General features: G+C 64.0%; 50 protein-coding genes and 1 tRNA gene (1 of these 51 running past the window's edge). 29 read left to right on the top strand and 22 right to left on the bottom strand.

Annotated elements, in window-relative coordinates; all coding sequences use genetic code 11:
* Positions 1-337: 337 nt before the first annotated feature.
* The 5 genes from ACQR2C_RS30485 to ACQR2C_RS30505 all read left to right on the top strand — a co-directional run bounded on the left by ACQR2C_RS30485 (position 338) and on the right by ACQR2C_RS30505 (position 5184).
* The gene (locus ACQR2C_RS30485; protein WP_315805367.1) at positions 338-1540 is read left to right on the top strand and encodes a C39 family peptidase; all 1203 of its coding nucleotides are present in this window, start codon (positions 338-340) and stop codon (positions 1538-1540) included.
* Between the two features lie 20 nt (positions 1541-1560).
* Positions 1561-3009: a radical SAM protein gene (locus ACQR2C_RS30490; protein WP_434882777.1), complete on the top strand. Its 1449-nt coding sequence runs from the start codon at positions 1561-1563 to the stop codon at positions 3007-3009.
* A gap of 23 nt (positions 3010-3032) precedes the next feature.
* A complete protein-coding gene (locus tag ACQR2C_RS30495; protein WP_315805369.1) occupies positions 3033-3281 on the top strand; it encodes a hypothetical protein in 249 nt (82 codons plus the stop codon).
* A gap of 287 nt (positions 3282-3568) precedes the next feature.
* Positions 3569-4135 carry an HPF/RaiA family ribosome-associated protein gene (locus ACQR2C_RS30500; protein ID WP_434882778.1) on the top strand — a complete coding sequence of 189 codons (567 nt, stop codon included), beginning with the start codon at positions 3569-3571 and terminating at the stop codon, positions 4133-4135.
* A gap of 56 nt (positions 4136-4191) precedes the next feature.
* Positions 4192-5184, top strand: coding sequence for a ribose-phosphate diphosphokinase (locus ACQR2C_RS30505; RefSeq protein ID WP_434882779.1), 993 nt, complete (start codon positions 4192-4194; stop codon positions 5182-5184).
* Positions 5185-5194: 10 nt separating this feature from the next.
* Here ACQR2C_RS30505 and ACQR2C_RS30510 read toward each other — a convergent pair whose 3' ends face one another.
* Positions 5195-6322 (bottom strand): hypothetical protein, encoded by a 1128-nt coding sequence (locus ACQR2C_RS30510; protein WP_434882780.1) that lies wholly within the window; start codon positions 6320-6322, stop codon positions 5195-5197.
* 52 nt (positions 6323-6374) lie between these two features.
* Between ACQR2C_RS30510 and ACQR2C_RS30515 the strand changes: the two genes are divergently transcribed.
* Complete coding sequence (locus ACQR2C_RS30515) at positions 6375-7037, top strand: phosphoribosyltransferase (protein ID WP_315805373.1); 663 nt, start codon at positions 6375-6377, stop codon at positions 7035-7037.
* Between the two features lie 12 nt (positions 7038-7049).
* Here the strand turns inward: ACQR2C_RS30515 and ACQR2C_RS30520 are convergent, their stop codons facing one another.
* Positions 7050-7412, bottom strand: a complete 363-nt coding sequence (locus ACQR2C_RS30520; RefSeq protein WP_434882781.1) for a ChaB family protein — start codon at positions 7410-7412, stop codon at positions 7050-7052.
* Between the two features lie 20 nt (positions 7413-7432).
* On the opposite strand from ACQR2C_RS30520, the gene ACQR2C_RS30525 reads away from it, so the two are divergent.
* The 4 genes from ACQR2C_RS30525 (at position 7433) to ACQR2C_RS30540 (ending at position 11475) form a co-directional block, all read left to right on the top strand.
* Complete coding sequence (locus ACQR2C_RS30525) at positions 7433-8776, top strand: nicotinate phosphoribosyltransferase (protein WP_434882782.1); 1344 nt, start codon at positions 7433-7435, stop codon at positions 8774-8776.
* 67 nt (positions 8777-8843) lie between these two features.
* On the top strand, positions 8844-10559 hold the full coding sequence (gene polX / locus ACQR2C_RS30530) for a DNA polymerase/3'-5' exonuclease PolX (RefSeq protein WP_434882783.1): 1716 nt from the start codon (positions 8844-8846) through the stop codon (positions 10557-10559).
* Between the two features lie 75 nt (positions 10560-10634).
* On the top strand, positions 10635-10964 hold the full coding sequence (locus ACQR2C_RS30535) for a hypothetical protein (RefSeq protein WP_434882784.1): 330 nt from the start codon (positions 10635-10637) through the stop codon (positions 10962-10964).
* Between the two features lie 163 nt (positions 10965-11127).
* Positions 11128-11475, top strand: coding sequence for a c-type cytochrome (locus ACQR2C_RS30540; protein WP_315805377.1), 348 nt, complete (start codon positions 11128-11130; stop codon positions 11473-11475).
* Between the two features lie 173 nt (positions 11476-11648).
* On the opposite strand, the gene ACQR2C_RS30545 is transcribed toward ACQR2C_RS30540, so the two are convergent.
* The 3 genes from ACQR2C_RS30545 to groL all read right to left on the bottom strand — a co-directional run bounded on the left by ACQR2C_RS30545 (position 11649) and on the right by groL (position 14813).
* Entirely contained in the window at positions 11649-12074 is a 426-nt protein-coding gene (locus ACQR2C_RS30545) for a DUF2267 domain-containing protein (RefSeq protein ID WP_315805378.1), read from the bottom strand.
* Positions 12075-12183: 109 nt separating this feature from the next.
* A complete protein-coding gene (locus tag ACQR2C_RS30550) occupies positions 12184-13038 on the bottom strand; it encodes a universal stress protein (RefSeq protein ID WP_434882785.1) in 855 nt (284 codons plus the stop codon).
* Between the two features lie 152 nt (positions 13039-13190).
* The gene (gene groL / locus ACQR2C_RS30555; RefSeq protein WP_434882786.1) at positions 13191-14813 is read right to left on the bottom strand and encodes a chaperonin GroEL; all 1623 of its coding nucleotides are present in this window, start codon (positions 14811-14813) and stop codon (positions 13191-13193) included.
* Between the two features lie 230 nt (positions 14814-15043).
* Between groL and ACQR2C_RS30560 the strand changes: the two genes are divergently transcribed.
* The 3 genes from ACQR2C_RS30560 (at position 15044) to ACQR2C_RS30570 (ending at position 18014) form a co-directional block, all read left to right on the top strand.
* Positions 15044-16279: a hypothetical protein gene (locus ACQR2C_RS30560; RefSeq protein ID WP_434882787.1), complete on the top strand. Its 1236-nt coding sequence runs from the start codon at positions 15044-15046 to the stop codon at positions 16277-16279.
* A gap of 224 nt (positions 16280-16503) precedes the next feature.
* Positions 16504-17592, top strand: coding sequence for a hypothetical protein (locus tag ACQR2C_RS30565; RefSeq protein ID WP_434882788.1), 1089 nt, complete (start codon positions 16504-16506; stop codon positions 17590-17592).
* A gap of 215 nt (positions 17593-17807) precedes the next feature.
* Positions 17808-18014, top strand: coding sequence for a hypothetical protein (locus ACQR2C_RS30570; RefSeq protein ID WP_434882789.1), 207 nt, complete (start codon positions 17808-17810; stop codon positions 18012-18014).
* 13 nt (positions 18015-18027) lie between these two features.
* Here the strand turns inward: ACQR2C_RS30570 and ACQR2C_RS30575 are convergent.
* The 5 genes from ACQR2C_RS30575 to mobA all read right to left on the bottom strand — a co-directional run bounded on the left by ACQR2C_RS30575 (position 18028) and on the right by mobA (position 21957).
* Positions 18028-18103, bottom strand: a tRNA-Ile gene (locus ACQR2C_RS30575).
* A 176-nt stretch (positions 18104-18279) separates the two neighbouring features.
* The gene (locus ACQR2C_RS30580) at positions 18280-19251 is read right to left on the bottom strand and encodes a Bug family tripartite tricarboxylate transporter substrate binding protein (protein WP_316177694.1); all 972 of its coding nucleotides are present in this window, start codon (positions 19249-19251) and stop codon (positions 18280-18282) included.
* 83 nt (positions 19252-19334) lie between these two features.
* The gene (locus tag ACQR2C_RS30585) at positions 19335-20546 is read right to left on the bottom strand and encodes an ABC transporter substrate-binding protein (protein WP_316177696.1); all 1212 of its coding nucleotides are present in this window, start codon (positions 20544-20546) and stop codon (positions 19335-19337) included.
* A gap of 181 nt (positions 20547-20727) precedes the next feature.
* On the bottom strand, positions 20728-21318 hold the full coding sequence (locus ACQR2C_RS30590; RefSeq protein WP_316177697.1) for a cation transporter: 591 nt from the start codon (positions 21316-21318) through the stop codon (positions 20728-20730).
* Positions 21319-21327: 9 nt separating this feature from the next.
* A complete protein-coding gene (mobA, locus tag ACQR2C_RS30595) occupies positions 21328-21957 on the bottom strand; it encodes a molybdenum cofactor guanylyltransferase MobA (RefSeq protein ID WP_434882790.1) in 630 nt (209 codons plus the stop codon).
* Positions 21958-22199: 242 nt separating this feature from the next.
* On the opposite strand from mobA, the gene mobB reads away from it, so the two are divergent.
* The 4 genes from mobB (at position 22200) to ACQR2C_RS30615 (ending at position 25895) form a co-directional block, all read left to right on the top strand.
* Entirely contained in the window at positions 22200-22733 is a 534-nt protein-coding gene (mobB, locus tag ACQR2C_RS30600; RefSeq protein ID WP_315805412.1) for a molybdopterin-guanine dinucleotide biosynthesis protein B, read from the top strand.
* A 116-nt stretch (positions 22734-22849) separates the two neighbouring features.
* Positions 22850-23089, top strand: a complete 240-nt coding sequence (locus ACQR2C_RS30605; protein WP_434845642.1) for a sulfurtransferase TusA family protein — start codon at positions 22850-22852, stop codon at positions 23087-23089.
* A gap of 732 nt (positions 23090-23821) precedes the next feature.
* Positions 23822-25477 carry an OFA family MFS transporter gene (locus ACQR2C_RS30610; RefSeq protein ID WP_434882791.1) on the top strand — a complete coding sequence of 552 codons (1656 nt, stop codon included), beginning with the start codon at positions 23822-23824 and terminating at the stop codon, positions 25475-25477.
* A gap of 172 nt (positions 25478-25649) precedes the next feature.
* Positions 25650-25895, top strand: coding sequence for a hypothetical protein (locus tag ACQR2C_RS30615; RefSeq protein ID WP_316177704.1), 246 nt, complete (start codon positions 25650-25652; stop codon positions 25893-25895).
* Between the two features lie 25 nt (positions 25896-25920).
* On the opposite strand, the gene ACQR2C_RS30620 is transcribed toward ACQR2C_RS30615, so the two are convergent.
* From ACQR2C_RS30620 to ACQR2C_RS30640, 5 genes are all read right to left on the bottom strand, one after another.
* On the bottom strand, positions 25921-26538 hold the full coding sequence (locus ACQR2C_RS30620; protein ID WP_434882810.1) for a dihydrodipicolinate synthase family protein: 618 nt from the start codon (positions 26536-26538) through the stop codon (positions 25921-25923).
* Entirely contained in the window at positions 26429-26872 is a 444-nt protein-coding gene (locus ACQR2C_RS30625) for a dihydrodipicolinate synthase family protein (protein ID WP_434882792.1), read from the bottom strand. The genes ACQR2C_RS30620 and ACQR2C_RS30625 overlap by 110 nt, the downstream gene beginning before the upstream one ends.
* The gene (locus ACQR2C_RS30630; protein ID WP_434882793.1) at positions 26869-27144 is read right to left on the bottom strand and encodes a hypothetical protein; all 276 of its coding nucleotides are present in this window, start codon (positions 27142-27144) and stop codon (positions 26869-26871) included. Before ACQR2C_RS30630 ends, ACQR2C_RS30625 begins: the two co-directional genes overlap by 4 nt.
* Before the next feature lie 136 nt (positions 27145-27280).
* Positions 27281-27565: a hypothetical protein gene (locus tag ACQR2C_RS30635; RefSeq protein WP_434882794.1), complete on the bottom strand. Its 285-nt coding sequence runs from the start codon at positions 27563-27565 to the stop codon at positions 27281-27283.
* A gap of 18 nt (positions 27566-27583) precedes the next feature.
* Positions 27584-28024 (bottom strand): hypothetical protein, encoded by a 441-nt coding sequence (locus ACQR2C_RS30640; protein ID WP_434882795.1) that lies wholly within the window; start codon positions 28022-28024, stop codon positions 27584-27586.
* A gap of 297 nt (positions 28025-28321) precedes the next feature.
* Here ACQR2C_RS30640 and ACQR2C_RS30645 point away from each other — a divergent pair, with 297 nt between their 5' ends.
* The 8 genes from ACQR2C_RS30645 to ACQR2C_RS30680 all read left to right on the top strand — a co-directional run bounded on the left by ACQR2C_RS30645 (position 28322) and on the right by ACQR2C_RS30680 (position 37003).
* Complete coding sequence (locus ACQR2C_RS30645) at positions 28322-28477, top strand: hypothetical protein (RefSeq protein ID WP_316177714.1); 156 nt, start codon at positions 28322-28324, stop codon at positions 28475-28477.
* Positions 28478-28487: 10 nt separating this feature from the next.
* Entirely contained in the window at positions 28488-28577 is a 90-nt protein-coding gene (locus ACQR2C_RS30650) for a K(+)-transporting ATPase subunit F (RefSeq protein WP_042340291.1), read from the top strand.
* Positions 28578-28611: 34 nt separating this feature from the next.
* On the top strand, positions 28612-30315 hold the full coding sequence (gene kdpA, locus ACQR2C_RS30655; protein ID WP_434882796.1) for a potassium-transporting ATPase subunit KdpA: 1704 nt from the start codon (positions 28612-28614) through the stop codon (positions 30313-30315).
* A 16-nt stretch (positions 30316-30331) separates the two neighbouring features.
* Complete coding sequence (gene kdpB, locus ACQR2C_RS30660; protein WP_315805418.1) at positions 30332-32452, top strand: potassium-transporting ATPase subunit KdpB; 2121 nt, start codon at positions 30332-30334, stop codon at positions 32450-32452.
* A 114-nt stretch (positions 32453-32566) separates the two neighbouring features.
* Entirely contained in the window at positions 32567-33169 is a 603-nt protein-coding gene (locus ACQR2C_RS30665; protein ID WP_315805419.1) for a K(+)-transporting ATPase subunit C, read from the top strand.
* 55 nt (positions 33170-33224) lie between these two features.
* On the top strand, positions 33225-35942 hold the full coding sequence (locus ACQR2C_RS30670; protein WP_434882797.1) for a DUF4118 domain-containing protein: 2718 nt from the start codon (positions 33225-33227) through the stop codon (positions 35940-35942).
* Positions 35939-36628, top strand: a complete 690-nt coding sequence (locus tag ACQR2C_RS30675) for a response regulator (protein WP_434882798.1) — start codon at positions 35939-35941, stop codon at positions 36626-36628. Before ACQR2C_RS30670 ends, ACQR2C_RS30675 begins: the two co-directional genes overlap by 4 nt.
* 84 nt (positions 36629-36712) lie before the next feature.
* Positions 36713-37003 (top strand): DUF6496 domain-containing protein, encoded by a 291-nt coding sequence (locus tag ACQR2C_RS30680; protein ID WP_315805422.1) that lies wholly within the window; start codon positions 36713-36715, stop codon positions 37001-37003.
* Between the two features lie 238 nt (positions 37004-37241).
* On the opposite strand, the gene ACQR2C_RS30685 is transcribed toward ACQR2C_RS30680, so the two are convergent.
* Positions 37242-38120 (bottom strand): Ku protein, encoded by an 879-nt coding sequence (locus ACQR2C_RS30685; protein ID WP_434882799.1) that lies wholly within the window; start codon positions 38118-38120, stop codon positions 37242-37244.
* Positions 38121-38787: 667 nt separating this feature from the next.
* On the opposite strand from ACQR2C_RS30685, the gene ligD reads away from it, so the two are divergent.
* Positions 38788-41484 carry a DNA ligase D gene (gene ligD / locus ACQR2C_RS30690; protein WP_434882800.1) on the top strand — a complete coding sequence of 899 codons (2697 nt, stop codon included), beginning with the start codon at positions 38788-38790 and terminating at the stop codon, positions 41482-41484.
* A gap of 48 nt (positions 41485-41532) precedes the next feature.
* On the opposite strand, the gene ACQR2C_RS30695 is transcribed toward ligD, so the two are convergent.
* Positions 41533-41697, bottom strand: a complete 165-nt coding sequence (locus tag ACQR2C_RS30695; protein ID WP_006614022.1) for a DUF3309 family protein — start codon at positions 41695-41697, stop codon at positions 41533-41535.
* A gap of 170 nt (positions 41698-41867) precedes the next feature.
* Here ACQR2C_RS30695 and ACQR2C_RS30700 point away from each other — a divergent pair, with 170 nt between their 5' ends.
* Complete coding sequence (locus ACQR2C_RS30700) at positions 41868-42179, top strand: polyhydroxyalkanoic acid system family protein (protein ID WP_315717996.1); 312 nt, start codon at positions 41868-41870, stop codon at positions 42177-42179.
* Here ACQR2C_RS30700 and treY read toward each other — a convergent pair whose 3' ends face one another.
* From treY to treS, 5 genes are read right to left on the bottom strand one after another with little or no spacing between them, the layout of a single operon-like run.
* Positions 42180-44981, bottom strand: coding sequence for a malto-oligosyltrehalose synthase (treY, locus tag ACQR2C_RS30705; protein ID WP_434882801.1), 2802 nt, complete (start codon positions 44979-44981; stop codon positions 42180-42182).
* 2 nt (positions 44982-44983) lie between these two features.
* Positions 44984-46750 (bottom strand): malto-oligosyltrehalose trehalohydrolase, encoded by a 1767-nt coding sequence (gene treZ / locus ACQR2C_RS30710; protein ID WP_434882802.1) that lies wholly within the window; start codon positions 46748-46750, stop codon positions 44984-44986.
* The gene (gene glgX / locus ACQR2C_RS30715) at positions 46747-48822 is read right to left on the bottom strand and encodes a glycogen debranching protein GlgX (RefSeq protein ID WP_316239225.1); all 2076 of its coding nucleotides are present in this window, start codon (positions 48820-48822) and stop codon (positions 46747-46749) included. The genes treZ and glgX overlap by 4 nt, the downstream gene beginning before the upstream one ends.
* 4 nt (positions 48823-48826) lie before the next feature.
* Complete coding sequence (gene glgB / locus ACQR2C_RS30720; protein WP_434882803.1) at positions 48827-50965, bottom strand: 1,4-alpha-glucan branching protein GlgB; 2139 nt, start codon at positions 50963-50965, stop codon at positions 48827-48829.
* Positions 50962-54267 (bottom strand): maltose alpha-D-glucosyltransferase, encoded by a 3306-nt coding sequence (gene treS, locus ACQR2C_RS30725; protein ID WP_434882804.1) that lies wholly within the window; start codon positions 54265-54267, stop codon positions 50962-50964. The genes glgB and treS overlap by 4 nt, the downstream gene beginning before the upstream one ends.
* Positions 54268-54621: 354 nt before the next feature.
* On the opposite strand from treS, the gene malQ reads away from it, so the two are divergent.
* Together malQ and ACQR2C_RS30735 are read left to right on the top strand one after the other, a co-directional pair.
* Entirely contained in the window at positions 54622-56574 is a 1953-nt protein-coding gene (gene malQ, locus ACQR2C_RS30730) for a 4-alpha-glucanotransferase (protein WP_434845527.1), read from the top strand.
* Positions 56575-56613: 39 nt separating this feature from the next.
* On the top strand, positions 56614-57671 hold the 5' portion of the coding sequence (locus ACQR2C_RS30735; RefSeq protein WP_315805430.1) for a glycoside hydrolase family 15 protein. Its footprint extends 754 nt past the window's final position; only the first 1058 of its 1812 coding nucleotides appear in the window; its start codon is at positions 56614-56616; its stop codon lies off the right edge, out of view.

Here is a 57671-nt window from a genome sequence, read left to right on the forward strand (position 1 = left end):
GGCTGTACCTGTGGTACCTGCCGCCTGCATTCTTTTGAGCAGGCGGGCCACGGGCCTCAGCCGAGGTCCGGCCTTCCCCGCGCCCTCTCGTTTCAGGGCGACATGACGAATGCATCACCTGGGCGTTGCGCGCCACGGGAGCGCGAGATCGTGTCTCGCCGGAGGATCTGCGTGGCATGATGGATTGTCGACCCATCCGGTCGCGTCCGCCATGAGGCGAATCTGAAACGGCCATCGAGAGCGCAAGGAAATGACGACTCTATTTTGATTTGAATCAAATCATACATTCTACTTGTGATTTCAAATGCCCGAGCGGTTGGACGGCGGGGGAGGCGAGATGGCGACCATTCCAGTTGAGCAGGCACGCTCGGTTGCGATGTTCCACGCCGCTTCGAAAAGCGCTCCGGATATCGCCGATCGACAAATGGCGCGGTTTTTCGGCTCGGACCTCGATCCAAACCCGATCATTATTTTTGATCTGACCGGCACGCCGGCATTCTATGATTTCAGCTTCTATCAACAGGCTCTACTCGTCGGCGTCATCAGGTGCACGGCGGACACGAGGCTGCAATCCGCAGCCTGGGCATTCGAGCCGCCGTCGCGGCAGCTGTCCGACACGAACGCACTCAAGATCGCGACGGAAGCGATGAACAAGATCGCGCCGGACGCAACCCTCGTCAGCCATTCCTTCGTCGCATATTCGTACGCAAAGATCGGCGTTCGCGTTTCCTACGTCAAGGATGGTCACCCCGCATCGTTCATCGTCGACTACTATGATCGATCGGTTCTCACGCAGACCGATCTCGCTCCGAGTCCGCCGCCGGTCGATTTGCTGGATAGCATCGACGGGCTCATTCCCCACTCGATCTTGGACTCTCAGAAGCTCGGTTTTCTCGACGTGTCGGAGCCAGAGCCGCTACGTGGCCAGAGCGAGCGAGAAATGATTCGCAGCATCGTGTCTGGGATTCTGCCGGAAAGCGGTGATCTGCCGGACATCAAGTTTGACGATTCCGACTATAAGACGCTGCAGGCCTACTTTGCTGCGACGCCGCCGGCGATCGCATCCTCGATCCTGCCGGTTCCTCTCTTTGCGCAGATTACGCCTGTCTATTGCGCGGTCGCATCCGCGCAGATGATCCTGGCGTATTTCGGATTCACGGCGACACCCGAGCAAATTGCCGAACAGATGAAGCCTGGCCCCAAGGGCGCCACCAACAAAGCCCAAGTCTCGGCGTATCAGTTTTTTGCGGGAGGGCGATTGGCGCCGACCTTTGATCAAGCTCCGAGTTTCGATCACGCCCTCGACGCGTTGCAGAAATTCATTCCGTTCAAGAGCGGTCTCCCGGGCCATGCGCGTGTCTGCCGCGGCTGGAAGCAATATTCCTTCGTATCGTCTCTCACCGGAAATGTGACGGGAACTGAGCACTATTTTCTGATCAATGATCCATATCCCGTGGGCGAGGGCAGCATTCGCTGGGAGAACCTCAAGAACCACAACTACGCCAATGCGATCAGCTTCAGCCGAATGGGAGGCACATGATGCCGTGTCCGGATTTGCGCGTGAGCAAGTACTGCATCTGGACGCCTGTGGACGGCGCGGTATTCGGCCTGCATGGCTACACCGGGGGCATGGTCCTCGTTTCGCAGGATCTGTTCGAGTCGTTGACCGAGAGAGGCTCGCTTGACCTGATACGTCAGAGATATCAGGACGAGTTTGATGCCTTATGGCTGCGCGGCTTCATCACGAGCCTTACCCCCTTGGAGGAGCGAGAGGCGGTGGTGGAGATCTCCAGATCCCTGCAGGCACGTCGCCGGCAACTACATTTCGTTATCGCGCCAACCTTTGACTGCAATTTCCGCTGCAGTTACTGTTTTGAGCGGGAGCTGCAGAACGACATCGATCGCCGACCAAACCCGCTTTCGCAGATCGATCGTGCGACCAGCGATCGACCTAGTGCCGACTCGGGCGCTTGTTTCATGGGCCACGGCGACAAGGTGAGCATGTCGCGAGACGGTGTCGATGCGGTGTTTGCCGGCATCGATGATCTGATCGAGCAGTCGGAGACCAAACAATGGTCCAGGAACATCACCTTGTTCGGCGGAGAGCCGTTGTGGGTTTCCAATCTTCCGGTCATCGAACGCGCCGTCGAGCTCGGCAGCTCGCGAGGCTTCCGCTTCTCGGCGGTTACCAACGGCTATGACGTCGATCGGTTCATGGACGTCATCGGGGTCGACGCAATCCATTCACTCAACATCTCGGTCGATGGCACGCGGGCGATCCATGACAAGCAACGATTCCTGACCAATGGCGGAGGGACCTTTGACAGGATCGTGGACAATATCGATCTGGTCCTGAGGGAGCGGCCCGGCGTTCGCGTCGTTGTGCGCTTCAATTTCAGCCGCGCCAATTTCCACGATCTCAGACCGTTGCACGAATTGTTCGGTTCGCGCGGCTTCCTGCAGAATCCGAATTTCGATCTCAATGCAAACATCATCTACGACAAGGCCAATGGTCGGAAGACACTGCGGTCCGATCGCGAGCTATTGGATATCGTGCTGGCGCAGGCGCCGAAAACGAATGTGTCGCTGGATTGCTTCAATGCGGGCGTCGCGGGCCGGATCGTGAGCGCGATCCGGAAGCGGGAAGAATTCCGGTTCTCCGGTTCTTATTGTGCGGCCAATGCGGGAATGTACATCTTCGCACCCGACGGCGGCCTCTACAAATGTTGGGAAGACATTGGCGCAGCTCGCTCGCTGGTCGGCAGCTATCGAGAGCGGCCGGTGGTGCTCAATGGCAGAGACGATCAGTGGAAGGGGCGCCAACTTGAAGGCATGGCAAAATGCCAGTCATGCCGTTTTGCGCTCATCTGTAGCGGCGGGTGCGCCCAGCATGCTCACCAGCAGATTGGAAGCATGAACGATAAATACTGCGACAATTTCGACAAGCGATATGCCGTTTCGGTGGCCAAGGTTGGCGACGAGATTCGTAAACTGGTCGTATGTGCGTAGCAAGGTGGAGAGAGGATCAAGTCATGTCTGACATCAAGATGCCCGAAGACAAGCTGGACGTCTTCAAGCTGATGACGACCCAGCACATCAAGGTTCTGAACCAGAAGGGAGCGAACCTGAAATACGAGAAGCTGACGGTCGGCCAGCTTCTCGAGATGCTCGGCTTCAAGCGACCGGAAGCCGGGGCAGCCGATGCGATCTCGGTCGACGAGGAGCCCGAGGGTTGGCTTTGCGGAGCCGACAGCGTCTGCGGCTTGAACAAGTCCGCGTGAGGGACTCCGGCGAAGCCAATCGTCGGACCGCATGATCGGCAGCCATCACCTCGGCCAAGCGCGCGTCATTGCATCTGGCCGCGGTGTGCTGCGCGAAACGCTGGCGGATCCGGAAGAAGTGCGATCGTTGGCGGAAGCTTGGACGGTGACACGGCCCTGCCAATACAGGTGGTCACGCTTGAGCGGTTCTGTGGCCGCAACATTCTTGCTTAAGGCAGGTTGATCTTGCTCAAAGCTGCTCCTCGCGCCCGTGGTCCAATAAGTTTGACACGGGAGAGGAGCCGGAAATGCAAACACCAGTTCAAATTGAATTTGAAGGGATCCGCGTGTCCGCCGAAATCCGGGCTGTCGTCGAGCAACATGTCGCGGAACTGGAGAGCCGCTTTGGCCGGATCACTGCAGCTCGCATCATGGTCAAAGGTCCGGGCGGTCATCACCAAACCGGCGGTCAATATCTGGTGAGCGTCCGGCTGGCGCTGCCTGACGGTCGGGAGGTCCACGTTGGACGTACCCCGAAGCTGGATGAACGGTACGACGACTTGACCTTCGCCGTGGACAACGCATTCAAACGCGCGCGTCGACAACTGCAGGACCGGGCGCGACTGATGCGGGGCGACGTCAAGACGCATGAGCCTCAACCCATCGGAACCGTTGCGCGTATCGATCCAAGCGGCCAGTTCGGCTTTCTGGAAGCCGCGGACGGCCACGAAGTCTATTTCAACTGCAATAGCGTCGTTGAGGGTGGATCAAGCATCGTGCCCGGCGCCCGCGTCAGCTACGTTGAGGAGATCGGAGAGAAGGGACCGCAGGCGAGCACGGTCAGAATGCTCGGGAAACATGGGCTGCGGGCTTAGCTCGGCGGCTGAGTGGGGACGCGGACGACGGGCAGGTTTGACGTTGGAGGTAACCGATGATTGGTGATCGCCTGCGCTTGTTCTGTCTTCATGGCACGGAGGTGCTTGGCGAAAAAGTTGCTCATGCGCTTGGATGCCGTCTCGCCGCTGTCGAAGAACGCAGCTTCGAGGACGGCGAACACAAGGTGCGGCCGCTGGAGGTTGTCGCCGGCTGCGACGTCTACGTTCTGCATAGCCTCCATGGCGGTCCTGACGAGAGTCCGAACGACAAGCTGTGCCGGCTGCTGTTCCTCGTCGGGGCATTGAAGGATGCCGGTGCCGCGCGGGTGACGGCGGTCACACCGTATCTGTGCTATGCGCGAAAAGATCGTCGCACCAAGGCCAATGACCCGGTCACGATCCGTTATCTTGCGACCATGTTCGAGGCGATCGGTGTTGACGCGGTGGTGACCCTCGAAGTTCACAACGAGGCCGCGTTCGAGAACGCGTTCCGTTGCCCATCGGTCGCGTTGAGCACGGCGCCGCTCTTGATCGGCAGGATCAAGGCGATCGCGGCGGATCGGCCGATTGCCGTGGTTTCGCCGGATCTCGGAGGCGGCAAGCGAGCGGACCTGCTTCGCGAGGTTCTTGGGAAGGCGCTCGGCCGTCCGATCGGCGAGGCGTTCGTGGAGAAGCATCGCAGCTCCGGTGTCGTTTCGGGCGATTTGTTCGCGGGGGAGGTGGCGAACTCGCTGTGCGTGATCGTGGACGATCTCATCAGCAGCGGTGGAACCCTGGTGCGGGCGGCGAAGGCGGCCCGTGCCCATGGAGCCGAAGAGGTGATAGCTTGCGTCGCGCACGGCCTGTTCATGCCGGGCGCGGCAACGACGCTGGCCGATCCTGCGATCGACCGCATCATTGCGACCGACAGCGTGCCGCCGTTCAGGCTTCCGCCGGGCGCGGTTCGCGACAAGCTCGAGATCGTCTCGGCGGCGCCCCTTCTCGGAGAGACCATTCGTCGGCTGCACCACAACGAGCCGCTGACGGAGCTGCTTCCGTATCAGGATTGATCCCTGCAATTCAAATTCTGGCTCTCGCCGTGAGTTGCCGCTCGAGCTGCGCTGCGTCCGCCTTGGCAAGTTTGAGATAGGTGCGCGTCAGCCGCGGCCATTTTTCCGGCGTCCGTGGATGGGCGTCGGCGAGATGAGCGATGGATAGCCTGGCGCGGAGCATGGCCCGGCCAATCCGATAGAACAAGAACAGTCCGCTGGCCGGGTCATCATTGAGCTGGACGGCCAGATGCCGCCGAAGCCTCTCAGCGACCCACAGTCCTCCCAATCGGGCGCATTCCAAGTGCAGAAAGGCAATTTCGTCCAGAGCATCGGATGTCCGCAAGCGGGCATTGAACTCCAGGCAGTCGATGATGGGGAAGGGACGGCTCAACCAGATATGTTCCGGCCGCAGATCGCCATGGCCGTCAAGGACGTGCCGGTGATGCACCCGCTGCGCCAGCAGCTCGGTCCGCCGCCGCAGGAAACGGCATTGCAGGTCGGCAATGCGCTCGATGGTGCCGCGGGGCAGGTCGAAGGCCGGCTCGAGCAAACCTCGCCGATCCGCAAGAACTGCCTGTTGCAGGGTCACCATGTAGCTCTCCGGATTGATCATGATCCGACGCGCATGCGAATAGAAGCGGCTCAAACGACTGGCCAGGCCATCGATCTGGGCCTGGGAGACCTTGCGATCGCGAAGCCCGGCTTCGAGCGTTCGGCCTTCGTCGAGCCGGCGCATGACGACGAGCCAATCAACGATGTGTCCGCCGCCTCCGATGGCGTAGCCACCCGGCGCAGCCGTCAGCGGCACCACGCCGTGATAGACATCGGGCGCCAGCCTTCGGTTCAGCGAAACCTCAGCGCGGCAGGCGTCTGCGCGGCGCTCAAGGCTCGAGAAATCGAGATATGGAAAATGAACCGGCTTTTTGAGCTTGTAGACGCGCTCGTCAACCATGAAGACCCAGGACATGTGGGTCTCCCGCGTGATCACGGCGTCGGGCGTCGGGACATAGCTGTCCGGCCGGCTGAGAAACGCCACCTTGCGAGCAAGAGCTGTCGCGCTGCTATTTTCAGCGTCATCGTCCCAGGGTTCATTCTTCCATCCGGGCATATGATGCCTATCGCCAATCGCGGCTGTCGGCAGCTTGATACGGATCAATAGCAGTGGCTGTCCGGCTCATATCCTGCGCCTCTTCCGCGTGAGGTCTGCCATGCTGTTCCAGAACCGAACCGATGCCGGCCGGCAACTCGCCGAGGCGCTGCTCAAATATAAGGGGCGGCGCCCGGTCGTTCTTGCGCTGCCACGGGGCGGCGTGCCGGTTGCGGCGGAAGTCGCAGCAGCCCTCGATGCGCCACTCGATCTGCTGCTGGTCCGCAAGATCGGGCTGCCGGGGCAGCCGGAGCTCGCAATGGGTGCCATCGCGGATGGGGAGGGCATGACCACCATTCGTAACCAGGACGTGATCGAGCTGTCCGGCGTCACTTCAGAAGAGTTTGAGGTCGTCTGCAAAAAGGAACGTGCTGAGATCGAACGGCGTCGCGAGCGCTATCTGGGCGATCGGGCTCGTGCCGAAGTCAAGGGGCAGGTCGCGATCATCGTCGATGACGGCGTTGCGACAGGCGCAACCACCCTTGCTGCCATCAAGGCTGTTCGGAAGCAGGAACCGAAAGAGCTCGTGCTTGCGGTCCCGGTCGCACCGCTGGACACCATCAGGAAATTGCATGCGGAAGTCGATGCGGTCGTCTGTCTGCATGAGCCTCAGGAGTTTGGCGCGATCGGCTATTTCTATCGCGACTTTCATCAGGTCGGCGACGACGAGGTGATTGCCACTTTGAGACAGTTTCCATCAAACAGATCCATGCCCGCTTCCTGACGAGCCGGCGGTCTAATGATCGTGGGGCAGCGGTTCCCAGCGGTCGCCGACCTTCACGTAGGATCGCTTCACCGCCGCCCAGGCTATGCGGTGAGCAATCTCCTCCTGCCGTTCGTCTTCCGCATGGGAGGCAAAGGCGAGGTTGAACGCTTCGCGATAAATGTCCTGCGCGTGTGATGGGAGGTGCGCGCGAACAGGAGGGGGAAGATCGATATTTGTGCGATACGGCATGGCTCGTGCCTCGGACGTAAACTGCCGCGCCTTGCTCGGGACGCCGCGGCGTTTCCACCAGAAAGGATAGACGCAACTTGCTTCCGCCTCTTGACCGGCGTCAAACAGGAAATGCGCATAAATCGACAGGATGACCGACGTCATGTGAGCGCCGAGGAACATCGATGGACCCGTCACCGAGCGCGCTGCTAACCGATCTGTATCAGATGACCATGATCGAGGCGTATCTTGAATCGGGCCAGACTGATACAGCCGTGTTTGAGTTCTTTGTACGCAAGCTGCCGCCGCAGCGCAGCTTCCTGATGGCGGCCGGACTGGAGCAGGCGCTCGACTTCCTGCAAAACATGCGGTTCTCGCAAGACGAACTCGACTGGCTTGAGCGAACTGACAGGTTCAGCAAGTCGTTGATCGACTATCTCGCCAATTTCCGCTTCACCGGCGAGGTCCACGCGATGCCGGAAGGCACCGTGTTCTTCGGCAATGAACCGATCCTTAGGGTTACAGCTCCTTTGCCGGAGGCGCAGCTTGTCGAGACGCGCCTGATCAACATCCTGCATTTTCAGACGCTGATTGCCTCCAAGGCCGCGCGCATGGTCTTACTCGCGCCAGACAAGCTCCTGATCGACTTCGGCTTGCGTCGCGCCCATGGCGCCGAGGCAGGGCTGCTGGCTGCCCGCGCGAGCTATGTCGCGGGATTTTCCGGCACGGCAACCCTCCTGGCCGAGATGTCATTCGGCATTCCGACCTATGGCACCATGGCGCATTCGTTCGTTCAATCCTTTGATGACGAAGCTGCAGCATTCGAAGCGTTTGCGCGCGCCCGGCCGAAGAATCTCGTCCTGCTGATCGACACTTATGACACCGAGGCGGCCGCGAGGAAGGTCGTCATGCTGGCGCCCCGATTGAAGGAGCTTGGAATTGCCGTCAGCGCCGTGCGGATTGACAGCGGGGATCTGTCTGCGCTCGCCAGGAACGTGCGCTGCATTCTGGATGCCGGCGGACTCCATGACACCGGCATCTTTGTCAGTGGCGGAATAGAGGAGGGCACCCTGATTGCCTTCGCTCGGGACGCGGCGCCGATCGACGGTATCGGCATCGGCACGGGCCTCGTCACGTCGTCCGATGCGCCGGCACTCGACTGTGCCTATAAGCTGCAGGAGTATGCGGGCTTGCCGCGCCGCAAGCGCTCGACGGGAAAGGCCACATGGCCCGGCCGCAAGCAGGTTTGGCGCCGGTATGACAGCGATGGCCGTATGCTCGCCGACATTCTTTCGACCGAGGAGGACCAACAGGAGGGGGAAGCGCTGATCCAAGCTGTGATGCTCGGCGGACGCCCTGTCGGCTCTCGACCATCACTTCACGACATCCGGGCTCACGCGCGCCGGCAACTGGATCAACTGCCTCCGGAGCTGAAAGCCTCCAAATCGGTTGCGCCCTATCCGGTTCAGATTTCAAGCCGTCTTGAACAGCTGGCAGCTGTCGCCGACCGGATAGGCTCGCGTCCCTGAATTCTGATCTGCATCAAGGGAAACAGCTCGATCCGTCTCTAGCCTGTCGAGCGACGGAGGTGCATCGATGCCGGTACAGAATGCCGAAATTGCAGAGATGTTCGACCAGACCGCCGAACTTCTCGAGATCAAGGGCGGCAATCCGTTTCGTTCGCGGGCCTATCGCAATGCTGCGCGGGTGATCGAGCGCCTTCCCAAGAGCATCACCAACCTCTTGAAGGCGGGCGAGGATCTTTCCGAGCTGCCAGGTATCGGCAAGGATCTGGCAGGAAAGATCGAAACGATCGTCGCGACCCATCATTTCGATGTGCTGGACAAACTCAAGCGTGAACTGCCCGGCGATCTCGGTGAGATCGCGGCGCTCCCGGGCTTGGGTCCGAAGCGCGTCAAACTGCTCTACGACAAGCTGGGCGTGCGGTCACTCGAGGACCTCAGGCGCGCGGTGAAGTCGGGTCGGCTGAGAGAGCTTCGAGGCTTCGGTGCCAAGAGCGAGGAAAAGCTCGCCGCGGCGCTGGCCAAGCCTCGCGCCGAGAGGCGCTTCAGATTATCCGAGGCCGAAGCCGAAGCGGAAGCACTCCTCAGCCATCTGAGGCCGAACGCGAGCAACGGACGGGTGATCGTCGCCGGAAGCTACCGCCGCAGGCGCGACACCGTCGGCGATCTTGATATCCTGATGGTGGCGCGTGACGGCCACGCCGCCGGCGAGAGACTCTCTCGATATGACAATGTCGCTGATGTGCTTGCTCATGGCGATACGCGGACGGCGGTGGTGCTGCGCTCCGGGCTGCACGTCGACCTGCGCGTTGTTCCTGAGGCAAGCTACGGCGCCGCGCTGATGTATTTCACCGGATCCAAGGCGCACAACATCTCCTTGCGCGGACTCGCCAACGACCACGGCTGGAAGCTGAACGAATACGGCCTCTTCGCCGGTAAACGGCGCATCGCCGGAGCAACCGAGGAGGAGATCTACAGCAAGCTCCGGCTGCCCCTGATTCCGCCCGAGATGCGCGAGGATCGCGGCGAGATCGCGCTCGCAAAGGCAAAAAAGCTCCCGAAACTGATTACGCTGTCCGATATTCGAGGCGACCTGCACGTCCATTCCAAATGGACCGACGGCACCGCCGCGATCGCCGAGATGGCGGCTGCCGCCAAGGCAAGGGGCTATGCCTATATGGCTCTGACCGACCATAGCCAACACGTCACTGTCGCCCATGGTCTCGATGCCGGACGTCTGTCGCGTCAGATCGACGAGATCGATCGTTTGAACGACCGGCTGGATGGCTTTACGGTGCTGAAAGGTGCTGAAGTCGATATTCTGGCGGATGGACGGCTTGATCTGCCCGACAAGATCTTGTCGCGGCTCGATCTGGTCGTTGCTTCCGTTCACTACAAGTTCGAGCTCTCGCGCAAGATGCAGACCGAGCGCATCATCCGGGCGATGGACAATCGCCATGTCTCGATTATCGGTCATCCGACCGGACGGTTGATCGGGGACCGCGAGCCTTACGAGATCGACATGGAAGCCGTCATTGCGGCGGCGCGCGAGCGCGGCTGTCATCTCGAACTCAACGCCGACCCGGACCGGCTCGATCTCAACGATATCCATGCTCATGCCGCCAAGTCCGCGGGCGTCAAGCTGGCAATCTCGACGGACGCACATTCGACGGCTGGATTCGCCAACATGCGTTTCGGCGTCGATCAGGCGCGCCGAGGCTGGCTCGAAGCCGCGGACGTCATCAACACCCAACCCTTGTCGCGGGCGAAGAAGATGCTGAAGCGCTAGCCGCATTGTTTGATCCTTCGCAACGTTGCGCACGCGATGTTGCGTTCTGTTACGTAACAGCACAGGAGGGATGAAATGAGCTTCGAGAAGAAGATTGGCACGGTTGCGACCGCGGCTGTCCTGACCCTCGCGCTGCTTGCACCCACGGGGGCCGACGCTCGCAACGGGCGCGTTGCCGCAGGAATCGTCGGCGGCCTGGCTGCCGGCGCACTGTTCGGCGCGGCCCTCGGCGGCGGCTATTGGGGGCCGTATCCCTATTACGGCTATCCGGGGCCAGTCTATTACGACCCACCGGCACCGTATTGGGGGCCAGGTCCGTTTTGGGGACCGTACGGATACGGCGACTGCCATGTCCGGCCGGTCCGGCACAGGCGGCACGTGCACTACGTGCGGGTCTGCTATTGAATTCGCTTGCACTCGAGCAACGTGCAGGGCTGTCATGTTGCCGCGTCTCATGCGGACGAAGGACACGTGATTGGCTGTCGCGTGCTGGATGACGTGCAACGGGCGACGGTATGCGGATCGGTCAAGCCGGGCCGGTGCCGATCACTTGCGGAGAGTCGGACGCATGTCAGGGCGTTTCAAGGTTCGGGCTCTGGGCCTCCTGGTCGGGCTGCTCTCGTGTTGGCCGACAAACGTGGACGCCGCGAACCTCAGCAAGGCAGCGCAACGAGGCAGGGCCATCCTGCAGGAAAAATGCGGGCGCTGTCATGCGATCAGATCGGTTGGCGAAAGCCCGCTCGAGAATGCTCCGCCGATGCGCGATATCTACGCCCGGTTCAATCGGCGCGAGTTGCAGGCGGAGCTGTCGGAAGGCATGGTGTCGAGGCACAGGGATATGCCGCAAATTGAATTTTCCGACGAGGACGTTTACGCGATCATGAGCTACCTCTACGTTCTTGCAGTCAGGAAATGAATGCTCGTTGCCCAGGAAAGTGCTGATCCCTGCACATCGAAGTTCACGTGGTCGGGCTGCGTGGGTCCATTCGACGGTCTGACGGCATCGCCACTGGTCTGGCGGCACGCAGCTGGACCGGTATGAAGGCTTCCCGTCGGTGGGCGCTCGGCGGACGTGGCCAGATGCCCGGATTATGATTTCAATTCGCGGATCTGCGCCGGCAGATGGTGCATCAGTTTCTCAAATTCACCGGGATCGAGCTTCTCCCACGCGATCTCGAACACCCCGCGAATGACGCTCAGCGGTTCGATGGGAAATTGCTGGGGCAGCTCCATTGCGACGTGATCAGCAAAGTCGCTGGCATGTCGCTCCTTGGTCGGCGTTCCCGCCGCATGCCAGTTCTCGTAGTAAATCCCGCGCAGGAGGATCGGCAGTTGGGCGCCAAGCTTGGTCGCCACCTCCGGAGGTACGCGATCGCGCAACGCATGCAGAACAGCCCGGAGCGCGTTGTAGGCCTGTTGACGGCTACCGAGCTCCAGCTGCTCCTCGATCGCCTTGAGCCAGAGATTCGTCTCCTGAATGGTGTGATCCAGCGCGGTAACACCTGTTACGCCCATGATGCGTTCTCCTAGATTGGCACATCAGAACAGCGGCATCCCGGATCGACGGCGTCACCGCAATCACGTCCATTCTCATGATCCGGTGAGCACGGATGCCGGCCTCGATTCAATGCGACAGCAGGGTCGGGATCGTCATCGTCTTCAGCATTTCACGGGTGACGCCGCCGAAAATGCCTTCCTGCAGGCGGGAATGCCCATATGCCCCCATCACCAGCATGTCGAGACTTTCGTCGGCGGCCAGGGACAGGATGGACGGCTGAATCTCGGAATGCTCCGCCGTCAGCTCAAGCAGCGTTGTCGTAAGTCCGGCACGAGCCATGTGTTCGGTCAATTTTCGCGCTGAAGCCTCGGTGGGAGCAACCTGCGCCTCATTGATCGAAATCGTGACCAGCGCTTCTGCCCGAGAGAGAAACGGTGTTGCGTCCTTGAAAGCGCGGGCGGCAAGGCGGCTTCCATCCCAGCAGATGCCGATACGGTTGGCCTTGAAAGTGCCGCGGAAAATATGCGGCACGAACAGGACGGGTCCGCCCGCCTGGAGCAGGATCTCGGTCGCAGTCCTATTGTCGTGACTGTCCTGTGTTGCGTCCGTCTGCAGGACCACCGTCAGCTCATAGAGCCTGGCCGCAGCGCCGAGCGCGGACGCGGCTTCACCGGGCAGGTCCTCGACCGAGCGGCTTGCGTGAGAGATGTTTGCATTCCGGGCTTCCGTCTCGAAAATGGCGAGTGCGGCCGCGCTGCGTTGGGCGGCGCGTTGCCGCTCCATTTCGAAGATCTCTGAAGAGACGACCGCTGCGCCCGCGCCTCCATCGACCACATACGCGCTACTGGGCGGGATGTATCCGACTGCAATCGCATCGAGATGGGCGTCGAACCGGGCAGCCAACGAGACTGCGGCAGAAACGACAGGCTGCGGTGGCTGCTCGGTCGGAATGTAGACGAGAATGTCGTTGATCTTGATCATGACGACCTCACTCCGGGACCAAATCCATACTCTCAGTCGGATGAAGCGGCATGTTGACTTGAATCAACAGTCAATGACCGGCCGTCACCCAGCGGGCCCCCGCAAAGTTGTTGCTCCGCTCGGGGGCACAGCCCCGTCTTCATGGTTCAGCGTCACGCCGGCATTTCCGATTCCGCTAGCCGTTCGCGCTTTGGCTCCGCGATTTCGGTCATCGTCGCCTCGGTGAGCAGGAGGATGCCGGCAACCGACACCGCGTTCTCGAGGGCTGTCCGAACGACCTTCGCGGGATCGACAATGCCGGCCTCGACCAGGTCGACATATTGCTTGCGCGCGGCGTCAAACCCGAAATTGCCGACGCCACTCAGCATGCGCGCGACGACCACGCCGCCATCCGTTGCCGAGTTCTCAGCAATTTGGCGAGCGGGGGCCTCGAGCGCGCGCTTCAAGATCTGTACACCGGTCCTTTCGTCGCCATCGCAGAGTGCTTCCTCCTTGCCGACGGCTTCGACGCATCGAAGCAAGGCAAGCCCGCCGCCTGGCACGATACCTTCTGCAACGGCCGCCTTTGTCGAACTGATGGCGTCGTCGAGCGCCTCTTTTCGTGATTTCATCTCGGCTTCAGTCGGCGCTCCGACACGGATAACGGCAACCCCGCCCGACAGCTTGGCGAGCCGCTCCTCAAGTTTCTCCTTGTCGTACTCGCTGGTCGTTTTCTCGATCTCGCGGCGAAGTTGTTGCGTCCGCGCATCGATCTGGCTGCGTTCGCCTTTGCTGCCGATCAGCGTGGTGTTTTCCTTGTCGGCAACCACACGGGCGACATGCCCCAGCTGCTGCAAAGTAGCGTTTTCAAGCTTCGAACCAAGATCGTCGGAGACGACCTGGGCGCCAGTGAGGATTGCAATATCCTGCAACATGGCCTTGCGTCGCTCACCAAAGCCGGGCGCCTTGACGGCGCAGCCTTTCAGCACGCCGCGAAGTTGATTAACGATGAGCGTGGCCAACGCCTCGCCTTCGATGTCTTCGGCGATGATCAGGAGCGGTTGTGCCGATTTTGCGATCTGTTCGAGCAGCGGGATAATGTCGCGCAGAGCGCTGATCTTGTGGTCGCACAACAGGATGAGCGGCTCTTCGAGAACCGCTTCCATGCGATCGGCATCGGTCACGAAGTAGGGCGACAGGAAGCCGCGGTCGAATTTCATCCCTTCGACCACGTCGAGCGACGTTTCGATGGTCTTGGATTCCTCCACCGAGATCACTCCATCGCTTCCGACTTTCTCGAGCGCATCGGCGACCAGCGCGCCAATGGACGGATCATTATGAGCCGAGATGGTGGCGACCTGAGCTCTTTCCGCCTTTGTCCTGACGGGTCGCGCCATTGCATGGAGGGCCGCTATCGTCGCGCGGGCAGCGCGGTCGAGGCCCCGTTTCAGATCGATGGCACTGGCGCCGGCGACGACGTTCCTGACGCCGTCGGCAAGAATCGCATGTGCCAGGATCGTGGAGGTGCTTGTTCCGTCGCCAACGAGATCGCCGGTCTTCTCCGCGGCCTGACGCAGCACCTGCGCTCCGAGATTCTCCTCCGGATCCTTGAGGTCGAATTCCTTGGCGATCGTGACGCCATCGTTGCATACGATCGGGGTGCCCCCCCTCTTCTGGATCAGTACTGATTTTGATTTCGGGCCGAGCGTCACCCGCACTGCGTCCGCAAGCAGCGAGGCTCCGCGCAGGATCTTCTCGCGGGCCGCGGAATGAAACAGCACCTGCTTGTGAGGCATCAATCGCTCCTCAGAAGGACGGCTTTCATCAGACCAAAATAGAAGTGACGCCGTTTTGAACGCTTGATCCTGATCAAGCCTAGGCCTGGGAGCGGCTCGCCGGCTGGACGCCGAGCAGCCTTGCATTGCCCCCAGAGCAAGCCTAGCTTGTTGCAAGCCTTGGTAGAAATCAGCTTTGCTGCGGCAACGCGCCGCGCAGCTCTCGCTGCGAAATTCATTGGGAGCGGGACGTGCGCTCTATTCCAATTCCTCGGCTCAATGGGCCTTTTTGGACCATCGTCCTTCAACTGGCGACGTGCTTGCTTCCCGGCCTGGCGTGGGGCGACGCTCCCAGCAAGCCGGCGTTGACGGTTGTTCTCGAGCGCAATGAAATCCTCGCCGGCCAGACGATGAGCTTCGGCATATGGATTGAGAATGCGACCGAAGCCAGGATCATTGACGCGGGTCTTAGCTTGTTTGGTCCTCCGTTTTTGAGGATCGGAAGCCTCGGGCCAGACGGCACATGCGCCGTAAAAGACACCATCGGTCTCGGCACTGTTGAGCCCGGTTCGACTTTGGTGCGCAGCAGAATGTGCCTCAAAGCCGATTCCAGCATCGAAGAGCGCGACGAGAACCTGGCGTTCAGTGTCAGTTATTCGCTCCAAAACGTGAAGGACAGCAGAACGACCGCCGGCGCATTGGTAGCGGAAAAGAAGATGAGCATCGGCCTTTTTGGGACTGAGAGCGTCGGCGGTGTTTCGCTCCGCCTCGCGTCGTATGTCATTCCCGGCACGTTCTTCTTGATGATTTTGCGGCTATTCGCAACCAAGGAGTCAAAAATCGAACTCGGCGCGACCGAGTCCGTTACACTCAGCATTTTTATCTCGACTCTTTTGTTCCTTGGGACGGCGTATCTCATTCCTTCCTTGCAGCTGCGTTTTGCGGGGATCGGATCAACCGTGAGCGCGATCGCGTTTCTCGCGCTGTGTGGCACTGCAATTGTGCTTGGCGGAGTCTTGGCTGCCGTCCTGCAAGGTATTTCAAGGATCGGCGCTCGGGAGCGCAATGCGCGCATTGTCCAAGAAAACGATGGGGTCGGCCCGATAATTCAGAAAGCTGTGCATGCGGCCGGGGGCAAATTCGATCCGGTTATGATGATCGCGGATGGCAGGCAATACTTCGGCTCGCTTGTCGTGCCTGCGAGCAATGGTGGCAGGATTCTGCTCGGCTGGTTTCAGCTGAAGGCCCCTGATGCGAAGTGCCGATCGGAACTGAAAGAATGGTTTGATAAGGATGAGTTCGTCAAACCGATTGAAGCAGCAGCCCGATGGGGAGTCGAACCGACCATGTTCGATCCGATCAAGGAATCAAAGGCCGGCAATCTGGAGCCGACCGAATTTCTCTGGATGTACTTTGACGAAAAGGCTGCGCGGTTGCCCGCCGGGCGCGAGGATCTTGCACAAATGAAACCGCTCACCTTGAGCTGAACAGCCAGCCAGGACCGGCCTTGCGGCCGGTCCCGGGAGATCGCTGCCGCCTTGCTCGCCTGGTCGGTAAGCATTGGCGGCATATTTGGGCAGTCGCCCAGCTGTACAGCTCGGTGAGACTAGCGCGCATAGCGCGAGAAGACAATGGTTTGCGGATGACCGGTGAAGCGAGACGCCGGGGATGCTGCGCTTGTGAGGTAATCGATCTTGTGAGGAAATCGACAATGGCGCGCGTTGTCTATTGTGTTTTTGACGTCCACCTCTGGTCGCAGCCGTTCGTTGCGGCCGATTTTGATCCACGGGTTCACTTCCTTTGGTCCGCTCGTGAATATCGTGAGATGCGCAGCCAGGGGGCCAAGATTGAGCTCGCGAACCTTGTCCTTCTTCCACTGAACGATGAATTCGACCTGCGCCGAAATCACTTCTGGCCGCGCTATCAGGCGGTCGCCAGCAATATCGCGGGGACCATAGCCTCGTTTGGAGATGCCTGCGATCTTGTGTGGCCTCTGCGCTGCAGGCCCCAGACTCTCGATTTAACGCTCAACGGGGCCGTGTGGCACACCGCGGGGAAAGTGCGGTCAACGATGTGGCTTTGGCCGTTCGGCTGGTCTTCCATGCTCGAGATCGACCTTCCCGCAGACGATGAGTTTGACGGCCTGCTGGATATTGGAGTCTCGTTGCGTGAGAAGGACCCGGCTCCTTTGCTTCTGAAAGGAAAGGCGGTCGGGGTATCCGGCGCGCTTGCTCATCTCTCCCAACTCGTCAGGCAGGATCTGTGCACGCCGGCCGCACAGGGAAGGGCGATGGAAACGACCCGCCTTCCGCGCTACGTAGTCTGCGCGCTCGAACTGTCGAAAGGATTTCAGATCCGTGAGAACATTCCTGTCGCGGATCAGATGCTGTTGATCGGGGCTGTGCGCGGACAGCAGCTCGACCTCACCAAGTTTCTCAGCAATCGTCCGCTATTTACTCGGCTCGGCTACGGCAATTTTGCCGTTACCGATTTCGATGCGGGGACCGCAATCGTGCAGCGGCATTGGCAGGACCGGCCGGGCACAAAGCTCGAAAGCAATCGTTGCTTCTACGTCAACACACGGAACTTTTTCTCGATTTTTCTGACACTTCATCGAATGATCTCCTACTTCACCGTGAAGTCAAAGGACGATGCAAGGGCGGTGGCGGCTGCATCAGTGCTTGCGTCCTTACCTGCCGAGTATCAAAACAAGCTCTGCTCGGATTTCGCCGCCAATTACGCGCCGCTGCACGGTGTTCCTGCTGCCGGTAACAAGAATCCCGCTGTGCCAGCTTCTTGAGGCAACAGTGCAGTATTCGCTACGCTGATCGTTCAGTGGATCGCAGGTCAATGTGCGGGAACATACGAGGCGGTCTTGGGCCAGGTGCGCCGCCGGGTGCCGCCCACAACTGCGTCCTGTTCGACGTGTCGAGATGCTACGCGGCTCGCAGATGCAGGTGGGGATTGGGCGCAGAGCCCGCTCTTGGCGCTCGCGCTGCGCCACACGGCGGCGACGTGGCTTATGCAGCGGCGCGCGAACCGTGGCAGGCCGCAGGCTTTCTCGGAATGTCGGTCAAGGTGCTGCTCGACACCTTCGGCCATCATCGCCCGGATTACGTGCGCGAGGCCGCGGCCGCGAATGCCTCGAAGGATCGCAAGCAGAACCTATCGGTGGTCGAAACGGTGGTTCACTTCGAAAAACACTTGGCGCGTAAGCCGTAACTCTTGAGCTCATTGGTGGGCCCGGCAGGACTCGAACCTGCAACCAGACCGTTATGAGCGGTCGGCTCTAACCATTGAGCTACAGGCCCCCCGCGACGCCGAGGTCTTGCCGGCGGCGGGCAGGAGCGGGCCTGTCCGGCGCGGCATCGGAACCCCAACGACGGCTCGGGCTCCGTTTACAGCCTGGCCAGCAATCCGGCAATGCCGCTGCCCGATTGTTTTGGCGCGGCTCCGTCGCACGGTCCCGTCCAGGCCCGCCGCGACGCTAGTCCACCGAAACCCCGGCGAATTCCACCACCTTGCGCCACTTCTCGGTCTCGTCGACGACCAGCTTGCCGAACTCCGCCGGTGTCATCGCGCGCGGGATGCCGCCGGTCTCGGTGAGCCGCGCCACCAGCTTGGGGTCCTTCAGCGCCTCGCCGACGGCCTTGTTGAGGATCTCGATGATCTCGGGCGGCGTGCCCTTGGGCGCCGAGATGCCGTAGAAGCCGACCGATTCGTAGCCGGGCACGGTCTCGGCGATCGCGGGCACGTCCGGCACCGTCGGCCAGCGCTGCGGCGAGGTGACGCCGAGCGCGCGGACGCTGCCGCCGCGCGACTGTTCCAGCGCCGTCGGCAGGTTGTCGAAGATCAACTGCACCTTGTTGGAGATGATGTCGGGAAAGGCCAGCGCCGAGCCGCGATAGGGCACATGCAGCATGTCGCATTTGGTCATCGCCTTGAACAACTCGGCCGCCATGTGCACCGAAGTGCCGTTGCCGGAGGACGCGAAGGCGATCTTGCCCGGGTTGGCCTTGCAGTAGTCGATGAACTCCTTGACGGTCTTGGCCGGCACGTCGTTGCTCACCACCAGCATGTTGGTGAGCTGCATGATGCTGGCGACCGGCACGGTGTCGCGGATGAAGTCATAAGGCAGCTTCTTGTAGAGCGAGGTGCTGATCGCGTTGTTGGGCGCGACGAACAGCAGCGTGTAGCCGTCGGGCGGGGAGTTGATCGCGGCCGCGGCCGCGATGTTGCCGCCCGAGCCGGTGCGGTTCTCGACCACGACCTGCTGGCCCAGGTGGTCGGACAGCCACTGCGCCATGATGCGGGCGACGATGTCGACCGGCCCGCCGGGGGCGAAGCCGATCAGCCAGCGGATGGGACGGTCCGGATAGGCGGCGAGCGCCGGTCCCGGTTTGGCGGCGAGTCCCGCCGCGACGATCAGCCCGAACAGCAGCGCGCGCGCCAGCTTCATGCCCGTCTTCCCCCATTGATTGTTGTCGTTCAGCTCGCATGCGGCGGCCCGGTCGCCCCGGCCGCCGATCGTTCAATGCGCCGTCACTTCTTGATCAGCGGGCACGCGGGATCGGGCGGGCCGAACGCGTCATCGCCTTTGATGGTCGCGAGGATCTTGTAGTAGTCCCACGGATATTTGCTCTCCTCCGGCGATTTGACCTGCGCCAGCACGAGATCATGCACCATCAGATTGTCGGCGCGCAGCTTGCCGTTGCGGGCGAAGAAGTCCTCGACCGGCGTCTCCCGCATCTTCGCGGCGACCGCGAGCGGATCGTCGCTGCCCGCCGCCTTGATGGCGTTGAGATAGTGCATGACGGCGGAATAGACGCCGGCCTGCCACATCGTCGGCATCCGGTTCATCTTGGCGAAATAGCGCTTCGACCATTCGCGCGTCTTGTCGTCCATGTCCCAGTAGAACGAGGTGGTGAGCAGGAGCCCCTGCGCGGCCGGCAGGCCGAGCGAATGGATGTCGGTGACCAGCGCGAGCAGCGCCGCCATCTGCTGTCCGCCCTTGAGCAGGCCGAACTCGGATGCGGTCTTGATCTCGTTCATGTTGTTCGGGGGACCTGCGGCGATGCCGATGATCTTGGCCTTGGAGGCCTGCGCCTGCAGGATGAAGGACGACAGATCGGGCGTCGCGAATGGCGGCCGCACCGCGCCGACGACCTTGCCGCCATTGGCGGTGACGACGCTCGAGGCGTCGCGCTCCAGCGAATGGCCGAAGGCGTAGTCGTCGGTGATGAAGAACCAGCTGTCGCCGCCGCGCTTGACGACCTCCTTCGCCGTGCCGGTGGCGAGCGCGCGGGTGTCGAACACCCATTGCATCGCGTAGGGCGAGCAGAACTTGCCGTGGAAATCGGCGGCACCGGTCGACTGGGTGATGAACAGCTTCTTCTTCTCGGTGGCGATGGTCTGCACGGCGAGGCCCACCGCGGAGACCGGCACGTCGACGATGAGATCGACCTGCTCGGTGTCGTACCAGCGGCGCGCGATCGCGGCGCCGATGTCGGGCTTGAGCTGATGATCGCCGACGATGACGCTGATCGGCTTGTCCAGCACCTTGCCGCCGAAATCATCGACCGCCATCTGCGCCGCGGTGACGGAGCCTTGGCCGGTCGGCGTCGAGGCCGGGCCGTTCATGTCGCTGAGCACGCCGATCTTGACGACGTTGTCGGAGATTTCGGCCTGCGCGGCGGTCGTGACCAGCAGCGCGGCTGCGGCCCACGCCGCCCGCTTCAAACAGCTGAGTTGCAATCAGTCCTCCACCGGTACCGGCGTGACGCCGTTGTTCGTTCCGGCTCTGCCGGCCGGTCCGCCTATCTGCAATCAATCCAGGGCGGCCGTCAATCATGCCGGACGGCGGAGCGGTGGAGCGGTCCTGTGCGCTGCAACGCCGCAAGGAGTCGTCGCGCACGCGCGCGGGATGCTCGGCCGTTCAGGCCTTGGCGGTCTTTTGCTCCTCGTGCGCAGCCTCCCACACCTCGCGCGCGGCGTCCGCATTCATGAGCGCGATACCGACACCCACGATCAGGTCCGGCCAGATCGAGGGCCACACAAAGGCGGTCACGAGACCGACCGCGATGATCGCGATGTTGGCGAAGGCGTCGTTGCGTGCGGACAGGAAGGCGGCGCGGGTGAGGCTGCCCTGGTGGTCCCTGACCCGCGCCAGGATCAACGCGCAGCCGAGATTGACGATCAGCGCGCCGAGGCCGGTCACGGTGAGCGGCAGCGGTGCGGGTGCGATCGGCGTGAAGAACTTCTCGCCGGCGGTCCACAGTCCGGCGACCGCGGGCGCCAGCAGGATCAGCGCCAGCGCCTTGCCGAGCAGCGCCCGCTGCGGCGCGCTCCAGCGCAGCGCCAGCGCAATCAGGATGTTGACCGAGGCATCCTCCAGAAAGTCGACGCTGTCGGCAAACAGCGACACCGAGCCGATCGCCAGCGCCACGGCGAACTCGATGCCGAAATAGCCGAGATTGAGCGCGGCAACGACAAGCACGGCGCGGCGAACGATGGTTGTCGCGTCCATCAGGCGTCCTCAATCATCGAGAGCTGCGAGCCGCTCCGCCTCGGCGAGGTCGAGCGCGGTATTGGCATTGAAGAACGGATCCAGCGGAACCGATGGCCAGCTCACGGTCGCGACCTTGTAGCGCGCCGTGAAGCGGGTGACCTTCCGGATGTCCTCCGCGACCAGGGCGTGCCGGAGATCCTCGCGCAGCCCGACCGGCCACAGCCCGATCACCGGATGGCTCTGGCCGCCGGACGCCGCCACCGCCAGTTCGGCCTGCTCCGCCGCCCGCGCCGTGGCCAGCCGCGCGACCAGATCGCGCGGCAGGAAGGGGCAGTCGCCGGCGGCGCTCAGCATCCACCGTGCCTCCGGCATATGCGCCGCAACCCAGTCGAGCCCGGCGAGAATGCCGGCGAGCGGGCCCGGGAAGCCGGCGACGCCATCCGGCACGACGGCCAGGCCGTTGCCCGCGAAGCGCGCGGGGTCGCCGTTGGCATTGAGGATCAGCCGGCTGCATTGCGGCGCCAGCCGCGCGATCACGCGCTCCAGGATGGTGCGGCCGTCGACCATGCGCAACGGCTTGTCGCCGCCGCCCATCCGCTGCGCGCGACCGCCGGCGAGCAGCACGCCGGGGATCGAAGTCGAGGTCATGGCTGTCATCGCGGGCTCGTTACCACGACTGCTGCCAGGGCGTCAGCGTCGGCCCGCGCGCGATCCACCATTTGCGCCTGCGCGGCGGCCGTACCGGCATGCCCCTCGCTGACGAGCCCTTGCCTGGTCCGCGCGGCTGCTGGCTTGACATCGCCAAGAGTGGACATGGCGTTCCACGGGGCCTTCGGGCCATCGATCGATCCCGCGCTCCTGGCTGTGCAAGAGCGCCGGGAGCCTTTCTGGAGACCGCGATGAAAGTCATCGGCCTCGCCGGCTGGAGCGGCGCCGGCAAGACCACGCTGCTGACGCGGCTGATTCCTCATCTCAGGGGGCAGGGACTGCGCGTCTCGGTGATCAAGCACGCCCATCACAAGTTCGACGTGGACGTCCCGGGCAAGGATTCGTGGCGGCATCGCGAGGCCGGGGCCGAGGAGGTTCTCGTCGCGTCGGGCACGCGCTGGGCGCTGATGCACGAGCTGCGCGGCGCAAGGGAGCCGGCCCTCGCGGAGCTGCTGGCGAGATTGTCTCCCGTCGATCTGGTCGTCATCGAAGGGTACAAGGCCGGCCCGCATCGCCGCATCGAGGTGCATCGCACAGCCAATGGCAAGCCGCTGCTGTTTCCCGACGATCCGGGCATTGTCGGGCTCGTCAGCGACGGCGATGCCGAGACGGCGTTGCCGCGCGCGCATCTCGACGATATCCCGGCGGTCGCGGCACTCGTCCAACATCTGGCGATGCCGCGGGCGGACGTTCTCGCGCTGGGCGACAAACCTGGTGTTCCATGATGGAACTCGCGAGTTCGCACCCGCATCTTCTGGCATTCATGGAACCCAGTTCCGGGTTCCATGGGATGATGCGGCCCCGGTTGACGTGCCGGAACCGCTTCTCCATGGTCGCGCGCATGATGATGACGAGGCTGGATCTGACGGGCCTGAAGTGCCCATTGCCGGTGCTGAAGACCCGGAAGGCGCTGCAGACGCTCAAGGCGGGAGAGCGGCTCGAAGTGTGCTGTACCGACCCGCTCGCGGTGATCGACATCCCGAACCTGGTGCGGGAGACCGGGGATCGGGTCGAGAGCGTCGATCGCACCGAGCGCGGCATTCTGTTTCGGATCGAGAAGGCCGCGGAACCGGCCGGATGATCCGCGCGGCGACGACATCCTCTGCTGCTGGTTGCTCGAACTACGTAGTTCGCGCGAAGTCTCTGCACATCGATGTGTCAAGGGATCGTGCTGCTTCCTATCGTCGCAGGGGCGCCCACCCGAGCTCACAACAATGCCGCGTTCTCAGTCCAGGCTTGCGATGCTGTTGCCAGGCAAGGACAAGTTGTTCCTTCTTCACGTTTCCGCGAGCGCGCGCATGCGGCGTCGAGTCGTGTCCGTCGCTGATGGTCCGCACATCTCATTAGTTGATTCCATCAGGGATGGTCGTGACGCGTCGGGAAAGTAATCGAGAGCAACATGACTACAGCCGTGAGTGGCGGTGGGGTTGGTTGCACGTGAATTTGTGTGTTTGTTAGCAACACATTCGCGCTGCAGTGCGATCAATCCACGAAGATTGACCGATTATTACCATTTTACTATCGACATTTTGCCTCGGTTCTGCACCAATTGAGGCTCTTCCGCGGAGGTTGCGGGAGGCGAGTCATGCCCGCTGGGGAGCGGGCCAGGCAGAACAGCGGCACAAGCAAGAATGGTGACGGCATAACGTCTCGGGTGGGGTGTTATGCGCATCGAGGCAGTAATGAGCGTTTGTGCGTTGCAAGACTGCTCTGGTACGCGATAGCGGGCGGGGTGAGTGGGCGTATTGATTCTGATCAAGGGGACAGAACATGACGTTGTTGCGTTGGGCGCGAGTCCGTAGGGGAGGAATGCATGGCAACCATTGAAAGCGCGGGCACGCTCCCGGGCGCACAGGCGGGGATCTTCGATCGTGAGCACACGGTCGCCAAGGCGGGGTTCAACCGCTGGCTGGTTCCTCCGGCTGCGCTGTGCATCCATCTCTGCATCGGCATGGCCTATGGCTTCTCGGTGTTCTGGCTGCCGCTGTCACGCGCGATCGGCGTGACCAAGACCCAGGCCTGCCCGGACATGACGCTGGTGCAGGAGCTGTTCACGACGAGCTGCGACTGGAAGGTCGCGAGCCTCGGCTGGATGTTCACCCTGTTCTTCGTGCTGCTCGGTGCATCCGCGGCGATCTGGGGCGGCTGGCTCGAACGGGCCGGACCGCGCAAGGCGGGCGCCGTGGCGGCCTGCTGCTGGGGCGGCGGCCTGCTGCTTGCGGCGCTCGGCATCTATGTGCACCAGCTCTGGATCATGTGGCTCGGCGCGGGCGTGATCGGCGGCATCGGCCTCGGCCTCGGCTACATCTCGCCGGTGTCGACCCTGGTGAAATGGTTCCCTGACCGGCGCGGCATGGCGACCGGCATGGCCATCATGGGCTTCGGCGGCGGCGCGATGATCGGTGCCCCGCTCGCCAACCTGCTGATGAACTACTTCAAGACCCCGACCTCGGTCGGCGTCTGGGAGACCTTCGTCGCGATGGGCGTGATCTATTTCGTGTTCATGATGATCGGCGCCTTCGCCTATCGCGTGGCCCCGGTCGGTTGGCAGCCCGAGGGCTGGACGCCGCCGACGGTGAAGAAGGCGATGATCTCCGACCATCATGTGCATCTCGACAATGCGCACAAGACTCCGCAGTTCTGGCTAGTCTGGTGGGTGCTCTGCTTGAACGTGTCGGCAGGTATCGGCGTCATCGGCATGGCCTCGCCGATGCTGCAGGAGATCTTCGCCGGCAAGCTGATCGGTCTGCCCGACGTCAGCTTCAACCAGCTCGACGCCAGCCAGAAGGCGACGATCGCGGGCATCGCGGCAGGCTTTGCCGGCCTGCTGTCGCTGTTCAACATCGGCGGCCGTTTCTTCTGGGCGTCGCTGTCGGACCACATCGGCCGCAAGAACACCTATTACTGCTTCTTCCTGATCGGCATCGTGCTCTACGCGCTGGCGCCGACCTTCGCAGCGATGGGTTCGAAGCTGCTGTTCGTGGCGGCCTTCGCCATCATCCTCTCGATGTATGGCGGCGGCTTCGCGACGGTCCCGGCCTATCTGGCCGACCTGTTCGGCACCCAGTTCGTGGGCGCCATCCACGGCCGTCTGTTGACGGCCTGGGCCACGGCCGGCATCATCGGTCCGGTGGTCGTCAACTACATCCGCGAGTTCCAGCTCGCCGCCGGCGTGCCGCGCGACCAGCTGTACAACACGACGATGTATATTCTCTGCGCCATGCTCCTGGCCGGCCTGATCTGCAACTTCCTGATCAAGCCCGTCGATGACAAGTGGAACATGAGCGCGGACGACGTCGCGAAGTACCAGGCGGAGCTCGCCAAGAACGAGTCGGCGATCCAGCACGGGTCGTTCGGCATCGGCAAGGGCGGGCTCGACGTCAAGGCCGGCTTGTTCTGGGCCTTCGTCGGCGTGCCGCTGGCATGGGGTGTCTGGAAGACGCTGGAAAGCGCGGTCAAGATCTTCTGATCCGAACCGGATCGGAGCGTGCGGGGCGGCCGGTTCGGCCGCCCCGTTTTTTTGGGCGACTTATGCTTTTCCTATGAGAGATGAAGTCAGCCCGTCTCGCATTCCTACGGCGAGGGGCTCCATCTTCCGCTTTGCCGGCCGGATGTCGCGCCGGCCTTGGCGGAGAATGAACATGAGCTCGGTCGAACCGTTTCGCGACGTCCGTGGCGCTTACGTCGCCTGGGCCCTGCGGCCTTCGCGCCTGATCAAGACGCTGCGCAAGACTGTCAGGGCCATCCGTGCGGCGATTGCCGTAGCCAAGCTCCGGCGCCTGCGCAACGAGTTGCTCTTCCGGCGCGGCTCTGGAGCGACGATCGAACTCGACGCCAGGCATCGGCCGCAAGCGCCTTTGCTTCTCGGCGACAAATGGGACTTCTGAGGCCTTCGGCCTGCGGATCGCCCTCTCAAAGCTGTGCTGCGTGCTTCGGAGACGTCGCGGCAGACGAGGCGCTCAGCCGCGCCATCGCTTGTCCGATCATTGTCTTCGCCGCCTCGTCAAGCTCGGTCAACGGCAGGCGCACACCGGCCGCAACAAGGCCCTGCAGGCTCAGGGCATATTTCAATGCCGCCGGCGCATCGCGATTGAACGCCTCGATCAGCGGCAGCAACCTGCCGTGCAGCCGTCGTGCCGCGCGCCAGCGCGCGCGCTGGCAGGTGGCGAACAGCACGTTGCAGAGCTCCGGCGCGACGTTGGCCGCCAGCGAGAAGCAGCCATCGCCACCAGCGGCCGCGAACGGCACCGCCGCCATATCGTCGCCCGACAACAGGCGAAAGCCGGGTGGCGTCAGTGATCGCAGATGAACGGCGCGCGCGGTATCACCGGTGCTGTCGCGCAAGCCGACGAATTGCGCCCATCGCGACAGGCGGATCAGCGTCTCGTCCGGCAGCGCGCGCCCCGTGCGCGAGGGGCAATCATGCAGGATGACCGGCAGTGTGGTTGAGTCTCCGACCGCGCGGAAGTGCGCGTAGATGCCCTCTGCCGTAGGCCGGTTGTAGGTAGGGGACCACCGACATGATCGCATCGGCGCCCGCGGCCGCCGCCTGCCGGGTGTTTTGCACGGCCTGGAGCGTCGCGTTGGAGCCCGCGCCGGCAATGACGCGAACCCGATTGCAGGCCGCGGTCACAGCCGCGCGAATGACCGCTTCGCGCTCCGCTGCCGTCAGCGTGGACGCTTCACCCGCGGTCTCGCAGACCAGGATCGCGCTGGCGCCGGCTTCGATCTGCCTCTCGCACAATCGGGCGAGTGCGGCGATGTCGACTGCGCCGGTCGCATCGAACGGCGTCGGAATGTCTGCGATCGAGCCGGTCAGCCATCGTGCGGCAGGTCCACGCGGCGGCGTCGGGGCGGCACTCATGCGATCGGCCGCCGGCTGCTGCCAAACAACAGTCCGACGGGCGCGAAGCGTCCGTTGGTGGCGAGCTCGATCGTGCGCGACAGCTCGACGATCGTCTCCGGATGATGGCCATTCTCGAACAGTGCATATTTCATCGCTTCGGCGCGGCTGACGAACAGGCCGCCATAGAGGCCGTTCTGCTCCTGGGCAACCCATTGGCCGCAGCTATTCCGACCGATGAGGACGAGGGCGGCAGCAGGCTTGTGACACGACGGAGGTTCGACGAGCTTCATGGACGTGGTCCTTCTGGTTCAAGCGCGCATCTCGTGAGATGACGTTGCGTTGGTTCATCGAATATCGCGGTGTACGGATAGGAATTCGAGGCGGCGGAGCGGTCGACGTCATAGGCGCCGCGTAGGCACGCGCCGGTCAGGATTCCGAGAGCTGGTTGAGTGCCATGACGCCGCAGTAGAGCGAGAGATAGCCAACCATCTCGTCCCAATGATTGAGGCTTGCGTTGAAGACGCGCTCACGGCGCAGCATGGCGAGCACGGCACATAGGATGACGGTCATCCAGAGCAGGGCAGCGAGGCTGCGCCCGAAGCCGATGCTGCCGAACGTCGCGAACAGAACGAGGATCGCGGTTCGCAGCCCGAAGCGAAGCAATACTCTGGCCGGGGACAGCTCCACGGGCTCGCCGGCCGGGAGGATCATCGCCGCGCTCTCGTCCTCTCAGAAATTGTCGCAGCAGAGCAGGGTTGCGAGCACGGGCTCGGCGGAGCGTTCTCCGGAGACGGGCAGCGTCGGCTCGAGGCGACGCGCCTCGGCGGCTGCGTGGAGAATGGCGAGGGCGAGATCGGCGTGGCGGGCTTCGACGCAATGATCAAGCCAGTCCGGCAATTCGCGCTGTTGCGACAAGGCGCAGTGCCATTCGCCGTCATCATAGGCGAGGCGGCGGAGCGACCATCGCGGCAATTGCAGCGCGATCAGCTCCAGCGCGGCATCGATCCGGGCCTCCGCCTGCATCATCCGGCCGATCCGGATCCGGCGCCGTCCGCGCGCCGACAGCGGCGAGACGCCATCGTCCTCGCCGAGAAGGTCGGTCAGCAGCGCGGCTGTTTCCTGCGCGGCCTGCCGTGGCTCGGCGAAATCTCGGGGTGTCGTGACCGGCATGATGATGCTCCGTCGTGATTGAGCGACGGCCCGCACCGGGCCGTGCCAACAATCTGGCGGCAGCGGCCGTAGGAATGCGAGACGGGCGAGGCCAGGAAGAAATAAGCGGCGCATAAGCGTGCGGCGCCACCGTGGGCGCTCCCTATGCAGCGGCGCTCATCGTCGGCCGGCTTCGGCCGCGGAATGCCGCGATCTTTATGAGATTCCTATAACTTTGCCGGCGGCGCGGTCTCGAAAACCTATGGTTCCGAATGCCATCTGTGCCGATGCAACGGACCGCGGGGCGCGGATGGGGGTTTGATCCATCACAAGTTGCGCGCTCCCGCAGACCCTACGCTTTGCGCGCCTCGCGCGCATGAGGAGCACACCATGCTGGACATCCTGATGCTGGCGCTGGCCGCCGGCTTATTCGCCCTGGCGATCGGCTACACCTACGCCTGCGAGCGGCTCTAGGAGACGAGCCATGATCTTCGACTATTCGCTCGCCGGCGCGGTGTCGCTCGGCCTTCTGATCTACCTCACCTACGCGCTGTTGCGGCCCGAGCGGTTCTGACCGCCACCGTCGCACCCTCAAGGACAACATTCCCATGACCGTGATCGGCTGGATCCAGATCCTGCTCTACTGCGCCGTCATCGTCGCGCTCGCCAAGCCGCTCGGCTGGTACATGACGCGCGTCTTCAATGGCGAGCGCACCTTGCTGTCGCCGGTGCTGCGGCCGGTGGAGGTCGCGATCTACTGGATCGGCGGCGTCGACGAGCGCCGCGAGCAGCATTGGCTGACCTACACGGTCGCAATGCTGCTGTTCCATGTCGGCGGCTTCCTGATCATCTACGGCGTGATGCGGCTGCAGGCCGTGCTGCCGTTCAATCCCGCCGGACAGTCCGCGGTCGCCGAGGATCTCTCCTTCAACACCGCGATCAGCTTCCTGACCAACACCAACTGGCAGAACTACGGTGGCGAGAGCACGCTCTCTTATCTCGTCCAGATGCTCGGGCTCACCCACCAGAACTTCCTGTCGGCCGCGACGGGCATCGTGCTCGCGATCGCGCTGATCCGCGGCTTCTCGCGCGCCTCGGCGCGGACCGTCGGCAATTTCTGGGTGGATATCACACGCTGCACGCTCTATGTGCTGCTGCCGCTCTGCATCATCTACACGCTGTTTCTGGTCTGGCAGGGCATGCCGCAGACGCTCGGGCCCTATGTCGAGGCGACGACCCTGGAAGGCGCCAAGCAGACCATCGCGCTCGGCCCGGTCGCCTCGCAGGTCGCGATCAAGATGCTCGGCACCAATGGCGGCGGCTTCTTCAATGCCAACGCCGCGCATCCGTTCGAGAACCCGACCGCGCTGTCGAACTTCATCCAGATGCTCTCGATCTTCGCGCTCGGTGCTGCCCTGACCAACGTGTTCGGCCGCATGGTCGGCAATCAGCGCCAGGGCTGGGCGCTCCTCGCCGTGATGGGCGCGCTGTTCATCGCCGGCGTCGCCATCACCTACTGGGCCGAGGCCAACGGTACGACCACGCTGAACGCGCTGGGACTGACCGGCGGCAACATGGAAGGCAAGGAGGTCCGCTTCGGCATCGTCGCGTCGTCACTGTTCGCGGTGATCACGACGGCCGCCTCCTGCGGCGCGGTCAATGCCATGCATGACAGCTTCACCGCGCTTGGCGGCATGATCCCGCTGGTGAACATCGAGCTTGGCGAAATCATCGTCGGCGGTGTCGGCGCAGGCATGTACGGCATGCTGCTGTTCGTCGTGCTCGCGATCTTCGTCGCGGGCCTGATGGTCGGTCGCACGCCGGAATACGTCGGCAAGAAGATCGAGGCCCGCGAGGTCAAGATGGCGATGCTGGCGATCCTGATCCTGCCGCTGATGATCCTGGGTTGGACCGCGGTCGCCGTGGTGCTGCCCTCCGCCGTGGCGTCGATGGCCAATGCCGGCCCGCACGGCTTCACCGAGGTGCTCTATGCCTACACCTCGGCCACCGGCAACAACGGCTCGGCGTTCGCAGGCCTGACCGGCAACACCTTCTTCTACAATCTGACGCTCGCCTCCTCGATGTTCGTCGGCCGCTTCTTCATGATCATCCCGGCGATGGCGATCGCGGGCTCGCTCGCGCAGAAGAAGTCGATCCCGCCCTCGGCCGGCACGTTCCCGACCACCGGCGGCCTGTTCGTCGGCCTCGTCGTCGGCGTCATCCTGATCATCGGCGGCCTCACCTTCTTCCCGGCTCTCGCCCTCGGTCCGATCGTCGAGCATCTCGCGATGGCCGCCGGCACCGTGTTCTGATTTCGGAGCGACCTCCATGGACACCATCAAACTGCAGAAGCGCTCGTCGATGTCGACGATGCTCGACCCGAAGATCGTGCTGCCGGCCATCAAGGCCGCGGTGGTCAAGCTCGACCCGCGGCTGATGATCAGGAACCCCGTGATGTTCGTGGTCGAGGTCGTCGCGGCGCTCACCACGGTGATCTTCCTGCGCGACGTCGCGACCGGCGGCGCGAATCTCGGCTTCACCTTCCAGATCATTCTCTGGCTGTGGTTCACCGTGCTGTTCGCCAATTTCGCCGAAGCCGTCGCCGAAGGCCGCGGCAAGGCGCAGGCGGATTCGCTGCGCAAGACGCGCACCGAGAGCCAGGCCAAGCTGCTGACGGGCACGAACCCGGCCGACCACACCTACAAGCTCGTGCCCGGAACCAGCCTGAAGGTCGGCGACCTCGTGCTGGTCGAGGCCGGCGACACGATCCCGTCCGACGGCGAGGTGATCGAGGGCGTCGCCTCGGTCAACGAGGCTGCGATCACCGGCGAGTCCGCTCCGGTCATCCGGGAGTCCGGCGGCGACCGCTCGGCGGTAACCGGCGGCACGCAGGTGCTGTCGGACTGGATCCGCGTCAGGATCACCGCGGCCCAGGGCTCGACCTTCATCGACCGCATGATCAAGCTGGTCGAGGGAGCCGAGCGACAGAAGACGCCGAACGAGATCGCGCTCAACATCCTGCTCGCCGGCCTCACCATCATCTTCGTGTTCGCGACGGTGACGATCCCGAGCTACGCGGCCTATGCCGGCGGCTCGATCTCGGTGGTGGTGCTGGTGGCGCTGTTCGTGACCTTGATCCCGACCACGATCGGCGCGCTGCTGTCGGCGATCGGCATCGCCGGCATGGACCGCCTGGTGCGCTTCAACGTGCTGGCGATGTCCGGCCGCGCGGTCGAGGCCGCCGGCGACGTCGATACGCTGCTGCTCGACAAGACCGGCACCATCACGCTCGGCAATCGGCAGGCGACTGCGTTCCGTCCCGTCCGGGGCGTCAGCGAGCAGGAGCTGGCCGACGCGGCGCAGCTCGCCTCGCTCGCCGACGAGACCCCGGAGGGCCGCTCCATCGTGGTGCTCGCGAAGGACAAATACGGTATCCGCGGCCGCGACATGGCCGAGCTCGGCGCCACCTTCGTGCCGTTCACGGCGCAGACCCGCATGAGCGGCGTCGATGCCGGCGGTTCCTCGGTGCGCAAGGGCGCGGTCGACGCCATCCTCAACTCCATCGGCGGCGGCGGCCCGACCCAGCCCGTCTCCGGCAACACGGCGCGCGCGGTCCAGCCGGTCGAGAGCGAGCTCGTCCGCGAGATCCGTGCAATCTCCGACGACATCGCCAAATCCGGCGGCACGCCGCTCGCGGTCGCCAGGGACGGGCGCCTGCTCGGCGTCATCCAGCTCAAGGATATCGTCAAGGGCGGCATCCGCGAACGTTTCGCCGAGCTGCGCCGGATGGGCATCCGCACCATCATGATCACCGGCGACAACCCGATGACCGCGGCGGCGATCGCCGCCGAAGCCGGCGTCGACGATTTCCTGGCGCAGGCGACCCCCGAGGACAAGCTCAAGCTGATCCGAGACGAGCAGGCCAAGGGCAAGCTGGTCGCCATGTGCGGCGACGGCACCAACGACGCGCCGGCGCTGGCGCAAGCCGATGTCGGCGTCGCCATGAACACCGGCACGCAGGCCGCGCGCGAGGCCGGCAACATGGTCGATCTCGATTCCAACCCGACCAAGCTGATCGAGGTGGTGGAGATCGGCAAGCAGCTCTTGATGACGCGCGGCGCGCTGACGACGTTCTCGATCGCCAACGACGTCGCCAAATATTTCGCGATCATCCCGGCGATGTTCCTGGCGTTCTACCCGCAGCTGAACGTGCTGAACGTCATGAACCTCGCGAGCCCGCAGAGCGCGATCCTGTCGGCGATCATCTTCAACGCGCTCGTCATCATCGCGCTGATCCCGCTGGCGCTGAAGGGCGTCGCCTACCGCGCCATCGGCGCCGGCGCGCTGCTCGGCCGCAACCTGATGATCTATGGCCTGGGCGGCATCATCATCCCCTTCATCGGCATCAAGGCAATCGACCTGATCGTGACCGCCTTGCACCTGGCTTGAACCACCACCGGCGTGATTGCGAGCGAAGCGACGCAATCCAGAGTCTCGTACACAGCCCTGGATTGCTTCGTCGCTTCGCTCCTCGCAATGACGCCGCGACACAGGAGATCTCCCATGCTCAAAGAAATCCGTCCCGCCATCCTGGTCCTGCTCGCGCTGACCTTGATCACCGGGCTGCTGTATCCGCTCGCCATGACCGTCGTCGCCGGCACCATCTTCCCGGCGCAGGCCGAAGGCAGCCTGATCACGCGCAACGGCCAGGTGATCGGCTCGGCGCTGATCGGGCAGGAGTTCAAGGACGACAAATATTTCCACGGCCGTCCGTCGGCGACCTCGGCCGCCGATCCGAACGATGCGACCAAGACGGTGCCGGCGCCCTATAACGCCGCCAACTCCTCCGGCTCCAATCTCGGCCCGACCAGCAAGGCGCTGGCCGACCGGGTCAAGGAGGATGTTGACAGGCTGAAGGCGGAGAATCCTGGGCAGGCCGTGCCGGTCGATCTGGTGACGACCTCGGCGAGCGGGCTCGATCCGGACATCTCGCCGGAGGCGGCGCTGTTCCAGGTGCCGCGGGTGGCCAAGGCGCGCGGCTTGCCGGAGGCCAGCGTTCAGGGCCTGATCGCCCAGCAGACTAAGGGCCGTCTGCTCGGACTGCTCGGCGAACCCCGCGTTAACGTGCTTGCGCTCAATCTGGCGCTCGACGCTGCCAAGCCGTAGTGAGGCCTTAGAGGTCCCGGCCTTGGCGCCGAAGCTCCTCCGTCTATAATGCCGCATGGCCAGTCAACGCCGCGATCCTGACCAACGTCCCTCGCCGGAAGCCCTGCTCGAAGCGGCCCGGCGGGAGGACAGTCCTGCCGGCAAGCTCAAGATCTTCGTCGGCGCCGCCCCCGGCGTCGGCAAGACCTATGAAATGCTGTCGAGCGCGCATGCCAAGCTGAAGGCCGGCGTCGATGTCGTCATCGGCTTCGTCGAGACGCATGGCCGCGCCGAGACCGAGGCGCTGGTCCGCGGCCTGGAGGTCGTCCCGCGCAAACGTATTTCCTACAAGGACCAGATCGTCGAGGAGATGGATCTGGATGCCGTGATTGCGCGCCGTCCCAAGCTCGCCATCGTCGACGAGCTCGCGCACACCAATGCTGTCGGCAGCCGCCACCCCAAGCGCTATCTCGACGTCGAGGAGCTGCTGTCGCACGGCATCGATGTCTACACGGCGGTCAACGTCCAGCACATCGAGAGCCTCAACGACGTCGTCGCCCAGATCACCCATGTGCGCGTGCGCGAGACCGTGCCGGATTCGATCCTCGACCGCGCCGACGCCATCGAGCTGATCGACCTTACGCCCGACGACCTGATCCAGCGACTGAAGGAGGGCAAGGTCTATGTGCCCAAGCAGGCCGAGCGCGCGCTGGAGCATTATTTCTCGCCCGGCAACCTGACCGCGCTGCGCGAGCTCGCGCTGCGTCGGACGGCCGAGCGTGTCGACGAGCAACTGCTCACCCACATGCAGGCCAACGCCATCGCGGGGCCCTGGGCGGCCGGCGAGCGGATCCTCGTCTGCGTGTCGGAGGATCCGCGGGCGACAGGGCTGGTGCGCTACACCAAGCGGCTCGCCGACCGTGTCCATGCGCCGTGGACCGCCGTGACCATCGAGACCCGGCGCAATCTGCAGCTCAGTGACAGGCAGCGCGACCGGCTCGCCGATACGCTGCGGTTGGCCGAGACCCTCGGCGGCGAGGCGCTGACGATTCCGGGCGTCGGCCGGCGTATCGCCGATGACCTCATCGGCTTCGCGCAGGCCAACAACGTCACCCAGATCATCATCGGCAAGTCCAGCCGCTCGCGCCTGTTCGAGATCGTCAGAGGCTCGGTGGTGCACGACCTGGTCAGGCGCGCCGGCAACATCAGCATCCATGTCATCGCCGGCGAGGAGGCGCCCGACACCGCGGCCAGCTCGGTGCAGACGCGGCCGCGCAGCGAGCCGCTGCAGCCGAAGCCCTATGTGATGGCGCTGCTGATCACGGCTGTCGGCCTTGGCCTCGCCGAGCTGATCCAGCCCGTCTTCGGCATCGAGAACGTCGATCTCGTGTTCCTCACGGCGGTGGTCGGCGTCGCCGCACGCTACGGCCTGGGACCGTCGCTGCTGGCGAGCCTCGCCGCCTCGCTCTGCTACAACTTCTTCTTCCTCCCGCCGCTGTATACGTTCACGATCACCGATCCGACCAACATCGGCGCGTTCTTCTTCTTCATGCTGATCGCGATCCTGGTGTCCAACGTCGCCGCGCGCGTTCGCGTTCAGGCTGACGCCGCCACCCACCGCGTCCGGACCACCGAGCAGCTCTATGCCTTCAGCCGCAAGCTTGCGGGCACCGCGACCCTCGATGACGTGCTGTGGGCCACGGCCTATCAGGCGGCGTTGATGCTGAAGGTGCGGGTCGTGCTGCTGTTGCCGCAGGACGGCAAGCTCACGGTCATGACCGGCTACCCGCCGGAGGATCAGCTCGACGACGCCGACCTCGCCGCCGCGAGCTGGGCCTGGAGCAACGACCGCGCCGCCGGCCGCGGCTCCGACACGCTGCCGGGAGCCAAGCGGCTGTTCCTGCCGATGCGCACCGGCCGCGGCCTGATCGGCGTCATCGGCATCGACGACGACCGCACCGGGCCGCTGCTGACCCCCGACCAGCGCCGGCTGCTCGACGCCCTGGTCGACCAGGGCGCCCTGGCGATCGAGCGCGTTCTGCTGGTCGAGGACATGGACAAGGTCAAGCGCACCATGGAGCAGGACCGGCTGCGTTCGGCGCTGCTCACCTCGATCTCGCACGATCTGAAGACGCCGCTCGCCTCGGTGCTCGGCGCGGCCTCGACGATGCGCGATCTCGCGGCCAGGCTGTCCGACAAGGAGAAGCTCGACCTGCTCGCCACCGTGATCGACGAATCCGAACGGCTGAATCGATTCATCGCCAACCTCCTGGACATGACCAAGCTGGAATCCGGCGCGATCGTGCCGAACGCCGCCCTCCACGACGTCGGCGAGATCGTCGGCAGCGCGCTGCGGCGTGCCGGCAAGATCCTCGCCGGTCATCATGTCTCGCTGGTACTGGCGCCCGATCTGCCGATGGTCGAGGTCGACGCGGTGCTGTTCGAGCAGGTGCTGTTCAATCTGCTCGACAACGCCGCCAAATATGCGCCTCCCGAGACCTCGATTGCGATCCGTGCGGCCCGCGACAGCAACTGGATCGTGCTCGAGATCCGTGACGAAGGCGACGGCATTCCCGCCGCGGAGGTCGAGCACGTGTTCGACAAGTTCTATCGCGTGCAGAAGGGCGACCAGGTGCGGCCCGGCACCGGACTTGGGCTTGCGATCTCGCGTGGCTTCATCGAGGCGATGCATGGCCGCATCTTCGCCGGCAACCGCACCGATCGGCGCGGTGCGGTCCTCACCATCCGCCTGCCGGTGCCGGCGCAGGCCAGACCGCTGGATACGGCCGCATGACCGGCGCTCCGATCAAGGTGCTCGTGATCGACGACGAGCCGCCGATCCGCAAGCTGCTGCGGATGGGCCTGACCACGCAGGGCTACGAGATTCTCGAGGCCTCCAACGGCAGGAACGCGCTGGAGCTGTTGGGCCGGGAGCCGGCGCTGATCATTCTCGACCTTGGCCTCCCCGACATCGACGGACTCGAGCTGCTGCGAACCATCCGTGGCCGCAACGAGGCCGTGCCGGTCGTGGTGCTGTCCAGCCGCGGCGACGAGGCGGGCAAGGTCCAGGCGCTCGATCTCGGCGCCGACGACTACATCACCAAGCCGTTCGGCATGGATGAATTGCTGGCGCGCCTGCGCGCGGCGCTGCGGCACCAGCTGCAGGTGCAGGGCGAGCGGCCGGTGTTTCGCACCGGCGACCTCTCGGTCGATCTCGTCCGCCGCATCGTCAAGGTCGGCGAGCGCGAGGTCAAGCTGTCGCCGAAGGAGTACGATCTGCTGCGCGTGCTCGTGCAGCACGCCGGCAAGGTGCTGACGCATCGCTTCCTGCTCAAGGAGCTGTGGGACGAATTGACCGACGCGCAATATCTGCGCGTCTATGTCCGCCAGCTCCGGCAGAAGATCGAGACCGATCCCGAGCGCCCGCAATTCGTGTTGACCGAGACCGGCATCGGCTATCGCTTGCGTGCGCCGGATTAGCGCTTCTTCATGTGAGCCAGTCCTTCAAAGCGGAACCATCGCTCACCCTCGTGATTTCTGTGATATCACAGGGAGACCATGTTGATGGCACGCAAAACACGCAAATATTCCAAGGGCGCGTCCAAGGACGTCGAGCGCGCGATGAAGAAGCGCAAGGCAGGAACGTTGAAGAGCGGCGGCTCGGGCCGCAAGGTCAAGAGCCGCAAGCAGGCGATCGCGATCGGTCTGTCGGAGGCGCGCCGCGAAGGCAAGAAGGTGCCGCCGAAGAAGAGCGCCAAGTCATCGGCGAAGAAGTCCGCCAAGAAGGCGAGCAAGAAAAGCACGAAGAAGACTACCAAGAAAACGACGAAGAAGAAGTCGAAGAAGAAGAGCTGACGAGGCGATCATTCGGGCTACGATCATCGCGCACGCCATGACCCGCAGCCGTCGCAAAATTCTCCGCTGTCGTCCCGGCGAACGCCGGGACCCATAACCCCAGGGAGATGTTATTGCGCGGGATGTTGGACGAGTCTTGTCTTACAATACCCGCCGCAGAGTATGGGTCCCGGCGTTCGCCGGGACGACGGGGCGGTGGTGTGGAGGCCGCTTGCGCCACGCAGGCAGCTGCTGGCCTTCACCCCGCCTTCCTCTGCCGCGCCGCCGACCGATGCGCCTTCTTCGCGGGGCGTCGATGCGCGCTCGTCCGCCGTGACGCCGCACGCGCTGTCTTTTTTCCGCCCTTGCCCAGGCTCTGTTTCAGCGCGTCCATCAGGCTGACGACGTTGTCGGGCCGCTCCGCCGGCTCCGGCAGCTTGATCGGCTTGCCCGAGGCCTTGCGCTTGACCAGCGCCTTCAGCGCCGCCTCGTACTGGTCCTTGAACTCCGACGGCTTGAAGTGCGCGGCCTTGGTCTGCAGGATGTGGCCGGCGAGCTCCACCATGTCCTTGGTAATCTTCGGCGACTTGATGTCGTCGAAGAACTCGGCCTCGTCGCGCAGCTCGTAGGGAAAGCGCAGTGTGGTGCCGAGCATGCCCTTGCCCATCGGCTCGATGGCGATGACGTGCTCGCGGTTGGTCAGCACGATCCGCGCCAGCGCGACGCGATCCTGCTCCTTCATCGCGTCGCGAATGACCGCGAAGGCGTCGACCGCCGCCTTGCCGTCGGGAGCGATGTAATAGGGATGGTTGAGATAGCGCTGGTCGATCTCCTCGCGCGGCACGAAGCTGTCGATATCGATCGTATGGTTACTCTCGATCTGGACCGCCTCCAGCTCCTCCGGCTCGATCTCGACATACTGCCCCTTGGAGAGTTCGTAGCCGCGGCCCTTCTGCTCGCCTTCGACGATGTCGCCGGTCTCAGAGTCGACCATCTGCTGCTTGAGCCGGTTGCCGGTCTCGCGGTTGATCAGATGGAAGCGCGTCTTCTCGACCGAGGTCGACGCCGGATAGAGGACGACGGGGCAACTGACGAGCGAGAGTTTGAGCGAGCCTTTCCAGTAGGCGCGGGGGGCCATCGTGGTCTCCTTGGACAATCCGGACGAGGCTGCAACGGGCAAGCATCGGTGTGGGTTCCATGGGCCCCGCCGAGGGTCGCTTCGGGAAAAATTAATTCGCTTGACGACTTCGTAAAATCAGCATTATGGTCCGACCCATTCCGTTGCGTCGGAGGGGACGTATCGCGGTCGTCACGGACGTCGGCAGCGGAATGCGATGGGCGTGTCGGGTTGCAGCGTGATTGACGTTGCGCCGACGAACGATCTGGCACGCACGGTCAAGTCGCGCGGTCCTGGCCTCCCGACGCTGAGGTCAAGTTTGCGAGGATGCTTTGTGCATCGCGCGGATGACGGTGGCCAACAAGCCCGGCGCACCGGGGAGAACGCGAAGCAGCTGTTAAAACCGTCGCGCAGGGAGGGCCGGGATGACTCGGCTGCACCTGTGGTACCTGCCGCCTGCATTTTCTTTCGCAGGCGGGCCATGGGGGCGGCGAGCTCCCGGCCTTCCCTGCGCCCTCTCATCGGCAGAGGGTGGACCATCGCGAGACCCGGGCTTTCCTCAGCCGCGGGAACGCGGAACTTTGCCCGGTGTTATCAGGTGGATGCGAGCCGCGCCGGCGCCAGCGGCGGAGCCGGTTCCACGACCCTGCCGGCTTTGCTACGCTACCACTCAACACGAGGGATCACCGTGGCGCTCAGGAAGCTTTCCACCTATCGCAAGAAGCGCGATTTCGACAAGACGGCAGAGCCGTCCGGCGACGCCAAGGTCGCGCGTGCGGCGCGGCCGCGCTTCGTCATCCAGAAGCACGACGCGACGCGGCTGCACTACGATCTCAGGCTGGAGTTCGGCGGCGTGTTCAAGTCGTGGGCCGTGACCAAGGGGCCGTCGCTCGATCCGCACGACAAGCGGCTCGCGGTCGAGGTCGAGGACCACCCGCTCGACTATGGCGATTTCGAAGGTACGATCCCGGAAGGCGAGTATGGCGGCGGCACCGTCATGCTGTGGGATCGCGGCCATTGGGACAGCGAGGACCCGGAGCGCGGCTTCAAGAAGGGCGACCTCAAGTTCACCCTTGAAGGCGAGAAGCTGCATGGCAGCTGGGTGCTGGTACGGATGCGTCATGATCGCACGGGCGGCAAGCGCACCAATTGGCTGCTGATCAAGCACCGCGACGAGTTCGCCCGGGAAGGCGAGGCCAACGACATCCTGGAGGCGGACAAGTCGGTCGCCTCGGGCCGCACGATGGAGCAGATCGCGGCCGGCAAGGGCAAAGCGCCGAAGCCGTTCATGCTCGCCAAGACGCAGCGCATGAATGCCGACGCGGTGTGGCACTCCAGCCGCGGCGACGGCAGTGCCTCTCCAGAGAAGGCGTCTCCCAAGAAGACGCCGAAGTCCAAGGCCGCGAAAGCGGCCGCTGCTCCGAAGACGGTCGCCCCGCGAACCGTGTCGTCGCTGCCGGACTTCGTGCCGCCCGAGCTCTGTACTTCGGTCGCCCAGCCGCCGAGCGGTGAGGGCTGGGCGCATGAGATCAAGTTCGACGGCTACCGCGTGCAGATCAGGGTGGAGGACGGGAAGGCGACTTTGAAGACGCGCAAGGGCCTGGACTGGACGGCAAAGTTCGGTGCCATCGCCGAGGAAGCGGCTGAATTGCCGGACGCGATCATCGACGGCGAGATCGTCGCGCTCGACAAGGACGGCAATCCGGATTTCTCGGCGCTGCAGGCGGCGATTTCGGCGGGCGAAACCGACGAGCTGATCTTCTTTGCCTTCGACCTGATGTTCGCGGAGGAGTTCGACCTGCGCCGCCAGCCTTTGCGCGAGCGCAAGGCGCGGCTGGCGAAGCTGCTGAAGGCGCACATCAAGGGCAAGGCGCCGCGCATCCGCTATGTCGAGCACTTCGAGAGCGACGGCGAGGCCGTGCTGGAGTCGGCGCGCAAGCTGTCATTGGAGGGCATCGTCTCCAAGAAGCTGGACTCGGCCTATCATTCGGGACGGACGGAGAGCTGGACCAAAGCCAAGACCAGGCCCGGCCACGAGGTCGTCATCGGTGGCTGGAAGACCACCAACGGCAAATTCCGCTCGTTGATGGTCGGCGTCAACAAGGACGATCATCTCGCTTATGTCGGGATCGTCGGCACCGGCTTCGGCCAGGACACGGTGAAGGAGATCATGCCGGCGCTGAAGGCGGCGGCATCCGACAAGAGCCCGTTCGGCGGCAAGAACGCGCCGCGCAAGACGCGTGAGGTGCATTGGCTCAAGCCGGAGCTAGTCGCCGAGATCGAGTTTGCCGGCTGGACCGCGGACAACAATGTCAGACAGGCCTCGTTCAAGGGACTGCGCCAGGACAAGCCGGCCCGCGAGGTCGTTGCCGAGCCGCCGGTGGTGACGACGAAGGTTGCCCGGCCGGTGGCGCGGGCCGCGGCGAGCGTCGCGACCGTCGGCACCACGCTGCACAAGACGCCGTCACGCACGAAGGGCGCGGCGACCGTGATGGGCGTTGCGATCTCCAAGCCCGACAAGGCGCTGTGGCCGGACGCCGGCGATGGCGAGCCCGTCACCAAGCTCGATCTCGCCAACTATCTGGAAGCCGTCGGCAACTGGATGATCGATCATCTGAAGGGACGGCCGTGCTCGATCGTACGTGCGCCTGATGGCATCGGTGGCGAAAAATTCTTCCAGCGGCACGGCATGCAGGGCATGTCGGACCTGCTCGAGCTGGTCAAGGTGTCGGGCGACCGCAAACCGTATCTGCAGATCGACCGTGTCGAGGGATTGATCGCGGTCGCCCAGGTCGCCGCCGTCGAGCTGCATCCATGGAATTGCGCACCCGACGCCTATGACGTTCCGGGCCGGCTGGTGTTCGATCTCGACCCGGCGCCGAACGTCGCCTTCGGGGAGGTGATCGCGGCCGCCAAGGAGATGCGCCAGCGCCTGAAGAGCCTCGGACTCGAGAGCTTCTGCAAGACCACGGGCGGCAAGGGTCTGCACGTGGTGACGCCGTTGCTGCACGGCGCGCGCGACAGAGTGAGCTGGCCCGAAGCGAAGGCGTTTGCGCAAGGTGTGTGCCTATGGATGGCGAACGACAGCCCGGAGCAATACCTGCTCAACATGTCGAAGAAGCTGCGCGGGGGGAAGATCTTCCTCGACTATCTGCGCAACGACCGGATGTCGACGGCGGTCGCCGTGCTGTCGCCGCGCGCCCGCGAAGGCGCCACCGTGTCCATGCCGCTGACCTGGACGCAGGTGAAGAACGGGCTCGAACCCAAGCGCTACACCATCCGCACCGTACCGGCGCTGCTGGCCAAGACCAGGGCGTGGGATGGTTATGAAGATGCCGCGGGCTCGATCAAGGCGGCCATCAAGAAGCTCGCAGAGACGTCGTAGTCGCTCGGGCAGACGTGGTGTCTGCCCGAGCCGATCGCCTCAGAAGGATCAGATACGTCCGAGCAGGACGAGGATCAGCACGATGACGATGATCAGGCCGAGACCGCCGCCGCCATAGTAGCCGGTGCCGTAGAACGGACCGCCGCCGATGCCGGAAAAGCCGCCGAGCAGGGCGATGATGAGAATGATCAGGATGATAGTTCCGATGGACATGTGCTTCCTCCAGTGCCCGGCAGCGGGGCGACAACGTGCTCTGCCTTCGCCGAGGAAACTGGTCGGAACTTCGAAAGTTCCGTGCGGGAAACAGGTAAAATTCGGAGCGTGTCTTTGCGGTCGTAACCAGCAATGACTACCTGAAGGCAGTTGTTAGTCAGGAGATCGCGATGTCAAGACCGCTTGTCGTTTCCATTCCGCATCGCCTCGGCAAGGACGAGGCCGTGCGCCGGCTCCAGGCCGGTCTCAGCCGCGCCGCGACCAGCGTTCCGGTCCTGAAGGTCGACGAAGAGCGCTGGGAGGGCGACAAGATGATCTTTCGCGTTCGCGCTCTGGGTCAAGCGGCGTCGGGCCATGTCGACGTCGCCGACGATCACGTGCGTGTCGAGGTCGTGCTGCCCTGGCTGTTGCAGCGCTTTGCCGAGGCGGCGCAGTCCGCGATCCGCAGCCGCGGCCAGCTGCTGTTGACGAAAAAGAGCTGATCAGCCCGGCGTCGATGCTGTCTGACGTCGACCAGCCGGGTGGGTTGCCGCATCGGTCCGCGCTGGGATCACTGCTGCAGGCAAATGTATGAAGACGGAGGACACCGCAAGGATGCCGTCCTGTATGTCCGCAGATGTGTAGCCGCGGGCATGAACCTCGGCTTCGAAACCATCCGGGTGGGGCCACACCCGGCCACCGTCGGTGAAGGGCACAAAGTTGCGCACAGTGACAACGACGACGGCGTCCCGCCCATGCCGCCGTGCGAAGGCAATGATGTGATCGGCATGACGTCCGCTCACCTCGAGCGGCTCATGGGAACCGTCGGTGAAGACCGAGGGCATCTCGTTGCGCAGCCGGAGCAGCCGCCGTGTCCAGGCGAGCTTGATGCGGCCATCCGGCCAGTGGTCCGCCAGGCGGGCCCAATCGGGACGCTCGCACTCGCGCAGCGCCCGTTCGCGCGCGGCGAAGTCCACCGGGCGGCGATTGTCGGGATCGACCATCGAGAGGTCCCAGAACTCGGTGCCCTGATAGATATCCGGCACGCCGGGCATCGTCGCCTTCAGCGTGAGCTGTGTCAGCGAGTTCAGCGCGCCGAGCAAAGCGGTCCGCCTGGAAAGCGTCTCCAACGACTGCAGGAACTCGGGCGAGCGGTCGCGATCCAGGATGCGGTCGATGAAGCTGCGCAGGCCGTTCTCATAGGCCTCGTTCGGATTGAGCCAGCTGGTCTCGTCCTTGCCCTCCCGCGCCGCCTTCAGCGCATAGGCCTGCAACCGCTCCGCAAGGCTCGGGTCGGCGCCAGTTGCGGGCCAGATGCCAACGAGCGTCTGGTACAGCATGTATTCGAACGCCGCCGAGGGCGCGCGCATCTTGCCATCGGTGATGACGTGCGGCGCGTTCAAGGTCTTCCAGCGCGCCATCGCGGACGTCCAATCGTTGGGCAACTCGGTGATGGCGGCCAGCCGCGTGCGGGCATCCTCGCCGCGCTTGGTGTCGTGGGTAGCGGTGGCGGTCATGCCGTGCGGCCAATGCCTGGCGCGATCGTGCATCAGCTTGTGGAAGTCGGCGATCGTCAGAGCATGCGCCGCCGGATCGCCGCCGACCTCGTTGAGCGCGAGCAGCCGGTGGAAGCGATAGAAGCCGGTATCCTCCAGCGACTTCGCCATCATCGGGCCGGTGAACTGCTGCACCTTCAGCGCGAAGCGGCGCACACGTGGGACGCTGTGGCTGGTGCTGCGGTCGCGCTTGATCAGATCCATGGTGAGCGTATCGCGCAGGAAGTCGAAGATCGAGCCGTCGGAGGCGAACCATTCGGCGCGGGCGCCGGCTATGGCGTGATCGATCAGCTTGCGATCGGCCTCGGTCGCCCCGGCCGCGGTGAGATAGGTGCGATAGACCGGGAAGTGAAGAACATACAGTTCGAGCGCCTGGCGCAGGCTGTCTTCCGAATAGTCGCGCGTCGAGTAGTGGCCGTTGGCGATGCGCGCCAGGAGGCGCGTCAGCACGGTGAACTCGCTGGTCAGCAGCGTTTCCAGCACGCGCCGCTTGGCCTCCTTGATGACGGGCGCGAGCTTCGGCGGCTTGTTGCTGATCTGGCGCCAGATCTCGTCCAAGGGCTCCAGGCCGTTGCCGTCGATGAGCAGCTGGGTGATGACGTTCATCCACTCGTAGCCGGTGGTGCCGTTCACGCCGGCAAAGCTCGGCAGCTTCTCGTGCTCGCAGAGAATCTTCTCGATGACGACGTAGAATGGCCCGGCCGCGGGCCCCCGAGCGTCGCGGATCAGCCGCCGCAGCCGCTGGAAATATTGTGCGGGATCGCGCAGGCCGTCGATATGGTCGAGCCGCAGACCCTGCAGCTGGCCATCCGCGATCAGCTTCTTGACCAGCCGGTGGATCGCTTCGAACGTGCCAGCATCCTCGACGCGCAGGCCGGCCAGCGTGTTGACGTCGAAGAAGCGGCGGTAGTTGATGTCGCTGGACGCAAGCCGCCAATGCCCGAGTTTGTAATTCTGCCGTTCAAGCAGATGGTGCAGGGCCAGCGTCTGCGTCGGTCGGCCCTCGCCGGCCTGATACGCCGAGAGGCCTCGCGCGATAATGTCGCCAGCCCCGGGAATGGCCTTGAGTGCAGCCTTGAACGCCGGGGCTTCCTTGCGGTTCGGATGGCGCAGGCCGCGATAGCGCGACGCCAGGTCGAGGATCGCCTTGCCGGCCTCGCTGCTCTCCTCACCGGCCTCCTTTACGATGATGCGCAGCACCTCGCCATAGCGCTCCGGCGCGATCGGCAGGCGATGCTCGAAGTACCAGCAGGAGAACGAGCCTTCGTCCGGGTCGTAGCGCAGCTCGATCTCACCATGTTCGAGCGCATGGCCGTAGGACGTCCCGATGATCGGCAGCAGCACGCCGCCCCGGGCGCGATACGGCAATTGGTCCCAGTCGATGTCGAACGAGGCTGCATGCGGCGACGCCTGGCCCCATTCGAGCACATCGAGCCACCATGGATTGTCGTCGAAATGGACGCCGACATGGTTCGGAACGAAATCGAGGATGAGCCCGAGATCGTGCGCCTTCAGCGCGGCGCTCAGCTTGGCGAAGCCGTCCTGACCGCCGAGCTCAGGATTGAGCTTGGTGTGATCCGTGATGTCGTAGCCATGCGTCGAGCCCTTGCGCGCCGTCATGAACGGCGAGGCGTAGACATGGCTGATGCCGAGCGCCTTCAGATACGGCACGACGCGCGCCGCTGCTTCGAAATTGAAGTCGGCGGTGAGCTGCAGGCGGTAGGTCGCGAGCGGAATGGCAGGAGGCATGATTATCCTCCGATGCTCCAGAACACCGACCAGGGTGGCAGGCGATCGCCGGGCGTGCCGCCCCAGATCGGCGTGCCCGCCGAGCCGCTGCGCGGCGCGGGCACCTCGTTGTCCGAAACGTTGGCGAGCAACCGCAGCGTCGCGCCGTCGCCCATCGTCCAGTGCGCAGTCAGGCAGCCATCCTCCGTCACGTCGGCCTTGCCGAAGGATGCGCCCGGCAGCCGCGGTGCCACCTCCCTGTGGCGCACGGCGAGGAGCCCGCGCACCAGCGTCAATCGCTCGCGTCCCGGCGATGCGTTGCGGGCGTCCCAATCGATGATCGCGGATCTGAACGTCTCGATGTCCAGAGGGTCCGGGACCTCGTCGCCATACTTGGCGTATGCCCACTCATATTCCTTGCGGCGCCCCTTGCGAACGGCGTGCGCGAGATCGCCCTGGAAATCGCAGAAGAACGGGAAGGGCTGCTTCGAGCCCCATTCCTCGCCCATGTACAGCATCGGCACGGTCGGTGCGAGCAAGGTGACGGCCAGCGCAGCTGCGATCCCTTCCGGCGGCGCCAGCGATTCCAGCCGGTCGCCGAACACGCGGTTGCCGATCTGGTCGTGGTTCTGCAGGAAGTTGACGAACGCCGCGGGGGCCAGATGACCGCTTGGTTCACCCCGGGCCATGCCACCCCAAAAGGCGGCCTGCTCGCCTTGATAGACAAAGCCCGAGGCGAGCGCGCGAGCAAGCCCGCGCCGCGGCGATTGTTGGTAGTCGCCGTAGTAGCCGCCGGTCTCGCCGGTCAGCATCACATGCCAGACGTGGTGATAATCATCGTTCCATTGCGCGCGAAACTTGCCCCGCGGCGGATCTTCTGCCGCGTCGAGCATGCTGGCCCGGTTATCACCGTTCTCGAGCACGAGATGGATGTGACGCCCTGTCTGCTCGACGAGCCTGCCGACGGCGGCGCTGAGATCATGCAGCATCGGGATCTCACCCTCGTTGGCGAGGATGTGGTTGACGGCATCGAAACGCAGCCCGTCGAAGCGATAGTCCGTCAGCCAATGCAGCGCGTTCTCGATCGCGAAGGCGCGCACTTCGGGGTGCCGGAAGTCGATCGCGCTGCCCCACGGCGTGTGAGCGTCCGTGAAGAAGGTCGGTGCATACAGGCCGATGTAGTTTCCTTCGGGGCCGAAATGGTTGTAGACGACGTCGAGGAAGACCATCAGCCCGCGCAGATGCGCCTCGTCGATCAGCGCGCGCAGATCATCGGGACGCCCATAGACGCTGTCCGGCGCGTAGAGCAGGACGCCGTCATAGCCCCAGTTGCGGGAGCCGGCGAAGTCCGCCAGCGGCATCAGCTCGAGCGCGGTGATGCCGGTTTCGACGAGATGATCGAGCTTGTCGATCATCGCGCCGTAGGTGCCTTCCGTCGTGAAGGTGCCGACATGGCTTTCGAGAAACACGGCGTCCTGCCATGGACGGCCGCGCCATTTTTCGGAGCGCCAGGTGTAGGCGCGGTGGTCGATGATTTCGCTCGGGCCGGAGACATCCTCTGGCTGGAAATCCGAGCCGGGATCTGGAACGTCGAGTTCATCATCAATACGAAACTTGTACCGCGTGCCGGCGCCGACCCCGGCGACGTCGAGCGAATACCAACCACCATCCCCGCGCTGCATCTCATGCTTGACGTCGAGGATCAGATCGACGCGCTTGGCGGCGGGCGCCCACAGCCGGAACGTCGTGCCGTCCTGCGTGAGCCGAGGTCCGAATTGACGGCCGTTCATGACTGGCCCGCATACGCCAGCACGGAGCGGGGCGGGGCCTTGAGGTCCGTGCCCGACGCGAAGTCGATCGGCGTCTGCTGGGCTTCGGTGGTGTTCAGGACCTGTTGCCACGTCTTGTATTCGGCGAGCTTGGGCAATTTGAATCCGATCTCTTCGGGAGCCGCGTTCAGAACGATAAGGATCGGAGCCTGCTCCTGTTCCACCGGAGCGAGCACATAGGCGAGAAATCGTCCGTCAGGAAAGGTCCAGTCGGTTTGCGTCATCTCCTCCGCCGAAGGCGTCAGCCACAGCACGCCGAAGCTTCCGTCCGACCGGCGGCCGTCGAGCCAGCGGCGCGCGCGAATCTGGCCGAAGCGGCGGCGCAGCTCGGTCATGTGCGCGATGAAGTCGATGAGATCATCGCCCTCGCGGCCCATGCCGCTCCAGTCCACCCAGCCGACCTCGTTGTCCTGGCAATAGGCGTTGTTGTTGCCATGCTGAGAGTTGCCGACCTCGTCGCCTGCGAGCAGCAGCGGCAGGCCCTGCGCGAGCAACAGACAGGCGAGCTGGTTCTTGCGCGACTGCCGCCGCAGCGCTGTGATCGCCACGTCGTTGGTCGGCCCCTCATGACCGAAATTGTTGCTGAGGTTGTCGTTGGAGCCGTCGCGATTGTCCTCGCCGTTCGCCTCATTGTGCTTGCTGTTGTAGCTGAAGAGATCGGCCAGCGTGAACCCGTCATGGACGGTGACGTGATTGACGCTGGCGCGCTGGGTGCGGCCGTCATGGTTGAAGATGTCGGAAGAGCCGGTCATGCGGCTCGACACCTCGCCGATCAGGCTGCCTTCGCCGCTCCAGTAGCGACGCATGGCGCTACGATAGCGGTCGTTCCATTCGGACCATTGCGAGGGGAATGCGCCGACCTGATAGCCGCCGAGACCGACGTCCCATGGCTCTGCGACCAGTTTGACGCTCGCCAGCACCGGGTCCTGGCGGATCGCGGTCAGGAAGCCGCTGCGCCGGTCGAAGCCGTGCTTCTCGCGCGCGAGCGTGGTGGCGAGATCGAAGCGGAAGCCGTCGACGTGGCAGACTTCGACCCAATAGCGCAGCGAGTCCATCACCATCTGCAGCACGCGCGGATGGGTCAGGTTCACCGACGAGCCGCAGCCGGTGAAGTCGTCGTAGAAGCGCGGATTGTCCGGCTGCAGCCAGTAGTAGGATGCGTTGTCGATGCCGCGGTAGCACAGCGTCGGGCCGAGATGGTTGCCCTCGGCGGTGTGATTGTAGACGACGTCGAGCATGACCTCGATGCCGGCATCATGCAGCCGCGCCACCGTCGTCCGGAAGGCATCGAGCGGATTGTCCTGCGCGTAGCGCAGCTCCGGCGCGAAGAACGAGATGGTGTTGTAGCCCCAGTAGTTGACCAGCTTCTTCTCGACCAGCATGCGGTCGTCGATGAAGGCGTGGATCGGCAAGAGCTCGATTGTGGTGACGCCGAGCCGCTTCAGATGCTTGATCATCGCCGGCGACGACAGACCGCCATAGGTGCCGCGCAGGTTGGGCGGCACGTCGTCGCGCTTGTTGGTCAGGCCCTTGACGTGAGCCTCGTAGATGATCGTGTCCTCCCACGGGATCTGCGGCCGCATCTCGCGCCGGCCCCAGTTGAAGGTCTCGTCGATGACGACCGCCTTGGGCATGCCGCGGGCGTTGTCGCGCCGGTCGAACGAGAGGTCCTCGCGCGGCGAGCCGGCGCGGTAGGCGAAATGGGCATCGCTCCAGACCAGCCGGCCGGCGAGCCGCTTGGCATAGGGGTCGAGCAGCAGCTTGTTGGCATTGAAGCGGTGGCCGCGCTCCGGCTCGTACGGGCCGTAGACGCGGTAGCCATAGAGCTGCCCTGGCGAGACGTCGTTGAGATAGCCGTGCCAGACATCCTCCGTCCGCTCCGGCAATTCGATCCGCTCGATCTCGCGCCGGCCCTGGCTGTCGAACAGGCAGAGCTCGACCTTCTCGGCATTGGCGGAGAACAACGCAAAGTTGGTCCCCCGTCCGTCCCAGGTTGCTCCGAGACGGGCGTGGCTTCCAGCGGCCAGGCGCATTGCGTCAGGCTTCCGGGAGGAGAAATACCGCTGCCATGGGCGGGAGGATGAGGTTGAGCTGGTGTTCTTCAGAGGCATGGACCTGGCCGACATTGCCGACATTGCTGCCGCCATAATGCAGGGAGTCGGAATTGAAAGCTTCCCTCCATCTGCCGCCGAACGGCACGCGGACCCGATAATTGTAATACACGTTGGGCGAAAAGTTCACGACCACGACGCAGCGCGCGTGCTCATCGTAGCCCTTGCGCACCCAGGCGAAGACGTTGCGGTCGGAGTCGTCGGTGATCAGCCACTCGAAGCCGTCCGGTTCGCAGTCCCGCTCGTGCAGCGCCGGAACGTTGCGGTAGAGGTGGTTGAGGTCGCGGATCAGGGCCTGGATGCCGGCATATTTGGCGTCGCCGAGCAGGTGCCAGTCGAGCGAGGTATCGTGATTCCACTCGCGCTCCTGGGCGATCTCGCAGCCCATGAACAGCAGCTTCTTGCCGGGATGCCCGAACATGAAGCTGTAATACGCACGCAGGTTGGCAAAACGCTGCCAGTCGTCGCCGGGCATCCGGCCAAGGATGGAGCGCTTGCCGTGCACCACCTCGTCATGCGACAGCGGCAGGATGAAGTTTTCCGAAAAGGCGTAGTGCAGGCCGAACAGGATCTCGCCGTGGTGATATTTGCGGTGGATCGGGTCCTTGCTGATGTAGCGCAAGGTGTCGTGCATCCAGCCCATGTTCCACTTGTAGCCGAAACCGAGCCCGCCCATGTCGACCGGGCGGGACACCTGCGGCCACGCCGTGGATTCCTCGGCAGCCGTAGTCGCCTGCGGGAAATGGCCGAACACCTCGATATTGGTCCGGCGCAGAAACTCGATGGCCTCGAGGTTCTCGCGCCCGCCATATTTGTTCGGAATCCAGCCGCCGGAGGGACGGCTGTAGTCGAGATAGAGCATCGAGGCGACGGCATCGACGCGCAGGCCGTCGACGCCGTAGCGCTCCAGCCAGAACAGCGCGTTCGAGCGCAGGAAATTGGCGACTTCGGTGCGGCCGAAATTGTAGATCAGCGTGCCCCAGTCGAGATGCCGGCCCTGCATCGGGTTGGCGTGCTCGTAGAGCGCGGTGCCGTCGAAATGACCGAGGCCGTGCGGATCATCCGGGAAATGGCCGGGCACCCAGTCGAGCCACACCGCGAGGCCCTCGCGGTGGCACGCATCGACGAGCGCACAGAAGTCCTCAGGACTGCCGAAGCGGCTGGTCGGCGCGAACAGGCCGGTCGGCTGATAGCCCCAGGAGCCGTCGAACGGATGCTCGCTCACGGGGAGGAATTCGATGTGGGTGAAGCCCATGTCGCGTGCATAGGCCGGCAGCTGCTCGGCGAGCTCGCGATAGGTCAGCCATTGATTGTTGTCCTTGCGCCGCCAGGATCCGAGGTGCACCTCATAGATCGAGACGGGCCTGTTCAGCTTGTTGATGTCATGCGGCGCCGGCCGAGGGCGCGGCAGGCTGGTCTCGTCGACCACGATCGACGCGGTCTTGGGACGCATCTCGGCCGCGAAGGCCATCGGGTCGGATTTCAGCGGCAGGTGCTCGCCCTGCGGACCGATGATGTCGAATTTGTAGTGGTCGCCGGCCCTGGCGCGGGGAATGAACAGCTCCCAATAGCCGTTGCCGCGCACGCGCATCGGGTGGCGCCGCGCATTCCAGAAGTTGAAGTCGCCGACCACGCTGACGCGGCGCGCGTTCGGCGCGAGCACGACGAAGCCGACGCCATCGACGCCGTCGATCACCATGGGATGCGCGCCGAGCTTGTCGTAGAGCCGCTCGTGGTTGCCTTCGCCGAGCAGGTGCAGGTCGAAGTCGCTCAGGATCGGCAGGAAGCGATAGGGGTCCTCGAGGTCGGTGACGTGGTCGCCGAATGTCGCCCGAAAGCGATAGCGCTGCAGCGATGGCATGGTCCCGGTGAACAGGCCGGCATCATGGATGCGCGTCAGCGGGGCGACGTCGCCGTGCTCGCCGACCACTTCGACGCGGGACGCCTCGGGCAGGAAGGCGCGCACGACAGCGCGCCCGTCGACATTGTGCTGACCGAGATAGCGAAACGGGTCGGCGTGCCGGCCCTCGATGATCGCAAACGCCTCGGGAGAAAGATGGGTCATGAGGACTCGCTGACTGATGCTGGCTCGGACAGGACGCGAAGCAGGTTGCTCAAAGCGATGCGCAACCAGTCCGGCCGGTGAGCCAGATCATATTCGAGCGCTCCGAGGGCTTTTTCCAGCATGAAAAAGTTAAGGAGCGCCTCCGCCGTATGCGGATCGTCCGGCCAGAGGCGCTGATTGGCCTTGATCTCGCGATAGCCGGCCAAAAAGGCCGTCGCGGCCTGGTCGCGCCATTCCGACAGCGCCGCGGCGATACGGCCGTGATCGTCCGGGCCCGCCCTCAGAGCGCGCTCCTGGGCGACGCGGACCGAGCAATCGATCGAGCGCAGGAAGCCTGCGATGTCGCGCGCCGGCGGCGCCTTGCGCCGACGCTCGGCGAGCGGCTGCTCCTCGTCCCCGTCGAAATCGATGATGAAGATATCGTCCTTGACGATGAGGATCTGGCCGAGATGGAAATCGCCATGCAGCCGGATGTCGCAGCCGCCGATCTGGTGCGGGATCAGGCTGCTCAGGCGCTCCGATATCTCACCACGCCTCGCGAGCACCTGATCGGCCAGCCCTCGTTCCGGGTCCTTGAGGCGATCGCGGCGCTCGCTCAGGCCCGTCAGGACTCGGCTTGCCTGGGCGCGCAGCCGGTCGATCCAGTGACCGAGATGATCTGCGGTGGTCGGCTCCGGCGCAAAATCGGCGATGTCGTTGCGTGAGGCCAGGGCCGCATGCAGCTCTCCGGCCCGCCGTCCGGCTTGCGTCATGTAGCGCAGATAGGGCGGCAGCTCCTCGCTCTGGCGCGCGTCGCCGCTCGCGGCGAACACGCGCTGATCGTCGATGTAGCGGTCGAGATAGGCGGCGGTCACGGTCCAGCCGTCACCCTGGTTCTCGACAAAGCCATGGACGCAGCCGATCGTCTGCCGCTCACCGTCCTGGATCACTTCGACGCTGCCGAGCAGCGGCGGCACGTTGGCGAAGCCGATGGTCTCGGTCAGGAAGCGACCGACGTCGATCTCCGGATGCGATCCGGCCTCGAGCTCGCGATGGAGCTTGATGAAGAACTCGTTGTTGACGACAGCCTTGCTGCTGCAACGGTCGGTCTCGATGATGCGCACCTGTTCCGACTCGCGGATCGGCTTGTCGGGAAATCGCGACGTCGGACGGAATTCCAGTCGTATCCCGTTCTCTTCGACCACAAGTGACTGTGCAAGGTTGCGCAGCAGCAGCGCCAGAAAGATGGGATTGGTGGCGGCATCCAGCAGGGTGCCCTCGCGGGCGCCCTGGCGCACGGCGGCGAATGCCTGCGGATTATAGCGCTCGCGGTCGAAGCGGACCCACTCGATCTGCATCGGCAGCAGGTAGCGCTGCTCGTCCTTGCGCTCGGCCGACTTGAAGAAGATCAGCCACGGCCTGTTGTCGCCGATGTCACAGAACGGGATCGCGGAGGTCAACGTCGGATGGATCGCCTCAGGCGAGCGTTCGGGATACCAGCGCGTGCGCGCGAGGTGGCCGGGAAGCACGTCGCGCTCGAACAGGCTGCGGGTGCGCGCCAGCGACACCCAGGTCGAGCCGAGCGGGACGACCAGCGTCTCGAATTCCGGCACGGCGCGCTGAACGACCGGCTCGGACTTGTCGCGCTCCTTGAGCTGGAACCAGTAGAAGCCGTAGGGCGCGAGCGTGATCATGTAGGGCAGCTCGCCGATCGCGGGAAAGCGCGACCGGCCGAGCATCTCGATCGGCACGCGATCCTTGAACGGCGAAAGATCGAGCTCGGTCGCCTGTGCCGAGCGCGACAGGTTGGCGACGCAGAGGATCACCTCGTCCTTGTATTGCCGCACATAGGCCAGCACCGACCGGTTGGCCGGGCGGATGAAGCTCATGGTGCCCCTGCCGAAGGCCAGCGTCGACTTGCGCACCGAGATCAGCTTCTTGGTGGCATTCAGCAGCGACGACAGGCTGCGCGACTGCGCTTCGACGTTGACCGCCTCGTAGCCGTAGACCGGGTCCATGATCATCGGTGCGTAGAGCCGTGCGGGGTCGGCACGCGAGAAGCCGCCATTGCGGTCGGGCGTCCATTGCATCGGCGTACGCACGCCGTTGCGATCGCCGAGATAGATGTTGTCGCCCATGCCGATCTCGTCGCCGTAATAGATGATCGGCGTGCCCGGGAACGACATCAGCAGCGAGTTCATCAGCTCGATCTTGCGCCGGTCATTGTCCATCAGCGGCGCGAGGCGGCGGCGAATGCCGACATTGATGCGCGCGCGCGGATCGTTGGCATAGGTCGACCACAGATAGTCGCGCTCGACATCGGTCACCATTTCGAGCGTCAGCTCGTCATGGTTGCGCAGGAACAGCGCCCATTGGCAGGTCGAGGGGATATCGGGCGTCTGGCGCAGGATGTCGGTGATCGGGAAGCGGTCTTCCTGGGCGATCGCCATGTAGAAGCGCGGCATCAGCGGGAAGTGATAGGCCATGTGGCACTCGTCGCCCTGGCCGAAATACTCCTGCACATCCTCAGGCCACTGGTTGGCCTCGGCCAGCAGCAGCTTATCCTTGGCGTAATTGTCGAGCTCGACACGCAGGCGCTTGATGATCGCATGCGTCTCCGGCAAGTTCTCGTTGTTGGTGCCGTCGCGCTCGCAGAGATAGGGAATGGCGTCGAGCCGGAAGCCGTCGACGCCGGCATCGAGCCAGCGCTTCATCACCTGGACGATCGCGTTGACCACGCGCGGATTGTCGAAGTTGAGATCCGGCTGGTGCGAGAAGAAGCGGTGCCAGTAGAACTGGCCGGCCTCGGGATCCCAGGTCCAGTTGGACTTCTCGGTATCGGTGAAGATGATTCGCGTGCCGAGATATTTCTGGTCGGTGTCGCTCCAGACGTACCAGTCGCGGGCGCTGGAGCCGGGCGGGCTGCGCCGGGCGCGCTTGAACCAGTGATGCTGGTCGGAGGTGTGGTTGACCACGAGCTCGGTGATCACCCGCAGGCCGCACCGCTTGGCCTCCTGGATGAAGCGCTTGAACTCCTTCATGGTCCCGAAATCGGGATTGATGCTGCCGTAGTCGGCGATGTCGTAGCCGTCGTCGCGGCCGGGCGAGGGGTAGAACGGCAGCAGCCACAGTGTGGTGACGCCGAGGTCCTGCAGATAATCCAGCTTGTCCGTGAGGCCGGCGAAGTCGCCGACGCCGTCATTGTTGCTGTCGGCGAACGCCTTCACGTGCAGCTGGTAGATGATCGCGTCCTTGTACCAGAGACCGTCGCCGTCGGTCTCGGTCTGCAGGCTCGGCGTATCCAGGGATGACATCAGGTTCATGAGGCCCTCACCTAGGAGAGAGGATGATGATGCGGCTGCGATCGGAGGCGTCTCGAAAGATGTCTCGGCCTCGACAGATGCGGCTCTCCTCAAAAGAGGGCAGAATAGGGGAGAAAGCGTCTTTGAGGGCGACGCTCTCGAACGTGTGCGCAAATTTGTTCACGGTGATGCCATTGACAAGAAAACGGCGTCCCGGTTCGCTAGAAACCGAGACGACCCCCTTACAAAGCGGCAAGGCTCGTTTTGTTCCCCGGGGAACGACGGCCTTGGCGCGGCGTTAGAGGCTTATCCTCTTGCTGTCCCACAACAATTTTACGACGTACGACTTGCCGTTACGTCCAGATCGCGTGCCGAATGGATCTCTACAGCGAAGCCCATAGTCTCGGAATCCTGACAGAATTCTACGATGGTCAGGGGCAGCGTCGCGTCACCGACGAAGCGGCACTCAAGATCATCGTGGAGGCCTTTCCCAGGCCCACGCCGCACCGGCTGCTGAGCGGTGCGATCGTGATTCGGTCCGGCCAGCCGGCGCGCAGCCGCCTGAACGAGGCGGCGAAGCTGCCGGTCAGGTGGACCATCAGGCGTGGCGACACCGAGATCGCAAAGGGAGACGCCGGCGAGGCCCTGGTCGAGTGGCCGGGTGATCTGCCGGTCGGCAGCTACCGCCTCGAGCTGGTGGATGCGTCATCCTACCGCGAGGAGCTGCCGCTGCTGGTCGCGCCGGCGAAGGCCTTCGCCGGCGATTTCGACCGCGTCTGGCTGCTGGCGGTCCAACTCTATGGCATCCGCTCGGCCCGCAACTGGGGCATGGGCGACTTCACCGACCTTGCCAATCTCATCACGCTTTGCGCCAAGCTCGGCGCCGATGGTGTCGGGCTCAATCCGCTGCACGCGTTGTTCGACGACCGGCCGGGTGACTTCAGTCCCTATGCACCGAACAGCCGGCTGTTCCTGAATGCGCTCTATGTCGATGTGGAGCAGGCGCCGGGCTTTGCGAAGGGGCCCGGCAGCAAGGTGCTGGAGCCGCTGCGACAAGCCGAGCTGGTGGACTACAAGGGTGTGGCGGCGTTGAAATGGCCGGCCCTGCGCGCCGCCTTCGACGCCTTCATGGCCGCGCCCGACGCCGCGGCCGCTGCGGAGTTCAAGGCCTATCGGGCCGAGCGCGGCGAGCTGCTGGCGCGCTTCTCCTGCTTCGAGGTGTTGCGGCATCGCTTCCAGAAGCCCTGGTGGGACTGGCCTGAGGAGTGGCGGCGGCCCGATGCCGCGCGCTGCGCGGCGCTGCTCAGCGGCCCCGACCGGAGGGAGGCCGAATTCATCGCCTATGTGCAGTGGCTCGCCGAGCGACAATTGCGCCATTGCCGGGATCTCGCGCATCGGCTGGGAATGAAGGTCGGCTTGTATCTCGACGTCGCAGTCGGCGTTCAATCCGACGGCTTCGATGCCTGGAACGAGCAGGGCGCCATCTCGCGCACGCTGTCGGTCGGAGCGCCGCCCGATCCGTTGAACACGGTCGGGCAGAACTGGGGATTGGCCGGCTTCAACGCGCCGGGGCTGGCGCTGAGGAATTTCGAGCCGTTCCGGGAGATGATCAGGGCGTCGATGCGCCATGCCGGCGCGATCCGGCTCGATCACGTGCTCGGTTTGAAGCGGCTCTATCTGGTGCCGCACGGATTTCCGGCCAAGCAGGGCGCGTATGTGCAGATGCCGTTCGATGCGCTGCTCGCCGCGACCGTCATCGAGAGCGTGGCCAACGACTGCATCGTCATCGGCGAGGATCTCGGCACCGTGCCTGAAGGCTTTCGCGAGCAGATGGCCGATTGGGGACTGTGGTCCTACAAGGTGATGATCTTCGAACGCGACGACAACGGCCGCTTTCGCGACGTTGACTTCTATCCGCCGAATGCGCTGGTGACGCTGAACACCCACGACCTCTCGACCTATGCCGGCTGGCGCTCGTTCGGCGATCTCAAGACCAAACGCGGGCTGGGCATCGATCCCGGCGAAAGCGACCAGGATCGCTGGGACGCCTTGGGGCTGTGGGACGAGGTGCTCCGCCACAACGGCATTCAGGCCAACGACGTCCACTCGGCGATCGCCTTCCTGTCGCGGACACGGTCGCGGCTGCTGGTGATTTCCCTGGAGGATCTGCTGCAGGTGGTCGATCAGCCCAATATTCCCGGCACGATCGACGAGCATCCGAACTGGCGCCGCAAGATGCCGGTCAAGCTCGAGGACATCACGGGTGCGACCAGCGTCGCGGCGTTGAAGGCGGCGACCGCCGAACGGATCAGCCCGGCCGGCGTTTAGAATGCGGGGATCGAGGGGGCAATTGCACGCGGATGCCGAATGTCCTGCAGGATCGAAGACTACGCGCTGATCGGTGATTGTGAGACGGCTGCCCTCGTAAGCCGAAACGGTTCGATCGACTGGCTGTGCTGGCCGGCGTTCGATTCCGACGCCTGTTTCGCTTCCCTGCTGGGCGATCGCAGCCATGGCCGCTGGCTGATCGCGCCACGCGGCGATATCCGCTCGACGTCCCGCCGCTATCGTGGCGACAGCCTCATCCTCGAGACGCGGTACGAAACCGCGACCGGCACCGTCGAGCTGGTCGATTTCATGCCGCCGCGGGGCAGCGCCTCCGACGTCGTCCGGCTGGTCCGCGGCGTCGCCGGCCGGGTCGCCATGCGGATGGAGCTGATCATCCGTTTCGGCTTCGGCATCGAGATTCCCTGGGTCAAGCGCTCCGAGGATCGCTCCGCGCTGCTTGCCATCTGCGGCCAGGACATGGCGGTGCTGCATACGCCGATCGCCACCCGCGGCGAGGACATGACCACGGTTGCGGAGTTCGAGGTCGCGGCCGGCGACACCGTGCCGTTCGTGCTGACCTACGGTCCCTCGCATCTACCGGTGCCCAAGGCGATCGATCCGCTTCAGGCGCTTGATGACACCGAGACCTTCTGGGCCGACTGGTCGCGCCGCTGCACCTATCAGGGCGAGCACCGCGAACTCGTGATGCGCTCGCTGATCACCCTGAAGGCGCTCACCTATGCGCCGACCGGCGGCATCGTCGCGGCGCCGACCACGTCGCTGCCGGAGAAGCTCGGCGGCCGGCGCAACTGGGACTATCGTTTCTGCTGGCTGCGTGACGCGACGTTCACGCTGCTCGCGCTGATGAACTCGGGCTACACCGAGGAAGCGCTGGCCTGGCACAACTGGCTGCTGCGCGCCGCCGCCGGCGCACCGGCCTATATGCAGATCATGTACGGCATCATGGGCCAGCGGCGGCTGATGGAGTGGGAGGCCGAGTGGCTGCCCGGCTACGAAGGCGCCCGGCCGGTGCGGATCGGCAACGCCGCGCACGCCCAGCTCCAGCTCGACGTCTACGGCGAGCTGATGGACGCCTT

The sequence above is a fragment of the Bradyrhizobium sp. HKCCYLRH3061 genome (assembly GCF_051168015.1).
Taxonomy (GTDB): domain Bacteria; phylum Pseudomonadota; class Alphaproteobacteria; order Rhizobiales; family Xanthobacteraceae; genus Bradyrhizobium.

Bases quoted from the DNA above. Each gene is read 5' to 3' on its own strand.
- ACQR2C_RS30615 (WP_316177704.1), top strand. From the start codon at position 25,650: ATGAGCTCGGTCGAACCGTTTCGCGACGTCCGTGGCGCTTACGTCGCC.
- ACQR2C_RS30610 (WP_434882791.1), top strand. From the start codon at position 23,822: ATGGCAACCATTGAAAGCGCGGGCACGCTCCCGGGCGCACAGGCGGGG.
- ACQR2C_RS30520 (WP_434882781.1), bottom strand. From the start codon at position 7,412: ATGACGTCGGTCATCCTGTCGATTTATGCGCATTTCCTGTTTGACGCC.
- ACQR2C_RS30650 (WP_042340291.1), top strand. From the start codon at position 28,488: ATGATCTTCGACTATTCGCTCGCCGGCGCGGTGTCGCTCGGCCTTCTG.
- ACQR2C_RS30620 (WP_434882810.1), bottom strand. From the start codon at position 26,538: ATGCGATCATGTCGGTGGTCCCCTACCTACAACCGGCCTACGGCAGAG.
- ACQR2C_RS30505 (WP_434882779.1), top strand. From the start codon at position 4,192: ATGATTGGTGATCGCCTGCGCTTGTTCTGTCTTCATGGCACGGAGGTG.
- ACQR2C_RS30680 (WP_315805422.1), top strand. From the start codon at position 36,713: ATGGCACGCAAAACACGCAAATATTCCAAGGGCGCGTCCAAGGACGTC.
- treS (WP_434882804.1), bottom strand. From the start codon at position 54,267: ATGAACCTGATGTCATCCCTGGATACGCCGAGCCTGCAGACCGAGACC.
- ACQR2C_RS30605 (WP_434845642.1), top strand. From the start codon at position 22,850: ATGATGATGACGAGGCTGGATCTGACGGGCCTGAAGTGCCCATTGCCG.
- ACQR2C_RS30525 (WP_434882782.1), top strand. From the start codon at position 7,433: ATGGACCCGTCACCGAGCGCGCTGCTAACCGATCTGTATCAGATGACC.
- polX (WP_434882783.1), top strand. From the start codon at position 8,844: ATGCCGGTACAGAATGCCGAAATTGCAGAGATGTTCGACCAGACCGCC.
- ACQR2C_RS30540 (WP_315805377.1), top strand. From the start codon at position 11,128: ATGTCAGGGCGTTTCAAGGTTCGGGCTCTGGGCCTCCTGGTCGGGCTG.
- ACQR2C_RS30535 (WP_434882784.1), top strand. From the start codon at position 10,635: ATGAGCTTCGAGAAGAAGATTGGCACGGTTGCGACCGCGGCTGTCCTG.
- ACQR2C_RS30640 (WP_434882795.1), bottom strand. From the start codon at position 28,024: ATGCCGGTCACGACACCCCGAGATTTCGCCGAGCCACGGCAGGCCGCG.
- ACQR2C_RS30670 (WP_434882797.1), top strand. From the start codon at position 33,225: ATGGCCAGTCAACGCCGCGATCCTGACCAACGTCCCTCGCCGGAAGCC.
- ACQR2C_RS30515 (WP_315805373.1), top strand. From the start codon at position 6,375: ATGCTGTTCCAGAACCGAACCGATGCCGGCCGGCAACTCGCCGAGGCG.
- mobA (WP_434882790.1), bottom strand. From the start codon at position 21,957: ATGACAGCCATGACCTCGACTTCGATCCCCGGCGTGCTGCTCGCCGGC.
- glgB (WP_434882803.1), bottom strand. From the start codon at position 50,965: ATGACCCATCTTTCTCCCGAGGCGTTTGCGATCATCGAGGGCCGGCAC.
- ACQR2C_RS30630 (WP_434882793.1), bottom strand. From the start codon at position 27,144: ATGAAGCTCGTCGAACCTCCGTCGTGTCACAAGCCTGCTGCCGCCCTC.
- ACQR2C_RS30635 (WP_434882794.1), bottom strand. From the start codon at position 27,565: ATGATCCTCCCGGCCGGCGAGCCCGTGGAGCTGTCCCCGGCCAGAGTA.
- ACQR2C_RS30580 (WP_316177694.1), bottom strand. From the start codon at position 19,251: ATGAAGCTGGCGCGCGCGCTGCTGTTCGGGCTGATCGTCGCGGCGGGA.
- treZ (WP_434882802.1), bottom strand. From the start codon at position 46,750: ATGAACGGCCGTCAATTCGGACCTCGGCTCACGCAGGACGGCACGACG.
- ACQR2C_RS30625 (WP_434882792.1), bottom strand. From the start codon at position 26,872: ATGAGTGCCGCCCCGACGCCGCCGCGTGGACCTGCCGCACGATGGCTG.
- ACQR2C_RS30695 (WP_006614022.1), bottom strand. From the start codon at position 41,697: ATGTCCATCGGAACTATCATCCTGATCATTCTCATCATCGCCCTGCTC.
- ACQR2C_RS30500 (WP_434882778.1), top strand. From the start codon at position 3,569: ATGCAAACACCAGTTCAAATTGAATTTGAAGGGATCCGCGTGTCCGCC.
- ACQR2C_RS30485 (WP_315805367.1), top strand. From the start codon at position 338: ATGGCGACCATTCCAGTTGAGCAGGCACGCTCGGTTGCGATGTTCCAC.
- glgX (WP_316239225.1), bottom strand. From the start codon at position 48,822: ATGCGCCTGGCCGCTGGAAGCCACGCCCGTCTCGGAGCAACCTGGGAC.
- mobB (WP_315805412.1), top strand. From the start codon at position 22,200: ATGAAAGTCATCGGCCTCGCCGGCTGGAGCGGCGCCGGCAAGACCACG.
- groL (WP_434882786.1), bottom strand. From the start codon at position 14,813: ATGCCTCACAAGCAGGTGCTGTTTCATTCCGCGGCCCGCGAGAAGATC.
- ACQR2C_RS30685 (WP_434882799.1), bottom strand. From the start codon at position 38,120: ATGGCCCCCCGCGCCTACTGGAAAGGCTCGCTCAAACTCTCGCTCGTC.
- ACQR2C_RS30550 (WP_434882785.1), bottom strand. From the start codon at position 13,038: ATGATCAAGATCAACGACATTCTCGTCTACATTCCGACCGAGCAGCCA.
- malQ (WP_434845527.1), top strand. From the start codon at position 54,622: ATGGATCTCTACAGCGAAGCCCATAGTCTCGGAATCCTGACAGAATTC.
- kdpA (WP_434882796.1), top strand. From the start codon at position 28,612: ATGACCGTGATCGGCTGGATCCAGATCCTGCTCTACTGCGCCGTCATC.
- ACQR2C_RS30590 (WP_316177697.1), bottom strand. From the start codon at position 21,318: ATGGACGCGACAACCATCGTTCGCCGCGCCGTGCTTGTCGTTGCCGCG.
- ACQR2C_RS30700 (WP_315717996.1), top strand. From the start codon at position 41,868: ATGTCAAGACCGCTTGTCGTTTCCATTCCGCATCGCCTCGGCAAGGAC.
- ACQR2C_RS30675 (WP_434882798.1), top strand. From the start codon at position 35,939: ATGACCGGCGCTCCGATCAAGGTGCTCGTGATCGACGACGAGCCGCCG.
- treY (WP_434882801.1), bottom strand. From the start codon at position 44,981: ATGCCTCCTGCCATTCCGCTCGCGACCTACCGCCTGCAGCTCACCGCC.
- ACQR2C_RS30545 (WP_315805378.1), bottom strand. From the start codon at position 12,074: ATGGGCGTAACAGGTGTTACCGCGCTGGATCACACCATTCAGGAGACG.
- ACQR2C_RS30565 (WP_434882788.1), top strand. From the start codon at position 16,504: ATGGCGCGCGTTGTCTATTGTGTTTTTGACGTCCACCTCTGGTCGCAG.
- kdpB (WP_315805418.1), top strand. From the start codon at position 30,332: ATGGACACCATCAAACTGCAGAAGCGCTCGTCGATGTCGACGATGCTC.
- ACQR2C_RS30495 (WP_315805369.1), top strand. From the start codon at position 3,033: ATGTCTGACATCAAGATGCCCGAAGACAAGCTGGACGTCTTCAAGCTG.
- ACQR2C_RS30665 (WP_315805419.1), top strand. From the start codon at position 32,567: ATGCTCAAAGAAATCCGTCCCGCCATCCTGGTCCTGCTCGCGCTGACC.